Source organism: Nonomuraea sp. NPDC049158, assembly GCF_040648335.1.
Classification (GTDB): Bacteria; Actinomycetota; Actinomycetes; order Streptosporangiales; family Streptosporangiaceae; genus Nonomuraea.
Genome location: NZ_JBEZDM010000008.1, coordinates 1 through 57,671 on the forward strand (window position 1 = coordinate 1; position 57,671 = coordinate 57,671).

Annotated in this window: 41 protein-coding genes and 1 pseudogene (1 of these 42 running past the window's edge); 14 read left to right on the forward strand and 28 right to left on the reverse strand. The window is 71.2% G+C overall.

Going from position 1 to position 57,671, the window contains the following annotated elements:
* Positions 1–76: 76 nt before the first annotated feature.
* Complete coding sequence (locus tag AB0B61_RS18995) at positions 77–1,426, reverse strand: discoidin domain-containing protein (protein WP_358433098.1); 1,350 nt, start codon at positions 1,424–1,426, stop codon at positions 77–79.
* Between the two features lie 399 nt (positions 1,427–1,825).
* Here AB0B61_RS18995 and AB0B61_RS19000 point away from each other — a divergent pair, with 399 nt between their 5' ends.
* On the forward strand, positions 1,826–4,327 hold the full coding sequence (locus tag AB0B61_RS19000) for a glycoside hydrolase family 3 C-terminal domain-containing protein (protein WP_358433100.1): 2,502 nt from the start codon (positions 1,826–1,828) through the stop codon (positions 4,325–4,327).
* Between the two features lie 92 nt (positions 4,328–4,419).
* Here AB0B61_RS19000 and AB0B61_RS19005 read toward each other — a convergent pair whose 3' ends face one another.
* Complete coding sequence (locus AB0B61_RS19005) at positions 4,420–5,040, reverse strand: S26 family signal peptidase (RefSeq protein ID WP_358433102.1); 621 nt, start codon at positions 5,038–5,040, stop codon at positions 4,420–4,422.
* Here AB0B61_RS19005 and AB0B61_RS19010 point away from each other — a divergent pair.
* The 3 genes from AB0B61_RS19010 (at position 5,006) to menC (ending at position 7,676) form a co-directional block, all read left to right on the forward strand.
* A complete protein-coding gene (locus tag AB0B61_RS19010; protein WP_358433104.1) occupies positions 5,006–5,707 on the forward strand; it encodes a tetratricopeptide repeat protein in 702 nt (233 codons plus the stop codon). The two genes, AB0B61_RS19005 and AB0B61_RS19010, sit on opposite strands and share 35 nt — an antisense overlap.
* 107 nt (positions 5,708–5,814) lie before the next feature.
* Positions 5,815–6,579 carry a GNAT family N-acetyltransferase gene (locus AB0B61_RS19015; RefSeq protein ID WP_358433106.1) on the forward strand — a complete coding sequence of 255 codons (765 nt, stop codon included), beginning with the start codon at positions 5,815–5,817 and terminating at the stop codon, positions 6,577–6,579.
* Entirely contained in the window at positions 6,576–7,676 is a 1,101-nt protein-coding gene (gene menC, locus AB0B61_RS19020; protein WP_358433108.1) for an o-succinylbenzoate synthase, read from the forward strand. Before AB0B61_RS19015 ends, menC begins: the two co-directional genes overlap by 4 nt.
* A 28-nt stretch (positions 7,677–7,704) precedes the next feature.
* Here menC and AB0B61_RS19025 read toward each other — a convergent pair whose 3' ends face one another.
* From AB0B61_RS19025 to AB0B61_RS19070, 10 genes are all read right to left on the reverse strand, one after another.
* Positions 7,705–8,385 carry an ATP-binding cassette domain-containing protein gene (locus AB0B61_RS19025; protein WP_358433110.1) on the reverse strand — a complete coding sequence of 227 codons (681 nt, stop codon included), beginning with the start codon at positions 8,383–8,385 and terminating at the stop codon, positions 7,705–7,707.
* Entirely contained in the window at positions 8,382–10,193 is a 1,812-nt protein-coding gene (locus tag AB0B61_RS19030) for a dipeptide/oligopeptide/nickel ABC transporter permease/ATP-binding protein (protein ID WP_358433112.1), read from the reverse strand. Before AB0B61_RS19030 ends, AB0B61_RS19025 begins: the two co-directional genes overlap by 4 nt.
* On the reverse strand, positions 10,194–11,186 hold the full coding sequence (locus tag AB0B61_RS19035) for an ABC transporter permease (protein WP_358433114.1): 993 nt from the start codon (positions 11,184–11,186) through the stop codon (positions 10,194–10,196). It lies immediately after the preceding gene.
* Entirely contained in the window at positions 11,187–12,776 is a 1,590-nt protein-coding gene (locus tag AB0B61_RS19040; RefSeq protein ID WP_358433116.1) for an ABC transporter substrate-binding protein, read from the reverse strand.
* Between the two features lie 99 nt (positions 12,777–12,875).
* Positions 12,876–14,576: a helix-turn-helix domain-containing protein gene (locus AB0B61_RS19045; RefSeq protein ID WP_358433119.1), complete on the reverse strand. Its 1,701-nt coding sequence runs from the start codon at positions 14,574–14,576 to the stop codon at positions 12,876–12,878.
* A gap of 2 nt (positions 14,577–14,578) precedes the next feature.
* Entirely contained in the window at positions 14,579–15,889 is a 1,311-nt protein-coding gene (locus AB0B61_RS19050; RefSeq protein ID WP_358433121.1) for a serine hydrolase domain-containing protein, read from the reverse strand.
* A complete protein-coding gene (locus AB0B61_RS19055) occupies positions 15,853–17,847 on the reverse strand; it encodes a S9 family peptidase (protein WP_358433123.1) in 1,995 nt (664 codons plus the stop codon). Before AB0B61_RS19055 ends, AB0B61_RS19050 begins: the two co-directional genes overlap by 37 nt.
* A gap of 121 nt (positions 17,848–17,968) precedes the next feature.
* A complete protein-coding gene (locus AB0B61_RS19060) occupies positions 17,969–19,471 on the reverse strand; it encodes a protein kinase (protein WP_358433125.1) in 1,503 nt (500 codons plus the stop codon).
* Positions 19,471–21,009 carry a protein kinase gene (locus AB0B61_RS19065; protein WP_358433129.1) on the reverse strand — a complete coding sequence of 513 codons (1,539 nt, stop codon included), beginning with the start codon at positions 21,007–21,009 and terminating at the stop codon, positions 19,471–19,473. Before AB0B61_RS19065 ends, AB0B61_RS19060 begins: the two co-directional genes overlap by 1 nt.
* Positions 21,010–21,182: 173 nt before the next feature.
* Positions 21,183–22,466, reverse strand: a complete 1,284-nt coding sequence (locus AB0B61_RS19070; protein ID WP_358433132.1) for a SpoIIE family protein phosphatase — start codon at positions 22,464–22,466, stop codon at positions 21,183–21,185.
* A 294-nt stretch (positions 22,467–22,760) separates the two neighbouring features.
* Between AB0B61_RS19070 and tuf the strand changes: the two genes are divergently transcribed.
* Positions 22,761–23,948: an elongation factor Tu gene (gene tuf, locus AB0B61_RS19075; protein ID WP_358433134.1), complete on the forward strand. Its 1,188-nt coding sequence runs from the start codon at positions 22,761–22,763 to the stop codon at positions 23,946–23,948.
* Between the two features lie 77 nt (positions 23,949–24,025).
* Here tuf and AB0B61_RS19080 read toward each other — a convergent pair whose 3' ends face one another.
* Positions 24,026–24,547 carry an ATP-binding protein gene (locus AB0B61_RS19080; protein WP_358433137.1) on the reverse strand — a complete coding sequence of 174 codons (522 nt, stop codon included), beginning with the start codon at positions 24,545–24,547 and terminating at the stop codon, positions 24,026–24,028.
* Between the two features lie 333 nt (positions 24,548–24,880).
* Here AB0B61_RS19080 and AB0B61_RS19085 point away from each other — a divergent pair, with 333 nt between their 5' ends.
* From AB0B61_RS19085 to AB0B61_RS19095, 3 genes are all read left to right on the forward strand, one after another.
* Positions 24,881–25,165: a hypothetical protein gene (locus AB0B61_RS19085; RefSeq protein WP_358433140.1), complete on the forward strand. Its 285-nt coding sequence runs from the start codon at positions 24,881–24,883 to the stop codon at positions 25,163–25,165.
* Positions 25,162–25,473: a hypothetical protein gene (locus tag AB0B61_RS19090; protein WP_358433143.1), complete on the forward strand. Its 312-nt coding sequence runs from the start codon at positions 25,162–25,164 to the stop codon at positions 25,471–25,473. Before AB0B61_RS19085 ends, AB0B61_RS19090 begins: the two co-directional genes overlap by 4 nt.
* A 95-nt stretch (positions 25,474–25,568) precedes the next feature.
* The gene (locus tag AB0B61_RS19095; protein WP_358433146.1) at positions 25,569–27,173 is read left to right on the forward strand and encodes a hypothetical protein; all 1,605 of its coding nucleotides are present in this window, start codon (positions 25,569–25,571) and stop codon (positions 27,171–27,173) included.
* Between the two features lie 80 nt (positions 27,174–27,253).
* On the opposite strand, the gene AB0B61_RS19100 is transcribed toward AB0B61_RS19095, so the two are convergent.
* From AB0B61_RS19100 to AB0B61_RS19125, 6 genes are all read right to left on the reverse strand, one after another.
* On the reverse strand, positions 27,254–28,099 hold the full coding sequence (locus AB0B61_RS19100; RefSeq protein WP_358433148.1) for an SMI1/KNR4 family protein: 846 nt from the start codon (positions 28,097–28,099) through the stop codon (positions 27,254–27,256).
* A gap of 104 nt (positions 28,100–28,203) precedes the next feature.
* A complete protein-coding gene (locus AB0B61_RS19105; protein ID WP_358433151.1) occupies positions 28,204–29,013 on the reverse strand; it encodes a methyltransferase domain-containing protein in 810 nt (269 codons plus the stop codon).
* 139 nt (positions 29,014–29,152) lie between these two features.
* Positions 29,153–31,948: a glycoside hydrolase family 2 TIM barrel-domain containing protein gene (locus AB0B61_RS19110; protein WP_358433153.1), complete on the reverse strand. Its 2,796-nt coding sequence runs from the start codon at positions 31,946–31,948 to the stop codon at positions 29,153–29,155.
* A 129-nt stretch (positions 31,949–32,077) separates the two neighbouring features.
* Positions 32,078–33,307: a M20 family metallopeptidase gene (locus AB0B61_RS19115; RefSeq protein ID WP_358433155.1), complete on the reverse strand. Its 1,230-nt coding sequence runs from the start codon at positions 33,305–33,307 to the stop codon at positions 32,078–32,080.
* 52 nt (positions 33,308–33,359) lie between these two features.
* A complete protein-coding gene (locus AB0B61_RS19120; RefSeq protein ID WP_358433158.1) occupies positions 33,360–34,481 on the reverse strand; it encodes an amidohydrolase family protein in 1,122 nt (373 codons plus the stop codon).
* A 71-nt stretch (positions 34,482–34,552) separates the two neighbouring features.
* Positions 34,553–37,939, reverse strand: a complete 3,387-nt coding sequence (locus AB0B61_RS19125) for a phosphodiester glycosidase family protein (protein WP_358433161.1) — start codon at positions 37,937–37,939, stop codon at positions 34,553–34,555.
* Positions 37,940–38,213: 274 nt separating this feature from the next.
* On the opposite strand from AB0B61_RS19125, the gene AB0B61_RS19130 reads away from it, so the two are divergent.
* On the forward strand, positions 38,214–38,891 hold the full coding sequence (locus tag AB0B61_RS19130) for a hypothetical protein (RefSeq protein WP_358433164.1): 678 nt from the start codon (positions 38,214–38,216) through the stop codon (positions 38,889–38,891).
* A 53-nt stretch (positions 38,892–38,944) separates the two neighbouring features.
* Here the strand turns inward: AB0B61_RS19130 and AB0B61_RS19135 are convergent, their stop codons facing one another.
* Positions 38,945–39,574 carry a Uma2 family endonuclease gene (locus AB0B61_RS19135; protein WP_358433166.1) on the reverse strand — a complete coding sequence of 210 codons (630 nt, stop codon included), beginning with the start codon at positions 39,572–39,574 and terminating at the stop codon, positions 38,945–38,947.
* A 278-nt stretch (positions 39,575–39,852) separates the two neighbouring features.
* Between AB0B61_RS19135 and AB0B61_RS19140 the strand changes: the two genes are divergently transcribed.
* Positions 39,853–40,575 (forward strand): VIT1/CCC1 transporter family protein, encoded by a 723-nt coding sequence (locus AB0B61_RS19140; protein ID WP_358433169.1) that lies wholly within the window; start codon positions 39,853–39,855, stop codon positions 40,573–40,575.
* 125 nt (positions 40,576–40,700) lie between these two features.
* On the opposite strand, the pseudogene AB0B61_RS19145 reads toward AB0B61_RS19140, so the two are convergent.
* From AB0B61_RS19145 to AB0B61_RS19175, 7 genes and pseudogenes are all read right to left on the reverse strand, one after another.
* Positions 40,701–40,988, reverse strand: a pseudogene (locus AB0B61_RS19145) (LysE family transporter); the annotation flags it as partial.
* A 128-nt stretch (positions 40,989–41,116) separates the two neighbouring features.
* Complete coding sequence (locus AB0B61_RS19150) at positions 41,117–41,470, reverse strand: spore germination protein GerW family protein (protein WP_225301190.1); 354 nt, start codon at positions 41,468–41,470, stop codon at positions 41,117–41,119.
* Positions 41,471–41,494: 24 nt separating this feature from the next.
* Positions 41,495–43,609, reverse strand: coding sequence for an alpha-galactosidase (locus tag AB0B61_RS19155; RefSeq protein ID WP_358433172.1), 2,115 nt, complete (start codon positions 43,607–43,609; stop codon positions 41,495–41,497).
* A 66-nt stretch (positions 43,610–43,675) separates the two neighbouring features.
* Positions 43,676–45,049 carry a glucose-6-phosphate dehydrogenase gene (gene zwf, locus AB0B61_RS19160; RefSeq protein WP_358433175.1) on the reverse strand — a complete coding sequence of 458 codons (1,374 nt, stop codon included), beginning with the start codon at positions 45,047–45,049 and terminating at the stop codon, positions 43,676–43,678.
* A gap of 1 nt (position 45,050) precedes the next feature.
* The gene (gene pgi, locus AB0B61_RS19165) at positions 45,051–46,682 is read right to left on the reverse strand and encodes a glucose-6-phosphate isomerase (protein WP_358433178.1); all 1,632 of its coding nucleotides are present in this window, start codon (positions 46,680–46,682) and stop codon (positions 45,051–45,053) included.
* Positions 46,683–46,785: 103 nt separating this feature from the next.
* On the reverse strand, positions 46,786–48,492 hold the full coding sequence (locus AB0B61_RS19170; RefSeq protein WP_358433180.1) for an IlvD/Edd family dehydratase: 1,707 nt from the start codon (positions 48,490–48,492) through the stop codon (positions 46,786–46,788).
* Between the two features lie 161 nt (positions 48,493–48,653).
* The gene (locus tag AB0B61_RS19175; protein ID WP_358433183.1) at positions 48,654–50,537 is read right to left on the reverse strand and encodes a hypothetical protein; all 1,884 of its coding nucleotides are present in this window, start codon (positions 50,535–50,537) and stop codon (positions 48,654–48,656) included.
* A 187-nt stretch (positions 50,538–50,724) separates the two neighbouring features.
* On the opposite strand from AB0B61_RS19175, the gene AB0B61_RS19180 reads away from it, so the two are divergent.
* The 4 genes from AB0B61_RS19180 to AB0B61_RS19195 all read left to right on the forward strand — a co-directional run bounded on the left by AB0B61_RS19180 (position 50,725) and on the right by AB0B61_RS19195 (position 56,534).
* On the forward strand, positions 50,725–53,028 hold the full coding sequence (locus tag AB0B61_RS19180) for a phosphoketolase family protein (protein WP_358433186.1): 2,304 nt from the start codon (positions 50,725–50,727) through the stop codon (positions 53,026–53,028).
* Positions 53,004–54,191 carry an acetate kinase gene (locus AB0B61_RS19185; RefSeq protein WP_358433189.1) on the forward strand — a complete coding sequence of 396 codons (1,188 nt, stop codon included), beginning with the start codon at positions 53,004–53,006 and terminating at the stop codon, positions 54,189–54,191. The genes AB0B61_RS19180 and AB0B61_RS19185 overlap by 25 nt, the downstream gene beginning before the upstream one ends.
* Before the next feature lie 349 nt (positions 54,192–54,540).
* Positions 54,541–55,485, forward strand: a complete 945-nt coding sequence (locus AB0B61_RS19190) for an acyl-CoA desaturase (protein WP_358433191.1) — start codon at positions 54,541–54,543, stop codon at positions 55,483–55,485.
* Between the two features lie 26 nt (positions 55,486–55,511).
* Positions 55,512–56,534: a hypothetical protein gene (locus tag AB0B61_RS19195; RefSeq protein WP_358433194.1), complete on the forward strand. Its 1,023-nt coding sequence runs from the start codon at positions 55,512–55,514 to the stop codon at positions 56,532–56,534.
* Positions 56,535–56,708: 174 nt separating this feature from the next.
* Here AB0B61_RS19195 and AB0B61_RS19200 read toward each other — a convergent pair whose 3' ends face one another.
* Positions 56,709–57,671 carry the 3' portion of an NAD(P)/FAD-dependent oxidoreductase gene (locus tag AB0B61_RS19200; RefSeq protein ID WP_358433197.1) on the reverse strand. Its footprint extends 462 nt past the window's final position, so 963 of the gene's 1,425 nt are visible here — the last part of the coding sequence; its start codon lies off the right edge, out of view; its stop codon occupies positions 56,709–56,711.

Consider the following 57,671-nt stretch of genomic DNA (forward strand, 5'->3'; position numbering starts at 1 on the left):
TCTGCCCATGAGCGGCGAGGGGGGCTGGTGGTCTTGGGGGTCGTTTTCGCCATGCCCGGCTGCCGATGCCAACTGGTCAGAAGGGGCAGGTGTCCATCCACTGGGTCACCAGTGAGGTGTTGGTGCGGTCGGCGTCACGCTGGGTGCCGCACAGGAACGGCGTGAAGCGGGTGTCGCTACGCAGCCAGCGGCTGAAGAACGACACGATCCACTTGCCCTGTTTGGCCTTGTTGCCGTTGCCGGTCATCGGGCAGAGGTGGTCGCCGGGAACCTCGATGTACAGCTTCTCGGCCCGGGTCATGCTGTTGTACCAGGGCTTGGCGTAGGTGTTGCCGGGCGCGGCGACGTCGCTCGCGCAGGTCAGGAAGAAGGTCGGCTTGTTGACGGCGGCGAAGTTGGGGCTCTGGTGGAAGGGGGCGAGGGGCACGCCAGCCGTGAACCGGATGTCGTCACGCAGCGCCACCATCGTGCCGCCTCCGCCCATGGAGTGGCCCGACACGCCGAGGGTGCCGTTCAGCTTGCCCGACAGGGGGTTGCCCGTGGCGTTGCCGAGGTTGAGCAGCTGGGTGCCGGCCGCCCTGATCTCCGTGCCACGCTGGTCGGGGCTGTCGCTCAGGGTGTTGGTGTCGACGTTGATGACCACGAAGCCCCAGGACGCCAGACGCGGGCCGAGCCAGCTCAGGTTCGCCTGGGTGCCCTGGTAGCCCGGCATCAGGACGATGCCCGGATACGAGCCGCTGGCCGTCGGGTAGGTGACGGTGCCGGCCTTGTAGCCGCTGGGGTTCGGCACCGTGTACGTCGCGGTGGCCAACGGTCCGTTGGTCGCCTCCAGTGACTGGATCGTGGGGTCGGGGATGGTGCCGCCCCCCGGCGGCGGAGTGGTGCCGCCCGACGTGCCGTAGACCTGGAACTCCCACAGGGAGTAGCCATAGGCGGTCCCCCGCGCCGTTCCGAGCAGCCGTACGTACCGGCCGCTTCCGGCCACGGTGAGAGACTGCACCCCGCCGGTGCCGCTGGTGGTCGTGTAGACGGTGGTCCAGGTTGAACCGTCGGCGGAGGTCTGGATCTGGAAGGCCCTGCCGTAGGCGGCCTCCCAGTTCAGCACGACCTGGGTAATGGTGGCGGTGGCGCCGAGGTCGACCCGCAGCCATTGGGGGTCGCTGAAGGCGCTGGCCCAGCGGGTGGCGGCGTTGCCGTCCACTGCCGCCGAAGCGGGCGTGGTGGCGTTCTCGGTGGATGACGCGGTCGCCGGCTTGCCCTGGGACAGCAGCTCGGCGGCGGCGACCTGGGCGGTGGCGGCGGCCCGGGCGGTGACGGCGCCACCGGCGAGCGCGGTCGCCAGGGCGACGATCACCGCGACGCACGCCGCCAACCAGGAGGCGCGGCCGGGCGGGCGCCCGCCGGCTGGATTGAGGGGGAATCTCATGGTCTTACCTCTCCGGTACGAAGGCGGCGGGCATGGCTCCGCCACCACAAGGACAGGACACGAGACAGGAAAGGAACGCGGCTCTGAGCGGAGCCGGGGGGTGGAGCTGCTCTTGGAGCACATCCATCGCGATCTGATGCGGCGCGTCTGGACCATATGCGGCGATCTACGGCCCGGGAAGCGCTCCAACCGCTGAACGGAAGATAAATGACTTTGTCTCCGCCTTGGCGGGAGACCTCAGCGAACGTCTTCCGGACGATGGAAGAGGTCCTTGTCGCGCATTCAGCCTGATCATATGTTGTCGGGCACAACATATATCGAAGATCGTCATCGACGCGTCCCAGCTCAGGTCACGGTCCGCAGGGGCCATGGCCATCCCCCTGAGAGAGGACCTGGCACATGCCCCGACGACTCCATAGAGCGACCGCCCTGGCGGCCGCCGCCCTCCTGACGCTGACGGGAGTCGCCCAGTCGCCACCGGCGGCCGGCGACAGCGCTCCCTCGCCCCTGAGCGCCTCGTACGGGCCCGAGCAGCGTGCCGAGCGGATGCTGGCCCGCATGACCCTCGACGAGAAGATCGCCATGCTGCACGGCGTCGGCTTCGAGTTCGGCAAGGGGTACGCCGGGCGGATCCCGGGCAACACCCGGCTGGGCATCCCCACGATCTACCTGGCCGACGGTCCCAACGGAGTCGCCAACGGCAGCACCGGCATCACCGCCTTCCCCGCCGCCATCAACGGCTCGGCCACCTGGGACACCGCGCTCATGCGGCGCTACGGCGAGGCGGTCGGCGCCGAGCAGGCCGGCAAGGGGCACAACGTCGCCCTGGCGCCGACGATCAACATCGTGCGCTCGCCGCGCTGGGGCCGTACCTTCGAGACCTTCAGCGAGGACCCCTACCTCACCGCCCGGATGGCCACCGAGCAGGTGAAAGGGGTACAGAGCCAGGGCGTCATAGCGATGCCCAAGCACTTCGCGGCCAACAACCAGGAGACCGACCGCGGCAAAGTCGACGTCCAGGTGTCCGAGCGGGCGCTCAACGAGATCTACTATCCGGGCTTCCGCGCGGCCGTACGTGACGGCGGGGCCAGGTCCGTCATGTGCGCGTACCCCAAGGTCAACGGCACCTACGCCTGCGAGAACGGCGACCTGCTGCGCGGCGCGCTCAAGGACGCGATGGCGTTCACCGGGTTCGTGGTGTCCGACTGGGGCGCCACCCACAGCACGGCCGCCTCGGCCGGCGCCGGGCTGGACGTGGAGATGCCGGGATCGACGTACTTCGGCGACGCGCTGAAGCAGGCGGTGGCGGCCGGGCAGGTCACGGTCGCGGCCATCGACGACAAGGTCCGCCGCATTCTCACGGCGATGTACCGGACGGGCCTGTTCGACCGTGACTACACGCCGCGCGAGGAGGTGTCCACGCCCGCGCATCGGGAACTGGCGCGGGGCCTGGCCGAGCAGGGCATGGTGCTGCTCAAGGACGAGCGCGGCGTCCTGCCGCTGAACAAGGCGAGGTCGCTGGCGGTGATCGGCGACGCGGCCGGCGACCACGCCACCTTCTACGGCGGCGGTTCGGCCGCGCTGCAGCCGTCCACCACCGTGACCCCGCTGGCCGGTCTGACCGCGCGGGCCGGCGGCGCGCTCACCCTGAACCAGGCCCGCGGCACGCTCGGCACCGGCGCGCTGCCCGTGCTCTCCGGCGACCTGCTGCGGCCCGCGTCGGGCGACGGCCCCGGACTGACCGCCACCTACTACCCCACTCCCGACTTCACCGGCGACCCCGTGCTCACCCGGGTCGAGCCCTCGGTGAGCTTCTCCGCGGCGCCCAGTGGCGTCACCGGCACTTGGTCTGCTCGGTGGACCGGCACCCTGACCCCGCCCAAGACGGGCGGCTACCGCTTCTCCCTCAACGGCTCGGGCCAGGCCAGGCTCTACCTCGACGGCAAGCTCGTCGCCGCGAACCACACCGAGTTCGGCGGTATCGCCCACGGGATGGCCGACCTGACAGCCGGACGCACCGTCTCGATCAAGCTCGAGTACTCCACCGCGGGCTCCCTCTTCGGCGCCGCCCTGCAGCTCGGCTGGGCCGCGCCCGACCCCGCGCTGCTGGCCGAGGCCGTCGCCGCCGCCCGGCGCTCCGACGTCGCGCTCATCTTCGTCAACGACTCCATCAGCGAGGGCGCCGACCGCGACTCCCTCGCCCTGCCCGGCGACCAGGATCAGCTCATCGAGGCCGTCGCCGCGGCCAACCCACGCACCGTGGTCGTGCTCAACACCGGCGCGCCGTCGCTGATGCCGTGGCTGAACCGGGTGGCCGGGGTGCTCCAGGCGTGGTACCCGGGTCAGGAGTACGGCAACGCGGTCGCGGCCGTGCTGTTCGGCGACGTCAACCCGTCGGGAAAGCTGCCGGTGACCTTCCCCGCCGACGACCGGCAGGGCCCGGACGTCGCGTACGGCTTCCCCGGCGACGGCACCACGGTCCGCTACGACGAGGGCCTGAACGTGGGCTACCGCTGGTACGACGCCCGGCACCAGCGCCCGCTGTTCCCCTTCGGCCACGGCCTGTCCTACACCAGCTTCGCGTACGACGGTCTGCGGGCCGACAGCCACGCCGTACGCGTCCGGGTCACCAACACCGGAGCCCGCGCCGGAGCCGAGACCGCCCAGCTCTACCTCGGCTTCCCGAGCGCGGCGGGCGAGCCTCCCCAGCAGCTCAAGGGTTTCCAGAAGGTGTGGTTGCGGCCGGGGCGGAGCACCGTGGTCACCTTCCCGCTCGACAGCGCCGCGCTGTCCACCTGGAGCCCGGCCGCGAAACGCTGGGTCGCCTCGCACGGCGTCTTCACCGTCGCGGTGGGCGCGTCGTCCCGCGATCCGCGCGTGACCGGTCGATTCCAGGGCTGACGCGGCGTGACCGATCGGTCGCGCGGCTGACGCGGCGTGACCGATCGGTTCCGCGGCCGCCCTCCCCCCTCGTCGCACCAACTGGAGCGCTGTCACCGCAGACTCAGGCGCCGTACCACCACACCGACCAGACGATCCGCCGCCACATACCCGAAATGCCGGGAATCCAGGGACTGATCGGGGTTGTCGCCTATCAACACCAGCCGCCCCACCGGCACGGTGTCTCCCTCCACCTCTCGCAGCGCGGGGACCCGGTCCCTGGGCACCGGGTCGCCGGGGATCGCCACCGCCCGCTTCAGCAGCCACGCCCCGCCGCCGGAGGCTCCGGTGACCACCACGACCTGCCCCCGCCGGACTCCGCCCGCGCTCGGCTCGTCCAGAATCATCAGATCCCGGTCCGCACGCAGGAACGCCCTGGCCAGTGCGAGGCGCTGCCACTGCCCGCCCGACAGCGTCACCCCGCCACCCGGATCGTCGGGGTCCTGGTGGAACATCCGCGTCAGCAGCGTGTCGTAGCCATGAGGCAGCGCCTCGACCATCTCGTGCACCCCGGCATGCCCGGCCGCCGTCTCGATCCGCCCCTGATCGCCCACTGCCGCCAGGTCACCCACGGCGATGTTGTCGGCCGCGCTGAAGTCGTAGGCCGACCCGCCCGTCCTGGCCGGGCCCGCCGACGCGATGGCGTGGCTGGACGACCAGCGCGCCAACCTCATCGCGGCCATCGCGCTGTCGGCCGAGCACCGATGGGATGCCCATACCTGGCAGCTGCCCCATGTCCTGTGGCGGTTCTTCTTCGTCCGCGGCCATGTCCGCGACTGGATCGACACGCATCTCCTGGCTCTCGACGCCGCGAGGAGCGCCGGCGATCCTGGCGCGCCGGCCGAGACGATGAAGAATCTCGGCTTCGCCTACTGGCGAGCCGGGCACCTCTCCGAAGCGCTCAAGCACCACAGCCGGGCGCTCGTCCTGGACCAGGAGAGCGGCGATCGCTGGGGCGAGGCCAAGACGCACAACCATCTGGGCTTCATCTATGACCGCTCGGGCCGGTTCGCCGAGGCGCTCGACCAGCAGCACCGGTCGCTCGCCCTCTATGAGGAGGTGGATGACCGGTGTGGCCAAGGCCGCGCGCTCATCGGCATCGGCAACGCCTACCGCCAGATCGATCAGCACGCCGCGAGTGTGGTCCCGCTGAAAAGGGCGCTCGCCATCACCCGCGACATCGACAGCATGGCCGACGACGGCCTGATCGAAGACGCCTGCCACGCTGGAACGCACCATGGCCGCGAAGCCGTCTTCTCCGCCCTGGGCCTGCACACCCGGCTTCAGCGGGCACTGGCTCGGGAAGGCGGCGTTCCCGAGCCGTCGCCCTGCTCCCCGTAGGGCTCGGCGACGAAGAACGCGCATCCTCTTGTGAACCGGCACGAATCCCGGCCCCTCACTGTGGCGTACGGTCGCGGGTGACATCGACTACTCGGAGGGCCGGCAGGTTGATCGCGGTCAGGGAACTACACGAGATCGCGGAGTTCGAGGAACTGTTCGCGCTGTTCGACGGCATCTGGCGGTTCGACCAGGGCGGGCAGCCGATCACGGTCGAGCTGATGCGGGCGCTGTCGCACGCGGGCGGCTACGTCGCGGGCGCCTTCGACGGCGACCGGATGGCCGGCGGGTCCGTCGGGTTCCTCGCGGCGGGCAACGCGCTGCACTCCCACATCACCGGCGCCGCCGCCGGACGCGGCATCGGGTTCGAGATCAAGCTGCACCAGCGCCGGTGGGCACTGGAGCGCGAGCTGGCCCGGGTCACCTGGACCTACGATCCGCTGGTGCGCCGCAACGCCCATTTCAACCTGGCCAAGCTGGGCGCCCGGCCGCGCGAATACCTGCCCGGCTTCTACGGCATCATGGACGACGAGATCAACCAGGGCGACGAGTCCGACCGGATGCTGGCCGTCTGGGAGCTGTCCGCGCCGCATGTCGAGGCTCTGACCAGACGGGAGCCGTGGCCGGTCCACGTGCCGGGCGACGCGGTGGTCGGCCTGGCCGACGACGGGGGCCGGCCGGTGCCGGGCCCTACGGACGCCGCGGTGGTGCTGGTGGCCGCGCCTCCGGACATCGAGGGGTTGCGCCGGGCCGACCCGGGAACGGCCAAGGCATGGCGTCATGCCATGCGGGACGTCCTGGGCGGCCTGATCGCCGAAGGCCGCGTCGTCACCGGGTTCCATCAGAAGTCCTTTTACGTAGTGGAGAAAGCGTGAAGATCACCGGAGTTGAGCTGCGGCGGATCGCGATGCCGCTGGTGGCGCCGTTCCGCACCTCGTTCGGCACCGAGACGGCCCGCGACGTGCTGCTGGTGCGGGTCGTGACGCCCGACGCCGAGGGCTGGGGCGAGTGCGTGGCCATGTCGGAGCCGCTCTACTCCCCCGAGTACGTCGACGGCGCGGCCGAGGTGATCCGGCGCTTCCTGCTGCCCGCCCTGCCCCGCACCCTCGACGCGAACGCCGTCGGCCGGGCCCTGGAGCCGATCAAGGGGCACCGGATGGCCAAGGCCGCCCTGGAGACGGCCGTGCTGGACGCCCAGCTCAGGGCATCGAGCGAGTCGTTCGGCCGCTTCCTCGGCGCGGCTCGCGACCGGGTGCCGTGCGGGGTCTCCGTCGGCATCATGGACTCGATCCCGCAACTGCTCGACGCCGTCGAGGGCTACCTCGACGAGGGGTATGTGCGGATCAAGCTGAAGATCGAGCCCGGCTGGGACGTGGAGCCGGTCAGGGCGGTGCGCGAGCGGTTCGGCGACGACGTCCTCCTCCAGGTCGACGCGAACGCCGCCTACACGCTCGTGGACGCCCGCCAGCTGGCCAAGCTGGACGACTTCGGCCTGCTGCTCATCGAGCAGCCCCTGGCCAACGACGACTTCGTCCAGCACGCCAAGCTGGCCAAGCAGCTGCGGACGCCGATCTGCCTGGATGAGTCGATCGAGTCGGTCGAGCACGCCGCCGCCGCGATCGCACTGGGCTCGTGCTCGATCGTCAACGTCAAGCCCGGCCGGATCGGCGGCTACCTGGAGGCCCGCCGCATCCACGACCTGTGCCGGGCGAACGGGATCGCGGTGTGGTGCGGCGGCATGCTGGAGACCGGGCTCGGCCGGGCCGCGAACGTGGCGCTGGCCGCGCTGCCCGGGTTCACGCTGCCGGGCGACACCTCGGCCTCGCGCCGCTACTTCGCCACCGACATCACCGAGCCGTTCGAGCTGAGCGACGGCCACCTGGCGGTGCCGACCGGGCCGGGGCTGGGCGTCGCGCCCATCCCGGCCGTGCTCGACGAGGTCACCACCGCCACCGAGTGGATCACCCTCTGAGCCCTCCGGTCAGCCTTCAGGCGAGCCCTCAGGTGAGTCGGGGCACCGCCTCCAACAGGGCGCGCGTGTAGTCGTGGGCGGGCTCGCCGACCACCCGCTCCGTGGGCCCTGACTCGACGACGCGGCCCTGGTGCATGACCGCGACGACGTCCGAGACGTACCGGACGACTGCCAGGTTGTGCGAGATGAACAGCATCGACAGGCCCAGCTCGTCGCGGAGCGAGCGCACCAGGTTGAGCACCGCGCCCTGGACGGACACGTCCAGCGCGCTGGTGATCTCGTCGGCGACCAGCAGATCGGGCGCGGCACCCAGCGCCCTGGCGATGGCCACCCGCTGCCGCTGACCGCCGGACAGCTCGCGCGGGTAGCGCCCGGCCAGGTCCGCGGGGAGCGAGACCAGCCCCAGCAGCCGCTCCACCTCGGCCCGCCGCCCCGCCCGGTCACGCCTTGCCCCCTCCCCCACCGACTCGCCGACCGTCATGCGCGGGTCCAGGGAGGCGTACGGGTCCTGGAAGACCATCTGGACGTTGCGCGCCCCGTCGATATGGCCCGTGTACGGCACCAGGCCGCTCACCGCCTTGGCCAGCGACGACTTGCCCGACCCCGACTCGCCGACGAGCCCGACGATCCGGCCAGGGGGGATCTCCAGCGTGACCCGGTCGACCGCGGTGAACGCGCCGAAGCGCACGGTCAGGTCTTCGATGATCATTTGACCTCCCAGCAGGCCACGCGGCCCGCCTCGCCGTACGGGATGAGCGGGGGACGTTCGGCGGAGCAGCGGTCGGTCGCCAGGGCGCACCGGTCCGCGAAGGCGCAGCCGGGGCCCACCTCCGAGGGGGCGGGCTGGCGGCCGGGGATGCTCGCGAGGGGTTTGTCCCGGTCGGTGGCCATGTCGGGCAGGGAGGCGATGAGCGCCCGCGTGTACGGGTGCGCGGCCTCGGCGGCCAGCCGGCGGACGGGCAGTTCCTCCACGACCCGGCCCGCGTACATGACCATGACCCGGTCGCACAGCTCGCCCACCACGGCGATGTCGTGCGTGATGAACAGCGCCGCCGCGCCGCTCTCCTCGGTGACCTCGCGCAGCAGCCGCAGGATCTGCCGTTGCACGGTCACATCGAGCGCCGTGGTCGGCTCGTCGGCGATGATCAGCCGCGGCGTGGCCATGAGGCCCATCGCGATCACCGCGCGCTGCCGCATGCCGCCGGACAGCTCGTGCGGGTGCTGCCGGGCGCGCGCGGCCGGGTCGGGCAGGTGGACGTGCCCGAGCCGGTCCACGGCCCGCCGGTTCGCCTCGGCCCGCCCGGCGCCCTGGTGCACTATCGCCACCTCGGCGAGCTGCCCGCCCACCCGCAGCGCCGGGTTGAGCGAGGCCATGGGGTCCTGGAACACCATGGCCAGCGCCGTGCCCAGCTCCTTGCCCGACAGCGAGGCGACGTCCCGGCCGCCGAGCAGCAGCCGCCCGTAGGCGACCGTGCCCGGATACGGGACGAGCCCGCCGATCGCGGCGGCGGTCAGGCTCTTGCCGCTGCCCGACTCCCCCACCAGGCCGACGATCTCGCCGGGGGCGATGGTCAGCGAGAGCCCGCGTACGGGGGTCACGCCGCCGGGGAACGCGACGGTCAGGTCCCTGACCTCCAGCACCGCGCCGGGGTCCGGCTCGCCGGGATCGGGCGGTACCGCCGCATCCGACGCCTTCCCGGCAGCGGCGGTACGGGCGGCGGCCTTGGCCATGGCGTCGCCCAGCAGGTTGAACCCGATGCCGGCCAGCGCGATGGCCGCCGCCGGTCCGAGCGCGACCTCGGGCGTCACGTAGATGCGGGCGAACCCGTCGAACAGCAGCCGCCCCCAGTCGAACGACGGCGGCTGCACGCCCAGGCCGAGGAACGACATCCCGGCCAGGCCGAGCAGGGCGCCGCCGAGCGCCTGGGTGAGCTGCAGGATGAGCGGCTCGGCGATGTTGGGCAGCACGTGCCCGGTCAGGATCCGGCGGCGGGACACGCCGAGCATGCGGGCGGCCGACACGTAGTCGGATCCGGCGACGGTCGCGGCCAGCGTCTGGGTGAGCCGGGCGAATCCGGGCGCGATGGCGACCCCGATGCCCAGGACAGCGCCGCGGGCGCCCAGCCCGGAGACGACCGCCGTGAACATGGCCAGCAGCAACCCGGGGAAGGCGACCAGGGCGTTGACCGCTCCGGTGATCAGCCGACCAGGCCGGCCCGGCAGCACGGACGGGAGGGCGCCGAGCACGATCCCGGCCAGACCGCCGATGAGCGTGGCGGCCAGCGCCAGCGCCAGGGAGAAGCGGCCGGCCACGAGCACTCTGGCGAGCAGGTCGCGGCCCAGGCTGTCGGTGCCGAGCGGATGGGCGGCGGAGGCGCCCTGGAGGATGGCCGCCGCGTCGATGCGCTCGGCGTCGGCGCCCCAGATGGGCGGCCCGACGACGGCCAGCACGACCATGGCCGCGACGAGCACGGCGCCGGCGACCGCCGCCGGAGTGCGCGGCAGGCGGGGCTTCACTCATGCCTCCCTGATCTTGGAGGTGGGGTCGAGCGCGGCCAGGGCCAGGTCGACGGCGAGGTTCACGACGAGCACGATCGCGCCGTAGACGAGGATGACGCCCTGGGCGACCGGATAGTCCTTCTGCGTGATCGACTCGACGATCTTCAGGCCGAGCCCCGGCCAGGCGAAGACGTACTCGACCAGCACGCTGCCCGCGATCAGCGCCGAGAGCAGCAGGCCGCCCAGGGTGAGGGTGGCGGTGAGCGTGTTGGGCAGCACGTGCCTGAGGTGGAGGCGGGCGGCGGGCAGGCGTTTGGCGCGCGCCAGCCGTACGTAGTCGGTGCCCAGCTCGCGCAGCGTCTCCGCGCGGGAGATGCGGGCGATCATCGCGATCGGGCCGATCGCCAGCGCGAGGACGGGCAGCACGTACGAGGCGGCGCCCGCCTTGCCCGCGGGCGGGAACGCGCCGAGACCGATGGCGAAGACGGTCACCAGCGCGATCGAGTACAGGAACTCGGGCACGGCGACGGCGGTGCCCGTCACGGTGGTGAAGGCGTACTCGGTGCCGCGGTTGCGGCCGTTCTCGGTGCGGACGGCCGCCCACATGCCGAGCGGCACCGCCACCAGCAGCGCCACCACGGTCGCCAGCAGGGCCAGGGCCAGCGTGTTGGGGAGCCGGGCGGCGACGATCTCGACGACCGGCTCGCCCGACAGGAACGAGGTCCCGAAATTTCCGGTCAGCACGTGGCCGGTGTAGGTGAGGAACTGCTCGGGGATCGACCGGTCGAGCCCCAGCGCCGCCGTACGCGCCTGGACGAGCTCGATCGGCGCGGCCGGCCCGAGCGACGCCCGTACCGGGTCACCCGGGATGAGGTGGATCATCGCGAAGGACGCGACGAGCAGCGCGGCGAGCGAGACGGCGAACCGTACGACCTGCCGCACCACCCACCGCGACCCGCGCGACCGCACCCGGCGCGGCGAGCCGGGTCCGGTCTCGTGGAGCTCGCGCACTCAGCCTCCTTGCGTGAGGCGGATCGAGGTCGGCACGACGCCCCCGGCCAGGATGCGGAACGTGCCGCCCTTGCCGGCGGCCAGGACGGTGTTCTCCACGACCGGCACCAGATCACTGTTCTCGAACAGCGCCGACTCGGCCTCCAGCCACAGCTTGCAGCCTTCGGCCGCCGGCATTCCCGAGGCTTTCGTGATGAGCGAGGTGTAGCGGGAGTTGGTCAGGTGGGCGAAGTTGGCGCCCTTGGGCGCGGCCGGCCCCGACAGGAAGCCGACGAGCTGGCTCGGCAGGGTGACGGCGATCGGCAGCCAGATGGCGTCCCAGTCCTGGGTGACGTTGAGCGACTCCGCCAGCTTGGCGTCGATGATGCCGTTCAGCTTCACTTCGACACCGGCCTTCTTCCAGGCGGCGCCCAAGTACTCGGCCGCCGCCTGCACCCCGGATCCCCTGGTGGTGGGATAGACGAAGCGCAGCGTCAGCCGCTTGCCGTCCTTGACCCTGACGCCGTCGGCACCCGCTTTCCATCCCGCCGCGTCCAGGGCCGCGGCGGCCGCGGCCGGGTCGTTGGCGGGCACGTGCCCGGTGACCGTGTCGCCCTGGCAGGGCCGCGGGTCGAGGACGAGCCCGGTGGCGGGCCGGCCGGTGCCGCTGGCGGCGATCCCGGACAGCTCCTTGAGGTTGACGGCCTGGGTGAGCGCCTTGCGTACGGCCGGGTCGTGGGCGGGCCGGTCGTCGCCCTGGTGGTAGAAGAACTGGCCGTTCCCGTAGGGCAGTTCGCTCTTGACGACTCCCGGGGTGGCCGCCACGCGGGCGCGGTCGGGGCCGTAGAAGGTGGCGCCGTTGAGCGTGCCGGCGACGAGCAGGTTGGCGGCGGTCTGCTCGTTGGGCACGACCTTCAGCGTGACCGTCTCGGGCAGGTCCTTGGCCGTGGCCCCGCCGGGGCCCCAGACGTACTCCCTGCGGACCTTGAAGGTGTAGTGGTCGCCCGAGACCGACTCGGTGAGCTGGTAGGGGCCGGAGCCGGAGGTGGCGTGGGCGAGCGCCGAGCGGTCCTTGACGCCCTTGCCGCACACGATGTACATCTGCTCGGTGCTCTCCAGGATGAAGCTGAAGGGCTCGGGCGTGGACAGGGTCACGGTGCCCGCCGCGTCGTCCGCCTTCGCCTTCATTCCGGTGGGCACGAGAACGCCGTAGATGGGCGACTTGGTGGCGGGGTCGGCGATGTGGTTGACGTTCTCGGCCACGTCGGAGGGGGTGAGCTTGGCGCCGTCGGAACAGGTGGCGTCCTTGCGCAGGGTGAAGGTCACCGAGTCGGGCTTGACCTGCCACTTCTCGGCGAGTCCCGGGACGATCCGGCCGTCGGTGCCGACGCCGACGAGGGTGTCGTACGCGAACGCGAGCACCTGGTTGGTGACCGACAGCACGCCCATGGCGGGGTCGAGCACGCCGGGGTCGGCGCTGATGGCGAAGGAGAACGTGCCGCCGGTGACCGGCGCGCCCGTCCCCGAGCCGGTGCCTGTTTCTGTGCCCGCAGTGCCGCCGCAGGCCGCGGCGAGCAGGGCCAGCGCGACGAGCGCGGCTGGTTTTCTCATGTGGGGCGCTCCTGGGGAGTGGGATCTGAGGCACCACCCTGGTCGCTGACCGTAGATCGTTCTTCGTGCGCTGTGACGAAAAGCGCGGCGGGCGTGGTGCTATCGCCCGAAGATGCGCATCTGGAGCATGACGGTGAGCCGCGCGTCGGCGTCGGACAGGTCCAGCCCACTGATCTCGGTGAGCCGCTTGAGCCGGTACCGGAAGGTGTTGGCGTGTACGTGGACCCTGGCCGAGGCGGCGTTGACGTCGCCGAACGCGTCGAGGTAGGCCCGCAGCGTGGCGACCAGGTCGCTGCCGTGCTCGGCGTCGTGGTCGAGCAGCCGCTGGTAGGGGCCGGTCGGCGCCTGGTCCTCCGCCGCCGCCACGTCGGCGACCTGGAGCAGCAGCGACTCGAAGTGCACGGCGGTGTAGCCGGCGACCTGGCCCGTCGCGCCGCGGGCGAGCAGCACGCGCAGCGCCCGGTCGGCGTCCGCGCGGGACCTGGCGACGTGGGCGAGGCTGGCGGCCAGGCGGCCGACGCCGATGCTGGCCGAGTGCCGCGGCCCGACTCTGGCCAGGAAGCTCTCCGCCACGCGTACGGCCCGCGCCTCCTCCTCCCCGCCCGCCTGCAGTGGCAGCACCGCGTAGGCCACCGAGCCGACGAGCGCGGCGGCCGCCTTGGGGTGGATGGCGCCGACGTGCAGCGCGAGCGCGTCGGCGAAGCGCTGCCGGTCGCTCTCGGCGCGCGCCGGGTCGTCGTCGGCGGGGTGCGCGAGATGGGCGGCGAGCACGCACAGCCGGGCGGTGGCGATGCCGAGCCGCGCGGCGGCCTCGGGCGCGTCGGCGCCGCCCGCGAGCACGGTGGACAGCAGGTCGCTGCGGAGCCGCCGCTGGGTGTCGGCTCCGGCCCGCTCGCGCAGCAGCTGCAGGGCGACGATCTTGGCCGCGTCGGCGAGCGCGCGCTGCCGCTGGGGTGTGAGCGGTTCGCGGACGGCGGCCCAGATGGAGCCGAGGATCTCGTCACCCGTCCGCACGGCGACGGCCGCCCGGTTGATGCTGTCGCCGTCGAGTTCGAGGTAGACGGGCTCGTGGCTCTGGTAGAGCAGCTTGAAGAAGCCGTTCTCGTCGAGCATCCGCTGGTAGCGCTCGGGCACTTGACGGCCGAGCACGGTGTCGATCCGGCCCTGGTCGGCCTCGTCCTGCCGTTCGGAGTAGGCCAGCACCCGCGCGGACCTGTCCTCGATCGTGACGGGCGCGTCGAGCAGCGCGCAGACCGCGTTGGCCAGCGAGAACAGGTCGCCCTGCGGCCCCTCCCCCGGCCCGCCCAGGTCGCCCTCCGCCAGCAGGGAGCGCAGCAGGGCGGCGACCTGGGCCCAGGAGGCGGCCCTGGTGAGGCCGAGCACGGCCACACCGGTCTCCAGCACGGTCGCGCGCACCTGCTCGTCGGCGTCCACGGGCAGCTTGACCACCACGCCGGCCGCGGCCGGGGCCCGCGTGAGCAGCGAGCAGATCTCCGCCGTGCCCTGCACTCCGACCGCCAGCAGGATGCCGCCCGGCGGGACGATCAGCTCGTCGAGCGGATCGAAGATGTGCACCCCGGTCACCCCGGCGTCGAGGTCGCCCGGCGAGGCGGCCACGTCGATCACGGTGCTGCCGAGGTCGTGCAGGATCCGTCCTAGGCTGGCGCGCGGGCGGTCGTTCATCCACTCACCGTAGTCCGGTCCGAGGTCGGCACGCGGGCGGCCGTGCGTCCACCCGACGTACTTCGGTCCGGAATGGGCGAGCGGGCGGCCGTTCGCCCGCTCACCGTGGTCCGGCATGCTCAGCTGATCTTCGGAGTGGCGCGCGCTCCCAGGTGGATGTACGGCGAGCCGTCCTCGAGCCGGTAGAACACGGCGGACATCCAGTCCGGGTCCTCCTCCCGGCGGCAGACGAAGGTGACCTCGTCCACGGGGACGAGCTTCATCTCCATCGGCGGCTGGAGCGCGGCCAGAGCGCCGGTGGCCTCGCCGAGGATCCACAGCTCGCCGTCGCGGACGGTCAGCGTGGCGCGGAACCCGGCCCGCTCGTAAACACCCACATAGCCGTCGACCTCGACCTCGACGGGCGTCTCGGGCGGCCCGAGCCGGCGCGGCACGCTCAGGCCGTCCAGCTCGGCGAACAGCTCGGTGGCCACGGCGTGCGTGAACGCGCCGCTGTGCCCGCCGTTGGCGGTGACGCACACGATCGTGCCGGTGTCCGGTACGGCCCAGAGCATGGCGTGCTGGCCGATGGTGTTGCCACCGTGGGAGATGACCTGGTGACCGTCCCACTCGTCGAGGATCCAGCCGATGCCCCACTGCCTGCCCAGCGCGTACGGGTTGGGGATGTCGACCTGCGGCTCCCACATGGCGCGCGGGTCGTCCAGGAGGCCGCCTTCGAGGTGGGCGCGGGCGAACGCGACCACGTCGGCGGGCCGGGCGCAGATGAGCCCGGCGGGCCCGGCCGAGCGCATGAGGCCCCAGACGGGGGCGGTCCCGCCGTCGACGTGGCCCATGGCGGCGCGGAAGCGCAGCACGTCCTCCGGCAGGGTCCAGGTGTGGGTGAGGCCGAGCGGTTCGACGATCTGCTCGCGCACCACGTCGTCCCAGCGCTTGCCCTCGAGCTTCTCCAGGATCCGGCCGGCGACGGTGAAGCCGGAGTTGCAGTAGGACTGGGTGGCGCCGAGCGGATGGTTCTGGGCCAGGTCGGCGCAGGCCGCGACGTACTTCTCCACGCAGTCGTCGCCGCGCCCGGTGTCGAGGAAGAGGTCGCCGTCGATGCCGCTGGTGTGGGAGAGCAGGTGCCTGACCGTGACGGTCTTGGAGACCTCCGGGTCGGCCACCCTGAACTCGGGCAGCACCTCGGCCACCGGCGTGTCGAGCGTCAGCCGGCCGCGCTCGATCTGCCGCATGAGCAGGGTCGCGGTCCACACCTTGGTCACGGAGCCGATCTGGAACAGCGAGTCGGGGGTCGCCTCGACGCCGGTGTCCTTGTTGAGCGTCCCCGCCGCGAACTCGTGCACCTCGCCCTGGTGCAGGTAGGCCAGCGCGGCCCCCGGAACCTCGTGCTCGGCGATCAGCTCGGCGAGCCGGTGACCCATTGCTCCAGCCACGTGATGATCCTTTCGTTGAAGTCGTACCGGTGTGAGGGGCGCCCGTTGAGAATGAACAGGTGCGAGGCGTCCGGATAGCGGACCAGCCGGACCGGCACCCCCTGCTCGCGCAGCGCGGCGAACCACTGCTCGGCCTGGCCGACCGGACAGCGGTCGTCGCTGTCGCCGTGCAGGAGCAGGGTGGGGGTGGTGACGCGGGCCACCTGGGCGATCGGTGACTGGGCCTGGAGGTCGCCCCGGCATTCGTAGGCCTTGATGAGGGAGCCGAGGTCGGACGTGCCCGCCATGCTGGCGAGGTCGCTGACGCAGCCGCCGGGGATGGCCGCCTTGAACCTGTCCGTCCTGGTCGACAGCCAGCACGCCATGTAGCCACCGTAGCTGTAACCGGCGACGGCCAGCCGATCAGGGTCGGCGACCCCCTCCGCCACCAGGTCGTCCACGGCCGCGAGGAAGTCCTGCTCGTCGGCCAGCCCCCAGGCGCCGACGGTGGCGGTGAAGAAGTCCTCGCCGTACCCGTCGCTGGCCCGCGGGTTGACCAGCAGGACGGTCCAGCCGTCGACGGCGAGCCGCTGGTGGTAGAGGTGGGCGCCGTCGAAGGCGGGCGACCACGCGTTGTGCGGGCCGCCGTGCACGTCGAGCAGCAGCGGGCCGGGGGTGGTACGCGTCTCGTCGCGCAGCACGAAGCCCTCGATGGTGGTGCCGTCGGGGGCGGTGAAGGTACGGGGGCGCGGGGTGAACAGGTCGACGTCCGGGAGGGCGTGGTGAGTGAGGGGCTCGCCGTCGAGGTAGACGTCACCGGCGCTGAGCGGGGAGGAGGCGACCCAGGCGACCCGGCCGGCGGCCACGGACACGCCGGACACCGTGAAGTCGTTGCCGACGATCTTCTGAGCCTTCCCGGCCTCCCCTGTCTCCTCTGCCTTTCCGGCTTCCCCAGCCTGCCCTACCGTCCCGGCTTCCCCGGCCAGCGGCTCGCCTGGCAGGCGGTACAGGTGCGTGCGGCCTTGGTCGCGGGCGCAGAACAGCAGGTCGTCGCCCAGCAGCGCGGGGACGGCGCCGGGGTAACCGGGGGCGCCGGTCATGACGTTGCGGTCGAGCCCGGTCTCCACCTCGTCGAGGGTGTCAGGGCCGAGTGTGTACAGGCGGGTGTGGCCGATGGCCTCACGCAACCCAGCCACCACCAGCCGGGCGCCCTGGCTCTGGCCGTCACGGTCGGGGGCGCCCTCACGGGCGGGGGCGTCGCCACGGGCGCCGTCGGGGGCGGCGAGCCACCAGGCGCCGGTGCAGATGATGTCCGGCCCGGTGAGCCGCTCGGGCTTGCCCGGTGCCGGGCCGGTGGCGTCCACCGCGTACACCGCGCTCTCCACCACCAGGTCACGGTCGGGCGCCATGCCCGCCGCGAACGCCAGCCGCAGCCCGTCCGGCGACCACGACGGCTCCCCGACATGGAACCCGCCCTCGGTCACCTGAACGGTGTCGCCCGTCGCCACGTCCACCACGAACAGGTGCGTGGTCAGGCCGCGCAGCAGCCCGGCCCCGTCGGCCTTGTACTCCAGGGTGTCGGCCACGACCGGCGCGTGGGGGTCGAGATCTCCGTACGGTCCGCTGTAGGCGATCCGGCTGCCGTCCGGCGACCACACGGGCGCACCGGCACCGAGCGGCGCCGAGGTGAGCCGGCGCGGCTCGCCGCCCTCCATCGGCAGCAGGTGGATCTGCGCCCGCCCATCGACAGGACGAAGGAAGGCGAGCGACCGGCCGTCGGGCGACCAGCGCGCCGTCCTCCCGGAGGCGAGCCGGCGCGGCGCGGATCCGGGAACGGCGAGCCAGATCTCGGCCTGGTTCTGGTCGGAGTCGCGGTCGGCGGTGGTGAGCGTATAGGCGACGGCGCCGCCATCGGGGCGCAGCCTCGGGTCCGATGGGGCCGCGATGCGGTAGAGGTCGTCGAGGACGAGGCGTGGCATGACCGTACGGTAGGCCCGGCCGGGTCACGGCATCTTCGGCACATCCGACGAAGGCCACCGCTCCCGTTGTGCGAAACACCAACGACCGCGTAACGCGAACCACTGGCCCAGGGACCCTTGCCTAGGACAACCGCTCGCACACCGTGAACGACACGCTCCTGGTGGCCTTCGAGGGTGTCAGCAAGTGGAAGACGATCGTGTGCCGGCCCGGGTCGAAGGCGCCGAAGGGGTTGCGCCGGTTCTTGGTCGTACCGGTCACCCAGTCCGTCTTCCATCCCTCGTCCTGGCCGTCCACGACCCAGCGGTAGCCGTACTCGATCTGCTTGCCCGACGGGCCCGTGAGCAAGGCGACGGGGAAGAGGCTGGGCGAGTAGCAGTTCGGTCCGGTCTGCTGCCCGTCCAGGGTCAGCGACGCCAGGCGTACGGTCCCCGCGGCCGCGGTCTTGGTCGGAGTCGTGGTTCTCCGCGGGGAGGTCGTGGGTTTGGGCGTGGGCTGCCTCGAGACGGAGCTGGTGGGGTTCGAGTCGCCGGTCCGGGTGGGGCGCGGCTTCTTGGTCGGTGTGCTGGGCGTCTTGTCGGTGCCCTGTTTCTTGGCCGGCGGGCTGGATGTCGTGGTGGCCTGCTGTTCCGTGGCCGACGGGAGGGGCGCGGCCGTCGGCGTCGTCGTGTCGGGCAGCAACATGATCGCCCCGGCCACCAGGGAACCGGACACCGCCAGTGCCCCGGCGCCCGCCAGCAGCGCCTTCCAGCGCGGACTGCTCACGGAAGGACCCGCCGTACCGCCTCGACGGCCCGTCAGGTCGCCCGCCATACCGGCTCGACGGCCCGTCAGGTCGCCCGCCGTACCGGTGGGCGGGGCGCCGATGAGCCGGAGCAGGACGTCCTGCATGGCGGGCCGGGCGGCGGGGTCCTTGGCCAGGCAGGACAGCACGATCGGGCGCAGCGGACCCGGCAGGTCTCCCAGATACGGCTCGTCGTGGAGGATGCGGCGGAACACCGCGGGCAGCGAGTCGTTGCCGAACGGCGGGCTTCCTGTCGCGGCGAACACGATCACCGACGCCCACGCGAAGACGTCCACCGCGGGACCGAGCGGGGCGCCCGCGAGCTGCTCGGGCGCCATGTAGGCAGGCGTGCCGACGATGCTGCTCGTCACCGTCAGCGAATGACCGGCCGCGCGGGCGATGCCGAAGTCGATCACCCGCGGCCCGTCCCTGCCGAGCAGCACGTTGGCGGGCTTGAAATCGCGATGCACCACCCCGGCCCGGTGGATCGCCGCCAGCGCGGTCGCGGTCGCCACCGCGAGCCGTTGCAGGTCGGCGCCGACGTGGCGGCCCGCCTCGTGGAGCGTGGGCCCCTCGACGTACTCGGTCACGATGTACGGCCGGCCGCCCAGCGAGGCGTCGAGCACCTGGGCGACGCAGAACGGCTCCACCCGGCGCGCCGCGTCGATCTCCTTGGCGAAGCGGTGATCACCGGCCAGGCCGTCCGCCAGCAGCTTGACCGCGACCGGCCGCCCGTCAGGAGCCTGGCCGAGGTAGACCACCCCCTGACCGCCCGCGCCCAGCCGCCCGGACAGCCGGTAGGGCCCCACGGCCTGGGGATCTTCTGGCAGGAGCGGGGTCATCAATCGTCGCTCGGGCAGATGGTGAAGGAGAAGGCCTTCGACACCGCTTGGGGGGAGGTGAGGCGGAGGGTGACCCGGTGCGTGCCTTCCGTCTGCACGAGCGGGCCGGTGACCTGCTGAGTGTGGGATTCGGCGATGACGCTCGCAGAGCGCGACGCCACCCGCCCGTCCAGGACCCATTCGTAGCGGAAGTCGGTGGCCAGCTTGGTCCCCTCGACCAGGCCGGAGATGTTGCCATGGTTGAACACGCAGTTCGGGGAGTCGGCATGCCTGGGACCGATGACTCGCACCCACACGATCCGGAAGGAACCGCTGCCCGATGACGATTTCGACGACGAGGTCGTGGGTTTGGGGGCGGTCTTTGTTGGTTTCACGGTCTGTGTCGGTTTCACGGTCTGTGTCGGTTTCACGGTCCGTGTTGGCTTCGGGGTCTGTTTCACGGTCGGCTTCGTCGTGGTCGTCGGGCTCTTGGTCTTCGGGTGCTGGCGCGTTTTCGTCTTCGTCGGGCTGGGCGTCGCGGTAGCGGTGAACGCCAGTGACTGCGTACTCGGCCGCGATTCCCGGAGATCCCAGACGCTCGTGGCGCCCCAGGCGACGGCGCCCGCGACTGCCAGCGCCCCCACGCCCGAGACGCCCGCGACGAGCACCGTCCTGGTCCCGTGCCGCCGCCCGGGCACCGTGGCCGGACCGCGGCCGTCGGCACCGCCCGGATGCCCGAGGGCATGCCCGCGGCCGTCGGCCACGTCCGGACGTGCCGGGGCCTGCCCGCCCAGGAGCTGCAGCAACACGTCACGCATCGCCGGCCGACGCGCCGGATCCTTGGCCAGGCACCCCAGCACGATCGCGCGCAACGGTTGCGGAAGCTCGCCGAGTTGCGGCTCGTTGTGCAGGATCCGATTGATCACCGCGGGCAGTGAATCCTCACCGAACGGAGGCACCCCGGTGGCGGCGAACACGATCACCGACGCCCACGCGAACACGTCGACGGCAGGCCCGATCCCCTCGCCGGCCAGCTGCTCGGGCGCCATGTACGCGGGCGTCCCCACGATGCTGCTGGTAGCCGTCAGCCCCGATTCGACGGACCGGGCGATCCCGAAGTCGATCACCCGGGGGCCGCCCTGTCCGAGCAGCACGTTGGCGGGCTTGAAGTCGCGATGAACGATGCCCGCCTGATGAATGGCCGCCAGCGCGGTCGCGGTCGCCACCGCGAGCCGCTGCAGGTCGGCGCCGACGTGGCGGCCCGCCTGCTGGAGCGAAGGCCCCTCGACGTACTCGGTCACGATGTACGGCCGGGCGCCCAGCGAGGCGTCGAGCACCTGGGCGATGCAGAACGGCTCCACCCGGCGCGCCGCGTCGATCTCCTTGGCGAAGCGCTCATTGGCGAGTCCCTCGCGCAGCACCTTGACCGCGACCGGCCTGCCGTCGGGGCCCTGGCCCAGGTAGACCACCCCTTGGCCGCCCGCGCCCAGCCGCCCGAACAGCCGATAGGGACCCATGGCGGTGGGATCGCCCTCCCGGAGGGGTTCGACGTGCGCCATGGGGCTCCTGTGACAAGGGTAGGGGATCTTCGGCACCATAGCGGGAAATGTCAGATCTAGTGAGCCAGTCGGGTAAACCAGACCCGCTGGGATGGCGGCGCGCGCTTCCCCACGCGCGACAAGCCGGGCCCGCCGCCGATCTGGGGCATCCCCCATTTACCTGCGGACGGCCTTCACAGGCGGACGACGAGCAGGGCGATGTCGTCGCGGGCGCCGCTGCTGACGTCCATGCCGGCCAGGAGGGCGTCGGCGAGGCGTCCGGGGTCCAGCCGGCCGGATCGGGCGAGTACGTCGGCCAGCAGGGCCAGGCCGACGTCGATGTCCCGGTCGCGGCGTTCGATGAGACCGTCGGTGTACAGAACGAGAGTGTCGCCGGGTTCGTAGGCGAGCTCGGCCTGGGGGCGGGCGACATGTTCGGGGCGAGCGCCCAGCGGAGGGTCGGTGGCCTGGTCCAGCAGCGTGCAGGCGTTGCCCAGGTGGAGCAGGACGGGTGGCGGATGGCCGGCGCTGCTGTAGGTGATGCGGCGCCTCCTGGTGTCGATCACGGCCTTGACCGCCGTGGTGGCCAGCGCCCCTTCGAGCGAACGGGCGTACAGGCCGAGCACTTCCAGTGCCGGGGCCGGCTCCTTCAGGGCGCGGATCGCTGCGCTCAGCGCGCTGCGCAGCATCCCCATGGACGTGGCGGCCTCCAGGCCGTGCCCCACGACGTCACCGACCGCGACGGCGAAGCAGCCGTCCGACAGGTCGACGACGTCGTACCAGTCGCCGCAGACGTTCAGCGTCTCCACCGCGGGCAGGTAGCGCACCTCGATGTCGGGGTGCAGGTCCAGGTCGGGGCAGCGCAGCATGGCCTCCTGCAAGGCGAGCGCGACCTGGTGTTCGCGGGTGTGGGCCAGGCGGAGTTCCTCGTTCAGCCGCTGCAGTTCCTGTGCCCGGCCGTAGAGTTCGGCCTCCATCTCCGCACGCCCCGGTGAGCGGCGGGTGGTGGCCCGCCGCGGGCCGAAGGAGCGGACGAACTCCGTCACGTCCTCTACCCGGTGGATGATCCACGCCAGCGTCCCGTCCGGTGCCAGGACGGGGGTGTTGATCGGGGACCACCAGCGCTCCTCGAACGCTCCAGGACAACCGGCGAGCGGGATGTCGTACTTCTGCAGCGCCATCGTGTCCGGTACTCGATAGGCCAGCACCCGGTGCAGCGAGGCGCTCAGGTTCTTCACACCGCTGGCGTGGGGATCATCGGGGTTGTCGGGGAAAGCGGCGAAGATGTGCTGCCCGATCAGGTCCTCGGCAGTGCGCCCGGTCGCGCGCAGATAGGCCCCGTTCACGTCGACGATCACCAGATCGGGGTCCAGCACCAGGCAGGGGGACGGCGTCACGGCGAACAGCGCCGCATAGTCGACCATCGGTGTGGTCGGCCTTCGCGTGCCCGGCGGGCGAGACCTGGTGAGCCTGCTCACGCCCCCCACTCTATGAGGTGTTTTGCCTGGTCACCATAGGTGAGGCCGCCTTACGGCATACCGCCCTGCCGCCTCCCGGGAATATTGCGTTGCGTGGCGGTGCTGAGCGCCTCACTATGGTCCTCATGTTCAGGCACGATCACCTCGCGACGCCCGCCAACGCGGGCGCGTTCGAGCGTGCCTGCGACGGCCTGGAGCGCTGACCTCTTCCCGTAAGTCCACTGTGACCCGGCGGGGGGAGGTAGTCGGCCCCGTGCGGGTCACAGCACATCCAGGACTCACAAGGAAGAGATCATGGCCAAGCAGGCCTATATCCGTAACAAGCCGCATCTCAACATCGGCACCATGGGCCACGTCGACCACGGCAAGACCACGCTGACCGCCGCGATCACCAAGGTGCTCGCCCAGCGAGGCCAGGCGACGTACACGCCGTTCGAGCGGATCGACCGCACGCCCGAGGAGGCCGTGCGCGGCATCACGATCAACATCTCGCACGTCGAGTACGAGACCGACACCAGGCACTACGCCCACGTGGACATGCCGGGCCACGCCGACTACGTGAAGAACATGATCACGGGGGCGGCGCAGCTCGACGGCGCCATCCTCGTCGTGTCCGCGCAGGACGGCATCATGCCGCAGACCAGGGAGCACGTGCTGCTCGCCCGGCGGGTCGGCGTCGAGCACCTGGTCGTCGCGGTCAACAAGGCCGACGGCGCCGACCCGGAGCTGACCGACCTGGTCGAACTCGAGCTGCACGACCTGCTCGCCGAGCACGGCTACCAGGACGTCCCGATGGTCCGGGTGTCCGGGCTACGGGCGCTGGAAGGCGACCCCGAGTGGACGGCGTCCATCGACGCGCTGCTCCAGGCGGTCGACGACCACATCCCGGTGCCGATCCGGTACGTGGACGCGCCGTTCCTGATGCCGGTGGAGAACGTGCTCACGGTCACCGGCCGGGGCACGGTCGTCACGGGCGCCATCGAGCGTGGCGCGGTCCGCGTGGGCGACTCGGTGGGCGTCGTCGGGTTCGAGTCCGGTTCCGACACCGGCTTCACCGCCGTGGTGACCGGGGTGGAGACGTTCGGGAAGACGATGGAGCGGGGTGAGGCGGGTGACAACGCCGCCGTGCTGCTGCGCGGTGTCCGCCGCGACCAGGTACGGCGGGGCATGGTGCTGGCCGCGCCTGGCAGCCAACGCGCCCGGCGCTCGTTCACCGCCCGGATCTACCTCCTCACGCCGGAGGAGGGCGGGCGGCGCCGGCCGATCGCGCCCGGCTACCGGCCGCAGTTCTACCTGCGCACCACCGACGTGCCCGGCGAGCTGCTCCTGGACGACCCCGCCCAGCCGGGCGACACGGTCGAGGTGCGGGTCGAGCTGGGCAAGGCGGTCGCTCTGGAGCCGGGCCTCGGCTTCGCGATCCGCGAGGGCGGCCTGACGGTCGGCGCGGGCACGGTGCTGGAGGTGCTGGACGCGCCTGCTTGACGTCCGGCACGAGCACGGTCCAAGCAGCCGGGGCGGGCACGGTCGACGTGCCCGCCCCGGCATGTCGCTTTCTGTCACTAGACCTTTTGACGGCTGACCTTTGGGCTGGCGTGCGTGTGGATCTTCGCCCATACCTTGTGGCCTACCTCGTCGTTGCCTTCGTAGCCGACTTGGTCGGCGATCGTGGAAACAAGGGCCAGCCCCCGGCCACACTCCGCGTTGACCCGGCAGTGTGCGCCGAACCGGGGGACGCCACCCCAACCGCAGTCGTAAACCGCGATGGTGATCGTGGTGGTCGTGCGAGCGATCTCGACGATGAAGGTTCCGTGGAGATGGCCGCTGCCGGTGTGCTGGATGGCGTTCGCGGCGAGCTCGGCGACGATCTGTTCCGCGTCATCCCGGCAGGCAGAGTCGGCCAGGAGGTAGCTCGTGAAGTTGCGTACGTGAGGGACCTGGTCCAAGGTTCCGGGAAAGGTGCGCCGCCACGTCAGACCACCGGGGTGCAGGTCGACCATCGCGTCAATGAGTTCAGCTTGTACGGTTCCCAATTCGCGTTGCTTGGGGACGAACACGATGGCGGGCACGGTGATCTCGGGCATCGGGATTTCTCCAAGGACACGTCAGGGGCTCGGTTCACTGCCACAACGTTGCCTCATCGGCCGCGCCACGTGGACCCCCATCGCCTCCCCATAGATCGCCCGTGCCGCATCCACTCTGACCTGCGCGAATCTCCCGGTTTCCGTGATCGTCGTCCCGATGCGGATTTGATCGATCCCGCATTCGCCCGCACAAGGGATGTCCACATCTTGACGACCGGCAACGCTCACAGAGTGAAGGAGGTGTGGATGTCCAGCAAAGGACATACAGTCGGCAATCGAGCGACTACGCTACGCAGCATGGCCCCCGCATATGCCCTGACCTACACTCAAGACATGAGTGACAGCGCCTTCGAGGTCCCACTGAACGAAGCCGACGGCCACCTGCCCGAGGTCATCAGTGCCGCCTCCGAGCGTGGCGCGATCGCTTACCTGACCGATCATGGCCGCCGAGTGGCCGCCATTGTTCCCGCTGACGATGCCTGGTACTGGGTGCCCGGTTGGCAGGCGGCCGAAGTCGAGGCCGACGCGGACTTTCGAGATGGCCGCAGCCGACGCTTCGACAGTATGGATGAGCTCTTCTCCGAGAGCGATGCGATTCGCGGCGAGACGTCCCCTTGAAGTACGAGCGGTCCGACTCGTTTCTACGGGATCTCTCGCGGCTACCCTCAGAGCATTACACGCTGTTCAAAGAAGCGGTCTGCAAGCACTTTCTGCCCGCGCTGGGCCAGGGCGCCCACACCGGCCACGTGCCCTGGCCTGTACGACTGCGCATCCACAAACTCACCGGCACCGACGTCTACTCCTTGACGTGGAACTTCACCTCCCCGGACGGACGCGCCACCTTCCGCTTCGCCACGGAGAGCGACGGCGAGACGATCCTGCAATGGCGGCGCATCGGCGACCACTCCATCTACGACCGCCCCTAAGAGCAGCCACGCCGGCTTAGCAATCTTCTTCTTTCTTGTGCGGAATGTGACCATATAATTACTATTGGTGATCAGTTCCAACGGGAAGGGGCCCGATGTCCGGCGAGGGCTACCGGGTGCTGCTCCAGGCTCGCACTTGGAGTAAGCGTCTCCGAGAGAAGGGCTTCACATGGGGCCAGATCGTCGACGTCCTCGCGCTCACCCACCAGGTGAGCCCGTTGCGGCTGTATCGACTGGCGCACGGCCGCACCGCAGCCGAGGTTGTGGCCATGGTCAACGACGCCGATCCAGCTGGGACCGCAGCACTGCGCGAGTCGCGGCTGTACGAATTCGAGTGCTGGCCGGAGGCAGGGCGTCGGCCGCCCGCACGTCTGCTCCCCGTGCTGGCCAAGATCTACGAGACCGCCGCGCAGAACCTGCTCTGTACGGGGGTTGTCACCTCGTACAGCACCGCTGATCGTGACCTGATCTGCGGCGCGGACTTCCGCGACATGGACGCCAACCGGCCACCGTCCCCGGACCGGGGAAGCCATGTCACGATGGAGCCGAGCGCAGCCGCCTCGCCCGCCGACAAGTCGCTTGTGGACGCCCCAGCGTGCGTGCGGTTGCTGCGTGCCATCGGCGTCGAGGAGACCGACGTGAAGCGACGGGAACTGCTCTTCGAACTCGCCTTGGTGCTGGGCGGAAGCAAGGCACTGGACCTGCTGCGTGTGCTCACCCCGGAGGAGGAAGAACGCCTGGCCGGGGTGCTGCGCAGCACTTGGAGGGTGGACGAGGCGACGGTTAGCACCTTCGAGAAACTCTCGATGCAGGCGCATCAAGCCGATGACCGATCCGGGCCGGCCACGCTGCTGCCTGTCGTCAATAAGCAGCGGGAGGCGGTCGGACGGCTCCTCGTCCGCGAGCCGATGCTGCCGAACCTGCGAGACCGGCTCCTCGGTACATACGCGCAGATGTCGCAGCTGGCGGGCTTCCTCGCCTATGACCTGCGCGAATACGCGGTGGCTGAGCAGCCGCTGAGTGACGCGCTGCGCGCGGCACTCGACCTCGGAGACCCGACATTGGTCAGCTACGCGCACTACTGGCTTGGTCGGGTGGCCGCTGACCAGAGCCGGACAGCTGCGGTTTTGGACCACGCCTTCGCTGTTCAGAGCTGGGCTTCTCGGTCTTCGAGCAAGCTGTTGCCACCACTGCACGAATCATTGTTTTCGGTTGCCTTCGCTGCGGAAGGCGATGCTACAGCGAGTGCTCGCGCGCATGACCGCGCGCTCGCATCGGCAGGAGCGCCAAAGGACAACGAGCCGGTGTACCTGCACTGGATTTCGCCGTCGGCATTGGAACTTGGGAGATGCGCATTGCTCGTCCGGCTGAAGCAACCCGGGCCTGCCGTGGGACCTGTAGTGGTGGCAGCCGAACGATTTCTGACCGGGCTTGATCCGAAGTACAAGAGGCGACATGGGCTGGTACTTGCGCGGTACGCCAGCGCCTTGACGATGGCCAAGGAGATCCCAGAAGCGGCGGCCAAGCTCACGGATGCCGCCGAGGTCACCAGGCAGCACAGCTCGGCTCGCCTGACCGATGAGATCGGCCAGGCACGAGCCCGGCTGGAACCCTGGGCGGATACCACTTACGTTCGCCGACTGGACGAGACCCTACGATCCTGCGGCCTCACTTGGGCCTGTCCAGCCGGAAGGGTCTGAGCTGACAGAAGAATCTTCAGCGAAAGCGGCGCCATTCGCAGGGAGATGGTCCGCTTAATGCGCGAGCGGTCCGTCACCACTCAAAAGTTCCAGGCCGGCATTCCGTCGATTCGCGTTGCGTCTATCACCGGACACCTCATCAATTCCGCGGCCCGCAAGATCGCGGTGCGGGCACGGTCGTCATCCTCAGGCGGGAAGGCCACCCGGATCTGGTGGCCGTATGCGGTCTCGTAGGTGATCTGCCACTGTGCCTCGGTGGCGACGAACATGTCCTGCCGTGCACCGTCGTTCATTTCGACGCTCCTGCGATCTAAGGTAGGTGCGAGCGCGTCGCGCAGGATGCGTAGCCGTTGTGGGTAAGCGAGCTCTCCCTCGGCCAGGCGAATGTAGACGTGGCTGAGGTCACGTGGCGGGTCGAACCACTGTGCGGCCTCGGTGAAGGCGGCAGGAAAAGGCCGGCGGGCGAGCCGACCGCTGAGCCATCCCTCGATGAAGGCCACGGCGCCCATCCGGTACAGCTCGTAGTTGTCCCCGTCCCTCGGTTGCCAGACTACGACCGGCCAGTCGCCGGGCGCGCCCTCGGTCAACCAGCACAAGTGGTGACCGTTGCTGGTACCGCCCCAGATAAGCAGCCCGCCCGGCTCCGGGTACAGCGGATACGGATAGTCCTCTGGAAACTCGTCCCGGACAGTACGTTCGCCATCCAGCAGCCGGACCGCGTAGTCGATCAGCATGCACTGCCCGAACGGCGGATAAGTGAAGAGGAGATCGCAGAACTCGCCTCGGCCGTACCGCCGCACCAGCGCCTTGAAGTCGTCTGGCAGGCCCAATCCCAGTGCCGTCTCCGCGACTCGCCAATCCCCGTGCCCGTCCACCGGTACCGCAGGTGGCGGCACTCGCCGCACAAGATCATCCAGCGCCGTCATAGAGGCCAAGGTACTGCAGCTCAGCACTCCTCGGTTGCGTTGCAGAACGGCCTGTTCGACTGACCACGTGGCTCCGGCGATCCGTCCGGGGCCGTCGTGTCCTGTCAGACGCGGGTCCCGGTGGCGAATCGCACCGTGCGGGGTAGCACGAACGTCTCGTATGCCAGGGCGTCCTCCAGGGCTGCCCTGGCCTCCGGGTGGCGGGCCTCGGGGATGGTCTCCAGGGAGGCGCGGCGGGCGGCCGACCACAGCCAGTCCCATACCTGTCCGGCCGCGACGGTCACCTCGAACACGACGTCCTCGCAGCGGACCCCGTCCAGGCCACCCTCCTTGAGAAGTTCGGTCAGTTCCTCGGCCGTGCTGAGGGTGCGGTGGAAGGGGGCGGTGCCAGCGGCCGTGGTGTACGGGGCCAGGGCCCGTGCCACCAGGCCGAGCAGCTCGATCTCGGCCGGGCTCGCCTGAGCCAGCAGGCTGGCGGCCAGCCGCCCGCCGGGCCGGAGCAGGCCGGTCATGGAACGTACGGCCGCCAGCGGGTCGGGTAGGAAGTACAGCATCATCCCGGCCAGCACGACGTCGAACCGCTCCCCGGGCAGGAGCTCCTCGGCCCGTTCCGCGTCACCCTGGAGGACGGTGGCGTGCGTCAGGCCGTGCCGGTCGATCTCGGCCGCGGTGGCGGCGACCATCCCCGGCGCGAGGTCCAGCCCGACCACCCGGCCCGTCGGCCCGACCGCCCCGGCCGCCGGAACGAGTGAGGCGCCGGTGCCGCATCCGGCGTCCAGCACCCGGTCACCCGGCTCCGGGGCGGCCTGCCGTACCAGCTCGGCGGCCACCGGGCCGAAGAAGGGCACGCCGACCTGTTCGTAGGTGCCGGACGCGCGGTCGAACACACCGGCCATGTACTGCTTGGCATCCATGACGACTCCTTAGCGACAGAGGGGGGAGGAGAGGGTGGTTCAACCTCAGGCCTTCAGGCCCGAGGACCTCAGATCTGACCGTCAAACCCGGCCGTCAGGCCCGAGGCCGTAAGGCCCCGGGCCGTCAAACCCCAGACCGTCAGGCGCCGAGGGCTCCCGTCGGGGTGAAGCGGAGACGGAAGGTGGCAGGCCGGGCGTGGAGTTCGTACTGCGGCAGCGCGGCCGGACCGCACGCTGCGGTGCCGACGCCGTGCTGAGCGAAGTCCAGGTTGACGTGCACCCGGTCACCCGGCTTCAGGTCCGGCCGGTGGCGGGCCGCCTCCAGCTCAGCGGTGGTCCAGCGGCGGGCCGTGAGGCCGAAGGCCGGATCGCCCGTCACCCGGAGGCCGCCGGACGGGCCGGCCAGCTCGGCCCAGCGGACATCGGCCCGGTGCCCGTTCTCCTGCGGGTAGACGTACGGCGTCTGCAGGTCCTCGACGGTGGCGGACCATCGGCCGACCCTGGCGGCCATGCCGGTGTCGGGGTACGCCTCGCCGGGGCCCCGGCCGAACCAGGTGACGTCGCCGAACGCCGCGGGCAGCGCCATGACGACGCCGAGCCTCGGCAGGGGCAAGGTCCACTCCCCGTCCGGCTCGACGTCCACGGTCAGCTCCAGCCCGCCATCCGTGGCGGTCCACCGGTAGACCACGTGCAGGCCCAGGTCGGTGGCCGCCGGTGCGACCCTGGCGCGTACGGTCAGCCCGTCGCCGGTCTCCACGGCGTCCACTCGGTGAGTGAGCCGGTGCAGGCCGAGCTGCCGCCAGCGATCCACCAGCCCGCCGTAGGTGTCGTTGTCGATCGGCGCCCGCCAGAGCTCCAGTCGGGGCCCCTCGACCTCGATCCCGAACAGGCGGGTCAGCCGCCCGGTACCGGGGTCGAACTCCAGGTCCGCCCCAGAACCAACGCCCCGGCCACCGGACGCCCCGCGAGCCTCGCCCTGGGCGCCGGATGACAGGCGGGTCTGGCCCCATGCCACCTCGTGACCGGCGGCGGCCCACGGCTGGTCGGCGGCCAGCACCGCCCGTACCGTCAGCCAGCGCTCCCCCTCCCCACCGGGCAGGTCGGGCAGCTTGACCTCGCCACCCGTCGCAGGTACGTCGAGCGGGAACTCGGCGACCGGCACCCCCTCCTCCTCGACCACCGCGACGAACCCCAGGTGCGACAGGTCGCGGTAGCCGTGGTGGTTGGCCACCCGCACGACCTGGGCCTGGTCGTCGAAGGCGAACCGGACCGGCTCGAACACCTTCTTCAGGTCCAGCAGCCCCGGCGAGGGCGTCCGGTCGGGGAAGACCAGCCCGTCGATCACGAAGTTCCCGTCGTGCACCGGCTCGCCGTAGTCACCGCCGTAGGCGTACTCGAACTCCGGGTGTGCCAGCCCGTGATCGATCCACTCCCAGATGAACCCGCCGGCCAGCCGTGGATAGCGCTCGAACAGCTCCTGGTAGTCGGCCAGGCCGCCGGGCCCGTTGCCCATGGCGTGGGCGTACTCGCACTGCACGAACGGCATCGCCCGCCGCCGCGCGTCGAGCTCGGGGTCGGCCAGCGGGTCCTCCACCCCCTGCCCGATGGCCTCCACCTCGGCGTGCGAGGCGTACATCCGCGAGTACACGTCGGTGTCGGCGCACGAGCGGTCGCCCTCGTAGTGGATCGGCCGCGACGGGTCTCGCCGCCGGGTCCAGTCGGCCATGAGGCTCAGGTTCTGGCCGACTCCGGCCTCGTTGCCGAGGGACCACATGATCACGCTCGGGTGGTTCTTGTCCCGTTCGACCGTGCGGCGCATCCGGTCCACGCACGCCTCGGCCCAGCGCGGGTCGTCCGTGGGATTGCCGCGCCAGCCGACGTGGCCGAAGCCGTGCGTCTCCAGGTCGCACTCGTCGATCACCCAGAGGCCCAGCTCGTCGCAGAGGTCGAGGAAGTCGGGGTGCGGCGGGTAGTGGCTGGTCCTGACGGCGTTGACGTTGTGGCGCTTCATCAGCAGCACGTCGGCGCGCATGGTCTCGTACGGTACGGCGCGACCGTGCTCGGGGTGGAACTCGTGCCGGTTCACGCCCTTGAGCAGCAGCGGACGACCGTTGGCCAGGAGCACCCCGTCTTCGATGGAGATCGTACGGAACCCGACACGCACCCGTACGGTCTCCTCGGGCAGCGTGACCACGGCCTCGTACAGGCGGGGCGTCTCGGCGGTCCACGGCTCGGCGTCTACGGTGATCTCCGTGCCGGGCGCCAGGTCGGCGACGCCGAGCTCGGCGATGGCCAGCCGTCCGGGGCCGTCGAAGCTCAGCGTGCCGCGACCGTCGGCATAGGCGGCGTGGACGAAGACGTCGGCGGCCGAGCGGGTCAGTGACACGTCCCGGAAGATGCCGGGCAGCCACCACATGTCCTGGTCTTCGAGGTAGCTGGCGGCCGACCACTGGTGGACGCGGACGGCGAGCACGTTGCGGCCCGGCACCAGCCACGGTCCCGCGTCGAACTCGACGGGCAGGCGGCTGCCGGTCGAGTAGCCCAGCTCGTGGCCGTTCAGCCAGACCCGGGCGAAGGACTCGACGCCCTCGAACCGCAGCCGCCCGCCGGTCCAGCCCTCGGGCAGGTCGAACACGCGGCGGTGGTCGCCGGTCGGGTTCTCGTTCGGCACGTGCGGCGGGTCGACGGGGAAGGGGTAGAGGTCGTTGGTGTACGCGGGCGAGCCGTGCCCGTGCAACTGCCAGTGCGACGGCACCGGCAGGGAGTCCCAGGCGGAGTCGTCGTAGCCGGGATCGGCGAAGTCGTCCGGCTGGACAGCGGACGGAGAGAGGCGGAAGCGCCAGTCGCCGTTCAGGTCGAGGGAAGGGGCGTCAGAACGTAGTGCGGCCCTGGGTTCGAGGCGGCCCGAACCGGGTGCGAAGTTTTCGAGATCCATCGCCGCCGAGCCTAAACGTTCTGGGCGGTTTCGTCATTGGTGAGTATTGGTGAGTATTGGTGAGTTTCTTGTCCGTCCCGGTGCAATCGGCCGGCGTCTTGTCCGTCCCGGTGCAATCGGCCGGCGGCGTCATCTCGCGCGCGCCGGACGGCCCCCCGCCGTGAGATATCCGGCCAGCAGCGCCTCCGCCGTGGCCGCCACCCCGTCGTCTCCCGGCAGGAACTCCGGGCTGTGCAGCCCGGCGGCCGTGTCGACGCCGACGAACATCATCAGCGACGGCATCACCGACGCGTAGGCCGCGAAGTCGTCCGCGCCGCACGAGCGCAGCTCCTCGGTGACCGTCCATCCCTGGTGCCGCAGCAGTTCCCCGGTCTGTACGGCCAGCGCCGGGTCGTTGGCCAGCACCGGCTCACCCGGCAGGACCCGCACCTCGCCATGGCAGCCGTGCGCCCGGGCCACGTCCTCGACCAGCTGCGTGAACCGGTCGTGCAGGCCGCGGCGCCACGACTCGGACATGGTCCGCAGCGTCCCCCTGGCCACGGCCTCGCCGGGGATGGCGTTCGGCGCCGTGCCCGCGTTGACCATGCCGAACGTGACCACCGTGGGCACCATGGGGTCGGCGGCGCGGCTGACCATCTGCTGGGCGGCCACGATGATCTGCGACATGGCCACGACGGGGTCGCGGGCCAGGTGCGGGTAGGCGGCGTGGCCCTCGGCGCCCCTGACGGTCAGCTCGAACTCGTCGGCCGAGGCGTTGACCGCCCCCGGCGTGCAGGACACCACCCCGGCGGCGAGCACGGGCTGGACGTGCGCGCCGATCATGGCGCGTACCTGGTGCCGGTCGAGCACGCCGGACTCGACCACGTCGAAGGCGCCGGAGGGGTAGGTCTCCTCGCGCGGCTGCAGCACCACGACCAGCGGCGCGATCTCGTCCCAGCTCCAGGCGGACAGCCCCGTCGAGCCCGGATCCCCGGCCTCCTCCACTCCGGCGTCCACGACGGCGCGGACCTTCGCCACCGCGCGGGCCAGGGCGACGACGGCGGCCAGGTGCACGTCGTGACCGCAGGCGTGCATGGCGCCGCTGGTGGCGGCCCACGGGACGCGGGTGCGCTCGGCGATCGGCAACGCGTCGAGCTCGCCGCGCACGCCGACCGCGGGGCCGGGAGAGCCGATCCTGATCACGGCGCCGGTGCCCGCCACGTACTCCACGAGGCCGCCCGACAGCGCGTCGAGCACGCGCTTGAGCGTCGGCCCCTCCTCCCCGGACACGCACGGCTGCGCGTGCAGCTCCCGCCTGAGCTTCACGGCGGCGGGCAGTTCGTCCAGTAGCGCCTCGCGCAGCAGTTCCCCCGGGCTCACTCAGATGCTCCTTTCGTCACTCCTTCCCCCGGTGCCCATTTCGCCGCCGTCCTCACCCGTCCGGGCCCAGGTCGTACACGCGGCGGGCGTTCTCGGCCCCCACCATGGTCGCCACGCGCACCGCCTGGGCGGCCGACCACTCGCCGTCGGCCACGAGGCCGCCGAGCACCCGCGCCATCGCCCGCCGCCACAGCTCGGCCCCGAGATGGTGCAGCTCAGCGGGCCCCCAGGCGTCCGACGAGAAGAGGATCTTGGCGAACGGCGCCAGCTCCAGGCTCTCCGCGACCACCTCGGCGCCGCGCGCGCCCGTGTAGGTGACGCCCAGGCCCACGTCGAAGTAGACGTTCGGATAGGCCTGGGCGAGGAATCCGGCATGGCGCTGGTACGGATAGCAGTGCAGCAACAGCAGTGGCACCCCCGTCGGCTCGGCCAGCTCGATCAGCCCGCGCAGCAGCAGCGGATCGGATCGGCGCAGGTCGAGGTCGGGATCGCCGAACCCGGTGTGGAACTGCAGGGGCAGCCCGCGCTCGATACCGGCCCAGATGACGTGGCGCAGCAGCACCGGGTCACGGAGCCGCCCGCCCTCCTCCTGCCACCGGCCCGCCGCCTCGGCGACCTCGGCCGGGCCGGGCCGGGCGGGGTCGAAGTCGAGGCCGTGGCGGTAGGCGGCGATGGTCTTCAGGCCGCGCGCCGTACGGGTGCGCTCGTGGAGGGTCGCGCCGAACCGGTCGGCGAACCCGGCCGCGTCACCCTCGGCGACCTGCTCGGCCACCGACTCCAGGCGGACGATCTCGTCGGCGGGCCGGCCGCTGACCTCGGCCATGCCCGCCGGGCTGAGGATCTCCTCGCCCCGATAGCCGGTCTCGACGAGGAAGTGCGCCACCCCCGAGGCCGCCAGCAGCCGCGTGTTGACCTCGGCCGCGCCCAGCCTGGCCCGCCTGGCCAGGTATTCCTCGGGCGTGGTGTGCGGGTCGAGACCGAGCACGGGCGCGCAGTGGCGCAGGATCGCGTGGCCGACCTGGGAGTCGAACTGGGTCATCCAGTGCGGCACCGGCCGGTCCGACTCGGTGATCAGCTCCTCGAACGCGGTGCGCGTCAGGTCGTGCGCGGTGGCTCCGTGGACGTGGTGGTCGACCAGCTCGAGCCGTTCGATGGTCTCGACGAGGTCCGTCATGACCTCCATTGTGTCCGGCGGCGGGGGCCGGGTGTGGTGACCCCCGCCGCCGCGTGTCAGGCGGCCGTGTGTCAGGCGGCCGCGTTGGCCGTCAGGGCGATCGTCGCCTGGCGGGTGACGCCGCTGACCGTCAGCGCGACGGTCACCTGGCCCTTCCGCAGCGCCGTGAGCGTCCCCGTCGCGGGGTCGAGCACGGCGACGTCCCAGGGCTTGGCGCTCTGCCGCGACCCGATGTGCAGGTTCGGCGAGCCGGACCACGCCACGGACACCGGGTAGGCGGCCGGCACCACCCGGGTGCCCTGCTTGACCGTCGCCGTCACAGCCGCCGCCTTGCCGACCTGCACGGCCGCGGGGGCCGCGAGCGCGAGATCGTCCACGTGCGGCCGTACCTGGGCGCCGAGCCAGCTGGGCGCGTCGGCGAACCAGTTGCGCTTGACGTGCTCAGCCTCCTGCGCGGTGACCGGATCCACGCCCCACAGCGACCAGCCGGTGAAGCCGCCGTCGTCGGCCGCGGTGGCCGGGTTCTTGCCGGAGTTGCCGTTGATGAAGTACGGCACCGCGTCGACGTGCGAGGCGTTGAACGTCCCGACGTGGGCCCCGATGTAGGCGGCGCCCTTGCCGGTGGTCCGCTGGAAGTCCGCCAGCCAGCCCTCGACCAGCGCGGCCTCCTTGCGGTCGCCGAGCTGGCTGCCCTTGCCGGGCGTGGGGTCGCGCGGCGGCACGTGGAACAGCACCGCCACCGAGCCGACGGACGCGTCCCGAGCCGCCGCGTCGAGCTTGGCCCGGAGCAGGGCGACCTGGTCGAAGCCGCCGCCGCGCAGGTTCAGCCGCGAGGTGTCCAGCGTGACGAAGCGCGTGCCCTTGTGGTCGAAGCTCTGGTACGTGTCGCCGAAGACGGCCTTGAAGTTGTCGATCTTGCCGCCCATCACCTCGTGGTTGCCCGGGATGTAGTGGTACGGCAGCGTCCCGCCCAGCTCCTCGTCGAGGATCTTCTTGGCCAGCGCGAAGTCCTCGGGCGACGCCTCGTCCACCAGGTCGCCGTTGATCAGCAGGAAGTCGGGCTTGGCGGCCTTGATCTCCTGGAGCGTACGGCGGGCGTTCTTGACGATGTCGCTGTCCGGGTCGCGGGCCACGAACTGGGCGTCCGACATGACGGCGAACCGCCACGGCATCTTGGCCACCTCGGGCTTGACGACCGGGTCGGCGACCTTCTGGGCGGGCGGCGCCGTCACCGACGGCGGCACCTTGGCCACCAGGCCGTCGATGAGGATGTCGTTGGTGTACTTCGCGTCGGTCTTGGTCTCGGCCACGTAGAAGCGCCGCAGTTTGAGCGGGTAGCTGACGCCGGGCGGCACGGCGAACTCGACGTACTTCCAGCCGGTCCAGGTCATGTACGGGCCACGCAGGATCTGCGACTGCCCCTGGCCGTCGTAGAACTCCAGGCTGGGCCACTCGCCCTTGCCGGTGGAGTTGATCCACAGGCCGAACGCCTGCGGCTGCCCCGCCACCTCGATCTGCTGCGGCGGGCTGGCGTAGGCGGCGCGGGTCGCGGTGGACTGGGTGAAGTCGTACGACAGCTTGAGCCCGCCCCCGCTCTGGCCGGGCGCGGCCGACAGCGAGCCGGTGGCCCGGGCGGCGGCGAAGCTCCACTGGGCCGCGTTCTCGAAGTCGGCGACCGGCTTGTCCTCGAAGCCCACGGTGACGGGCACGGCCGTGCTGATCTTGCCCACCTTGGCGGTGATCAGGCCGGACGTGGTCGCCTTCTTGGACTTGACGGTGAAGTAGCCCTGGTCGGCCGGGGTCACCTCGAAGGCGTCGTGGTCGTAGTCGAGCGTGAGGTCGGCCGGTTCGATGGGCGCGGTGTTGCCGTTGTGGTCGTAGCCGACGACGCCGAACGTGGCCGTGGCGTCCGCGCCGGCCAGGCCGACCCGGTCCACGGTGGCGCCGAGCCGCTGCAGCGGCTGGAGCACGGTGAGCCGCAGCGTGCCCTTGGCGCCGCCGCGCGAGGCGGTGACCGTCGTCTGGCCGGGGACCAGGGCGTGGAACTTGCCGTCGCGGACGACGCCGTGCACCACCGGTTCGGCGCGCCAGGACGGGGTGCCGGCCGCCGGGCCGTACGTCTCGTCGTATCCGGCGGCGGTCAGCCGCCGCGTGAGGCCGGGGAAGACCCGGTCGGGGCGGCCGCCGGCGACGGGAGAGGCGCCGGGCGCCTTGTCGGGGTCGCCGGCCGTCTCCAGCCAGAAGCCCTTGAGCTTGCCGCTGCCCTCGGGGGCGAACAGGGCCAGGCCGTTCGGCACGTGGCGCTCGCCACCGTCGGACGGGCTGTTCTCGACCTGGACGTCGGCGGAGCCCGGCTCGCGGGCGAGCATCGTGGAGGAGCCGCCGCCGTCGAGGTTGAGCGCGTTCGCGGCGCCGAGGTCGACCATCATGGCGGCCAGCTCGTTGAGCGTGACGCCACGGCTGTCGGCCTGGCGGCCGTCGACGGTCAGCAGGTACATCTTCCTGCCGTCGGCGGAGAAGCCGACCGCGGTACGCGGGTGCGCGGCCGGGTCGGTGGAGCTCTGCACGGCGCCGTCCTTGACCAGGACGTAGTTGCCGCCGACCGCCGCCTTGACGGCGTTGCCGTCCGACGACTTCGGCTGGTACTTCACGTCGATCTTGTCGCCCTGCTTGAGCCCGGCCAGCGTGGCCGCCGCCGCGTCGCGGCCGAGCAGGATCGTGGTGCCGGCGGGGATCGGGCCGGTGCCCGGCGCCTGGCGTACCGCCGAGACCACGCCGTCGACCAGCTCGACCTCGGTCACGGCGGTGGCGCCCTCGACCGCGCGGGCCCGGTTGTAGGAGCCCCACAGCGGCGTGAACAGGCCGACCCCGCCCGCCTGGATGATCTGGTTGAACTGGGTCAGGGTGATGGGCGCGCCACCCGCCGGGGTGGCGGTGCCCTCGAAGTACATCCTCAGCACCCGCCCGAGGCCGTCGCCGGTGATCGCGACGGCCTTGTCGTGGCCGGAGGCGGGCGACTGGATGAGCGAGCCGTTCTGGACGCCGATGCCCAGGGCGGCGCCCGAGCTGTTGATGTCGAAGAAGTCGCCGTTGACGGCCGCGACGGCGTGGGCGCGCTTGGCGGGCCCGGACAGCGGCTCGGTCTTGGACACCTCGCCGGAGTAGACGTAGTCGGCCTTCGCGGCGCCCAGGTCGGCGGTGACGGCGTCGGCCCGCAGCCAGCCGAGCTCGTCGTAGCGGTCGAACGAGGTCAGCGAGATGCCGGGGGCCACCGGCCGGGTCTTCTTGGCCGTCTCCAGCTGCTTGCCGGTGACGGCCTGGGTCAGCAGCGTGGAGGGCGGCGGATAGGACGACGCCTTCAGCGCGTCTTCGGCGGGGGGTTGGGGATCGGCCTGCGCGGGGGCGGCGATTCCTAAGACGAGCGCGGCCGCGACGGCCGCGTAGCGGAGGGTCTGCACGACCGAACTCAATCGTTCGCGGTTATAACTTTCAAGACTTGACGATGAACTAAAGAATAATTTCAGCGGCTTCCGGTGGTCGAACTGATCCACGAAGGTGGCATCCGTCTTACCCCAGGTGTGCGTCCGCGCCCACCGGGCAGTCTGCAGGGGAGGCAAAATCCCCCATCACTGGCGTTGTTGCTGTTATCAGCGCAGACTGGAAAGACGGCGATCCCGTAGAGCAGCATCCCGTGGAGCAGTGGAGCACCCCGTGGACAATCAGCTTGATCACATGCCGGTTCTGTCACGCGGCAGGCATCGCAACCCTAAGCGCGGCGCCTGTTTCATGGAGCTGGCGTCCTACCTAGCCGGAGAGCGGTGGAGCGACCACCCGGCCTGTACGCACCCGCTGCTGGCCGCGCTCGCCCGCTTGGTCAACGACAACACCAGCGACGCGAACCGGGCCCGCCTCGTGGGCCTCGTTCCCTCGATCATCGACCTGAACGCCGACGACCTCCGGGTGGACGCCCGGATCGCGCTGCGGTGCGCGACGACCGCGCTGCCGGTCTCGGCGGCAGAGCGTCAACTGGCGCTCGCGGTGTCGGTACTGGCGGCCGAGGAGATGCTGGCCAGGCTCGACGGCGTCCCGTCCGGCCAGCCGGCCTCGAGCCGGTTCGCCTCGGTCCCGCTGAGCGAGGAGAGCCAGCTGGCGATGGCGCTGGTCCCGCACGCGGCGGAGCAGGCCAGGCGCTTCAGCCGCGCGGCCCGGATCACGGAGAAGGGCTTCCGCCGGTACGCGGCGCCGAACGCGGTGCAGCTCTCGGTGGTGGGCATCGTCCAGGCCTGCATCCCGGACCCGGACACCCTGCTGCGCGACCTGCTGACGGGCGCCATAGCGGACTGCGAGGCCCTGATCCGCGGCACCGACACCCAGACCGTCTCGGAGCCGGTCATCCCTGCCCGCATCTGACCTCTGTCCGACCCGACCCCTGGGGATGCGCCACGCTTCCCCAGCGGATCGGATCAGGCGTCGAGCAGGTGCGCCGGGTCGAAGGAGGCGGCGAACGGCTCGGAGATCGCCACCTTCTCCCCCGCCCCAGCCCGAGCCGTCACCTCGTAGCCGCCCGCTCCCAGCTCCAGCACCTCGACCCACGGGCTGCCCGCCCCTTCGAGCTCGACCCGCAGGAAGACCGGGATGCCCGCCTCCGCGTACTTGACCGGCTTGATCTCGTAGTCGCGCCGGCGATTGCCCGGCCCGGGACTCACGATCTCGGCCACGGCGGCGACCTCCGAGGCGGGAAAGATCACCATCCGGGACATGACCAGGTCTCGAGGCAGCACCACGATGTCGGGAATCAGGCCGTCTTCCCCGACGGCCACGTTGACCGCCTCGACCACCACGAGATCGGCCCCGGCCGCCTTCGCCGCCGACGCCAGGACGGTCCGCAGACCACCCGCGCACAATGCGTGCAGGCCCATGGCCGCAGGGCTCACGACGAAGCTCCCGTCGATCAACTCGATGCGCTCCCCGGAGTCGGGCAGCTTGAGCCAGTCATCGACGGTGTAACCGGCGGCATGGGCCAGCGGGAAGAGTCTCGTACGCCTGGGCGGGCGATGCGCGGCCAGCCAGCCTTCGTCGGGCAGAGCGCTCATGTCATCGCCGCCTTCCATACGACCGAGTCTCGCACGCCAACCCGGCCTCAGCCATACGCAGTCGCACGATCACACCGAGTGACGGAATGTCACTACCTTCCCCTGCCTTTCCGCAACAGGCGTTCGAGAGATTCACCGCCGCTTCCCTGCTGAGACCCGCACGCATGTTCGTAGTCCGCTGCTTCGTCGCAGGTCAGGGAAGCCTCCCCTTCGTTGCGGATCATCGTGACATCTGCCTAAATTTCGTATTAAGGCGAAATTGAAGCGGAGGATGTTCCATGACCATCGAGCTCGAGCGGCCGTACTCTCCCGAGAGGCACCACAGCCACCGCGACGTGACCGGTGGCTGGCTGCGGCCGGCGGTGTTCGGGGCGATGGATGGACTGGTGTCCAATTTCGCATTGATCGCCGGAGTCGTCGGGGCGGCGGGTGCGGGCCGTGGGGCGGTGCTCGCCGGGTGCGCGGGGTTGATCGCGGGCGCGTGCTCGATGGCGGCGGGCGAGTACACGTCCGTGAAGTCGCAGACGGAGCTGATGCGAGCCGAGATCGCCGTGGAGCGCAGGGAGCTGGCCCGCGACCCCGAAGGGGAACTGGCCGAGCTGACCGCGATCTACCGTGCCCGCGGCCTGGACGCCGACCTGGCGGCGCGGGTGGCGGCCGGGCTGTCGGCGGATCCCGAGCAGGCGTTGCGCGTGCATGTGCGGGAGGAGCTGGGCGTCGATCCCGACGATCTGCCGTCGCCGTACGTCGCGGCCGGGTCGTCGTTCTGCGCGTTCGCGGCCGGGGCGCTGGTGCCGCTGGTGCCGTTCCTGTTCGGGGCGTCGGGGCTGGCGGTGGCGCTGGTGCTGAGCCTGGTGGCGCTGTTCGTGTTCGGTGCGGCGGTGGCGCGGATGACGGCCCGCCCGTGGTGGCTGGGCGGCCTGCGCCAGCTCGCGCTGGGCGCCGGGGCCGCCGCCGTGACCTTCGGCCTGGGCCACCTGCTGGGCGTCACCGTCTCATAGACCAGCCCTCCCATAGAGGCGGTCACCGTCTCATAGAACGGCCGCCCCATAGACCAGCCGTCGCCCAGGGACGCACCCTCGCTGACGAACTGCGGCACGAGCGCCACGAAGAAGAGCGCCGCCTTGGGGTTGAGCGCGTTCGTCAGCAGTCCCTCGACGAAGGCCGCCCACGCGCTGCGCTTCCCCGGGTCCAGCGACTCCAGCTCCAGCCCGCCGCCCTTGCGCAGGGCGGCGCGCCACGCTTTGACGCCGAGGAACAGCAGGTAGGCGGCCCCGACGACCTTGACCACGGTGAACGCCATCGCCGAGGCCGCCAGCAGCGCGGCGACGCCGGTCGCCGCGGCCACCACCCAGGCGAACACGCCGATCGAGATGCCCAGGGCCGCCGCCATGCCGTACAGGCGGCCGGAGATCGCCGAGCGCCGCACCACGACGGCGAAGTCAGGCCCTGGGGACATCGCCCCGAGCATCACCACGCCGCCGAAGGCCACCACGTGCGTCACAGAGATCATGCCGCTCACGCTACTAAAGCAGGCGAAAATCAGCGCTTGCGGCTCTTCTTGAGGATCGACCGGATGGTCAGCAGCAGCACGACGGCCACGATCTGGCCGCCGATGACGATGCGGTTGACGTCGACCGCCGGCTGCCAGCGGACATCGCCGTCCTTCACCACGAACACCCCGGCGGGAGTGGCGCTGAGGCCGAATCCGCCGCCGCTGCCTTCGCCGCCGGGCGCGGCGTCCGGATCCACGGAGACTTCCTGCCTGCCCATGCCCCCGCCGCCGCCCTGAACGACCCGGGCGACGGGGATGACCGTGACGCCGTCCTGCTGAATCGGGTCGCCGAAGACCCGCTTGACCGTCGCGGAGTCCTTGGCGCGTTCGACTAATTCCATGATGTCCATCCCCACATGCTGGCCCTAGACCCGGCGCAGCACCACCATCTCGCTGCGGTAGTCGGCGCCGGAGTGGAACCACGTGGGCAGGGTGAGGCCGTGCCGCATCAGCGTGGCCCCGTACCAGGAGCCGCCGGGCCCCTCGTAGACGGCTGACGGGTCGAGCCCGGCCAGCCGGAGCCGCCGGGGCGGCTGCTTGTCCAGCGCGAACGGGTTGTAGGCGAGGACGACCACCTGGTCGCCCAGCGTGTACTGGACGGCGGAGGCACTCTCGCCGGGCCGGCCGGCCAGCCGGTGCAGCGCGCCGTGCTGGATCACCGGGCGGACGGCCTTGTAGTCGGCGATCAGCTGCCTGGCCTCGTCGAGCTCCGCGGCGCTCCAGCTGGTGAGGTCGCCGCCGACGCCGAGCGTGCCCGCCATGGCCACGTGGAAGCGGTAGCGCAGCGGCACCTCCCGGTGGGTGATCGGGTTGGGGCTGTCGGTCACCCAGCACGACATGGCGCCGGCCGGGTAGAGGTAGGAGAAGCCCCGCTGGATCACCTGCCGGTCGCGGGCGTCGGTGTTGTCGGAGGTCCACACCTGGTCGGTACGGCGCAGCATGCCGAAGTCGGCCCGGCCGCCACCGCCCGAGCACGACTCGATGCGCAGCCCCGGATGGCGCCCGCGCAGCTCGTCCATGATCGCGTAGACGCCCCTGGTGTGCTCGATCCAGAGCAGGTCGCCGCCCTCGGCCCAGCCTGCCTGGCTGAAGCTGCGGTTCATGTCCCATTTGAGGTAGTCCAGGCCGTACTCGCGGACGAGCTGGTCGAGCCAGCCGAGCGCCCACTCGCGCACGTCGTCTCGGGCGTAGTTGAGCACGAGCTGGTTGCGCATGGTGTCGCGGCGGCGTTCCGGGTAGTGCAGCACCCAGTCGGGGTTCTTGCGGTACAGGTCGCTGTCGGGGTTGACCATCTCGGGCTCGACCCAGAGCCCGGCGAGCAGGCCGAGGTCGCGTACGCCCTGGAAGAGGGGGCGCAGGCCGTACGGAAAGCGCTCGGGGTTGGGCCACCAGTCGCCGAGCCCGCGCGTGTCGTCGGTGCGGGCGCCGAACCAGCCGTCGTCCACCACGAACAGCTCCACCCCGAGGTCGGCGGCCCGGCGGGCCAGGTCCAGCTGGCCGGCCTCGGTGACGTCGAACCCGGTGGCCTCCCACGAGTTGTACAGGACGGGCCGTTCCTCGCCGGGCCTGGGCAGGACGTGCTTGCGGGCGTAGTCGTGCCAGGCCCGGCTGGCCGCGCCGTAGCCGCCGGAGGTGCGCAGGCCGAGCGCGGAGGGGGTGCTCAGCGACGCGCCGGGGCCGAGTGGCCAGGTCAGGCCCTCGTGGCCGAATCCGGCGCTGACCGCGACGTCGCCCTCGGGGCGGCGCTGCGTGGTGAGCCGCCACGAGCCGCTCCAGGCGAGCGCGACGGTCCAGACGTCGCCGGCGTCCTCGGTGGCGTCGCCGAGCATGATCCACGGGTTGGCCTTGTGCGAGGTGGTGCCGGTCCTGCTGCCGAACGTGGTCTCCCCCGCCGGCAGCTCGCCGCTCTGGAGCCGCGTCTCGCGGCCCCAGCCTCCGGCGGCGCCGGTGTAGCGGAAGCCCGCCTGTTCGGGGATCACCCAGCTGCCGGAGTCGAGCCGCCGCAGCCGCAGGGGCACGGCCGACTCGTTGGTGACGCTCACCCAGCGCTCGATGACGTCGCAGTCGTCGAAGACCCGTACGTGCAGGCCCACCCGGAGGCCGTAGGCGTGGTCGCGCAGGACCACCTCCACCTCGTTCTCGCCGAGGACGGCGTCGTCGAAGCCGAGCTCGACGGAGCGGACCTCACCCTCGTAGACGGCCTGGAGCGAGGGCACGCCCCAGCGGCGGCCGCCGTCGACGGGCAGCATTTCCGTCGCGTCGTCGGGGTCGAGGAAGCCGGTGACGATCCAGCCGGGGGCGTGCTCGACGACCTGGCCGAGGGCCCCGGTGGGTAACCGGGGTCCCCAGTACCACTGCACGATCCGAGTGTCTTCGCCGGATTCGGCGCCGATGACCGTTTCGACGCCGAAGACATAGGAGGTATCGCGGGTGAGTGCCGCCCATGTGTGCGCGTGGGCGGGAACAGGGATGAGGGGCATGCCTGCGATCGTCGGACCTATCGGCCCCGCCGTCAATGCCGCTTCCCCATGCCCGCCCGCGCGGGATCAGTCGAAGGTGGTCGAGATCTCGTGCCACCCGCCGGGTGCGATCTTCTCGGCCTCCTTGGGCCCCCAGGTGCCCTTCGCGTACGGCAGCGGCGAGTCCGGCAGGTCGAGGATGGGCTGGACGATCCGCCACGACTCGTCCACCAGGTCGAACCTGGCGAACCGCAGGGGATCGCCGCTCACCGCGTCGGCCAGGATCCGCTGGTAGGCGGCCTCCATCGGGCCGAGCACCTTGGTGAAGTCGACGCTCACCGGCACCTGCCGGGTGCGTTGCTTGCCGGGTTCCTTGGCCAGCACGTCGAACGTCACCCCGGCGTCGGGCTGCAGCCGGAACCTGATCAGGTTGGGGTTCAGGTCCGGGTCGTGCGGGAACAGCGAGATCGGCGGCTTGCGCAGCTCGGCGACGATCTCCAGGTCGGTCACCGGCAGCGCCTTGCCGGCACGGATGCAGAACGGCACCCCGGCCCATCGCCAGTTCTCGATGTAGGCCCGCAGCGCGACGAACGTCTCGGTGGTCGAGCCCTTCTTGACGCCCTCGGTGTCGAGGTAGCCCTCGTACTGGCCGCGGACCACGTCGACGGGCTTGATGGCCTCGACGGCGCGCAGCACCCGCCACTTCTCGTCCAGCTGGGCGCGGGCGTCCTTGGACGGCGGCGGGTCCATGGCCAGGATGGCGAGGAGTTGCATCAGGTGGTTCTGGACGACGTCGCGGATGGCGCCGTTGGCGTCGTAGAAGGCGCCCCGGTCGGCCACGTCGAAGTCCTCGGCCATGGTGATCTGCACGCTGCGGACGTAGTTGCGGTTCCAGAGGGGCTCGACCAGCATGTTGGCGAACCGGAACACCAGGAGGTCCTCGACCGGCTCCTTGCCCAGGAAGTGGTCGACCCGGCGCAGGTGGTCCTCGTCGAAATACTTCAGCAGCTCGGCGTTGAGCGCCCGGGCCGAGTCCAGGTCGTTGCCGAACGGCTTCTCCACGACGAGCCTGGCGTCCCGGTTGAGGCCCTCCGCGGCCAGCCCCTCGGCCACGACCGAGAACAGCGCGGGCGGTACGGCCAGATAGTGGACCAGGAACCCCTTGCCCTCCAGCTCCTCGCGGAGCCGGGTGTAGGTGGTGGGGTCGCGGTAGTCACCCGACACCAGCCGCAGGTTGCCCGCCAGCTTCTCGAACGCCGCGTCGCGCACCCCGCCGCAGGCCGCGCGGGCGTGCTCGCGCAGCCCGTCGAGGTCCAGATCGGTCTTGGCCACGCCGATGATCGGCAGATCGAGCTCGCCCTTGGCGGTGAGCTGGTAGAGGGCGGGCAGGACCATCTTGCGCGCGAGGTCACCGGTGATGCCGAACAGGACGAGCGCGCCCGCGGGCTTGGTCGCCCCCACGTCAGACCCGCCTTCCGCGCAGCTCGCGGTAGCGCTGGACGAGCCCTTCGGTGGAGGCGTCCGGGAAGTCCGTCGGCGGCTCCTCCGAGGTGAGCGCGGGCGCCAGGTCGAGCGCCATCTTCTTGCCCAGCTCGACTCCCCACTGGTCGAAGGAGTCGATGCCCCAGATGGTGCCCTCGACGAACGTCGCGTGCTCGTACAGGGCCACGAGCTGGCCGAGCGTGGACGGGGTGAGCTTGGTGGCCAGGATCGTGGAGGTGGGCCGGTTGCCGGGCATCACCTTGTGCGGCACGATCTCGGGCGGCGTGCCCTCGCCGGCGATCTCCTCGGCCGTCTTGCCGAAGGCCAGCGCGGAGGTCTGCGCGAACAGGTTCGCGTTGAGCAGGTCGTGCATGCCCTCGCGGTCCTCGAACGGCTCGGCGAACCCGATGAAGTCGGCGGGCACCAGCCGGGTGCCCTGGTGCAGCAGCTGGTAGAAGGCATGCTGGCCGTTGGTGCCCGGCTCGCCCCAGAAGATCTCGCCCGTCTCGGTCGTGACGGGCGTGCCGTCGGCGCGTACGGACTTGCCGTTGGACTCCATGGTGAGCTGCTGCAGGTAGGCGGGGAAGCGGTGCAGCCGCTGGCTGTAGGGCAGAACGGCCCGGGTCTGGGCGCCGAAGAAGTCGTTGTACCAGACGCCGAGCAGGCCGAGCAGCACCGGCATGTTGGCCTTGAACGGCGCGGTGCGGAAGTGCTGGTCCATGGCGCGGAACCCGGCCAGCATCTCGCGGAACCGCTCCGGCCCGATCGCGATCATCAGGGACAGGCCGATGGCGCCGTCATAGGAGTAGCGGCCGCCGACCCAGTCCCAGAAGCCGAACATGTTGGCGGTGTCGATGCCGAACTCGGCGACCTTCTCGGCGTTGGTCGAGACGGCCACGAAGTGCTGGGACACGGCGTCCTCGCCGAGCGCGTCGACCAGCCATTGACGGGCCACCTTGGCGTTGGTCAGCGTCTCCATCGTGGTGAACGTCTTGGAGCTGACCACGACCAGCGTGCTCGCCGGGTCCAGGCCGGCCAGGTTGCCGGTGATGTCGGCCGGGTCGATGTTGGAGACGAACCTGGCCGCGATGCCGGCGTCGGCGTAGTCGCGCAGCGCCTCGTAGGCCATGGCCGGGCCGAGGTCGGAGCCGCCGATGCCGATGTTGACCACGGTGGTGATCGGCTGTCCGGTGGCGCCCGTCCAGTCCCGCGAGCGGACCCGGTCGGCGAAGGCGCTCATCTTGTCGAGCACGGCGTGCACGTCGGCGATGACGTCCTGGCCGTCGACCTCCAGCTTGGCCTCCCGGCTCATGCGCAGCGCGACGTGCAGCACGGCCCGGTCCTCGCTGACGTTGATGTGCTCGCCCCGGAACATCGCGGCGATCCGGTCGCGCAGCCCGGCTCGCTCGGCCAGCTCGACGAGCAGATCGATCGTCTCGTCCGTGGCGCGGTGCTTGGCGTAGTCGAGGTAGAGGTCACCGGCGGTCAGCGTCATCCGCTCGGCGCGGCCGGGATCCTCCGCGAACAGCTCGCGCAGCTGCTTGCCCGCCAGCTCCCCGTGGTGCTTGTCCAGTGCCGCCCACTCCTGGCTCTGGGTGATGTCGCCGCCCACTCGTCCTCCTTGTGCCGTCAAACCTTGTGCCGTCAAACCTTGTGCCGTCAAAACGGGGTCACACTAGTCCCGTACCGGGCAAGATATCGCGCGGGACTCCAGGTCAGTGGGATTCCCTGCCCACGGCATCGCCGCTCGAACCTGTGAGGAAGTCCAGGTCCGCCCCCTTGTCGGCCTGCATGACGTGGTCGACGTACAGGCGCTCCCAGCCGCGGGGCGGGGCGGCGTGCCCGTTGACGACCGGCTCCCTGGCGGCCAGCTCGGCGTCGGGGATGTCGACGTAGAGCCGCCTGGCCGCGACGTCCAGCACGATGGGGTCGCCGGTCCGCACCCGCGCGAGCGGCCCGCCGGCCGCCGCCTCGGGCGCGGTGTGCAGCACGACGGTGCCGTACGCGGTGCCGCTCATCCGGGCGTCGCTGATGCGGACCATGTCGCGTACGCCCTTGGCCAGCAGTTTCGCGGGCAGCGGCAGGTTGCCCAGCTCGGGCATGCCGGGGTAGCCCTTGGGCCCGCAGCCGCGCAGCACCAGGACCGAGGTCTCGTCGACGTCCAGGTCCGGCGAGTCGAGCCGGGCGTTGAGATCCTCGACGCTGTCGAACACGACGGCCCGGCCTCGGTGGTTCAGCAGCTCGGGTGAGGCGGCGGCGGGCTTGATCACCGCGCCGTCCGGCGCGAGGTTGCCGCGCAGCACCGCGATCCCGGCCTCGGGCAGCAGCGGGTCGGCGCGCCGGCGGATGACGCCCTCGTCCCAGATCTCCGCGTCGGCGAGGTGGTCCACGAGCGGCCGGCCGCTGACGGTCAGCGTCTCCGGGTCCAGCAGGTCCGCCACCTCCTTCAGCACGGCCGCCAGGCCGCCCGCCCGGAACAGGTCGTCCATCAGGTGCCGGCCCGCCGGCTGGAGGTCGACCAGCAGCGGCACTCCCCTGCCGGTCCGGTCGAAGTCGTCCAGCTCCAGCTCGACCCCGAGGCGCCCGGCGATGGCCAGCAGGTGGACGACGGCGTTGGTGGAGCCGCCGATCGCGGCCAGCGTCACGATCGCGTTGAGGAAGGATCCCCTGGTCATCACCTGGCTCGGCCGCAGGTCCCGCCGCACCAGCTCGACGGCGAGCCGGCCGCTCTCGTGGGAGCGTTCGAGCAGCCTGCTGTCGGGCGCGGGGGTGCCCGCCGTGCCGGGCAGGGTCATGCCGAGGGCCTCGGCCATGCAGGCCATGGTCGAGGCGGTGCCCATCGTGTTGCAGTGGCCGCGGCTGCGGATCATGGACGATTCGGAGCGGAGGAACGCCTCGCGGGAGAGCGTCCCCGCGCGTACCTCCTCGCTCAGCCGCCACACGTCGGTGCCGCAGCCGAGCGGGCCGCCGCGGAAGTGGCCGGTCAGCATCGGACCGCCGGGCACCACCAGGGCGGGCAGGTCCACCGAGGCGGCGGCCATCAGCAGCGACGGGATGGTCTTGTCGCAGCCGCCGAGCAGCACCACACCGTCGATCGGGTTGGCGCGCAGCATCTCCTCGGTGGCCATGGCGGCGAGGTTGCGCCAGAGCATCGCGGTGGGCCGGACGTTCGTCTCGCCGAGGGAGACGACGGGCAGGTTGAGCGGTACGCCGCCGGCCGCCCACACGCCCTGCTTGACGCTGTCGGCCACCTCGTCGAGGTGGGAGTTGCACGGGGTGAGGTCGGAGGCGGTGTTGGCGATCGCGATGTGCGGCCGGTCCCCGTCGAAGGCGGCCTCCGGCAGGCCGCGGCGCATCCAGGCGCGGTGGATGTAGGAGTTCCGGTCTTGACCTGAGTACCAGCGGGAGCTGCGGAGCGGCATGCCCTCATCCTGACATCCCGATATTTGGGCATGAAACCGGCGGCCCGTGCAGGGGCACGGGCCGCCGGGGGGCGTGATCTCACCGGCCGCCGAAGCGTGAGATCACGGTCCAGGGTGGATACACCCTTTAGGCGTTCCATCCAGTTCCACGCCGTTCCACCTCACACCGGGTGATAGCTGCATCGCACCCCCATCTGTATGGCGGACCGCAGCCGCTCCGCGATGACCGGGTCCGCCTCGCCGATGCGCACCAGGGCCCGCCTGATGGCCTTGCCCACGGCGATCCTGGCCCGTTCCTCGCTGCCGGCGAACTGGCGCGCCCGCCCGGCCAGCCCGGTGGCGGCGGCCAGCTCGTCGATCAGCCAGTCGCGCTCAGCCCGCAGCGTGGCGGCCCGCTGCAGGTCGTGCATCGCCTCCAGCTCGTCGATCTCGGCCTGCAGCCCGGACAGCCGCCGCTTGTAGGTGTGCCTGGCCTGCTCGTCCAGCACCGGCTGGGCGGACTCGGCGGCCTCGCCGGCCACCGCCCCCGCGGCCAGGTCCACGGCCGGGATCTCGCGGCCGGGGTTGGCCAGCAGGGTCGCCAGGTGGGCCATGCCCACGATGTGGTCGACGAGCACGGTCCGGCCGGCCAGCTCGATCCGCCACTTGCGGCCCTGGCGCGCGCAGACCACCTGCGCCGGGGCCGCCGGATCGTCGTCGGGCAGCGCCATGCCCAGCGACGCGGCCTCCTGCCTGGCCAGCGCCAGGACCCTGCGCGATTCCTCGGTCCCGCGCAGGGCCTGGCCGAGCCGCAAGCGGGAGAGCGCGACGGCGGGCCAGTGCCCCAGGGCGAGGTTGTCGTGCACCGCGGCCCGCAAGTAGGCGATCGCCTTGTCCGTCTGGCCGCAGGTCAGCATGGCCACACCCAGAGAGTGGCGGACCGAGCCGAGGCAGGTGACGCCCAGGCTGACGACGACGGGCAGCCGCTCGAACGGGGAGAGCACGGCATGGATCTCGGCCGCCGTGTCGGCGTCGCCGAGCAGGTACGCCGCCTCGGCCGCGCCGTACATCGAGATGAGCCAGGTGCTGGAGCGGGGCAGCGCCGCCAGGTCACGCACGCGCAGCCGGGCCAGCGCCCCCTCCGCCAGCCGCCGGTCCCCCGCGGTGGCCGCCGACACCGCGAGCACCGCCCAGAGCGAGCTGTCCACCGCGCTGAGGTCCGGCGAGTTGACCAGGTCCGCCAGCATGGGGACGAGCTCGGCGGCGCGTCCCTGGTACCAGCGGATGGTCGCGAGCTGGCCGGCGTACCAGCCCGCGCTGTCGATGTCACCGGCCGCCGCTCCCCGGTCGGCGCAGGCACCGGCCCTCGCCTCGGCCTCCGCCAGCCGGCCGCCCCTGATGCCGAGCATGACCTCCATCGCGTCCACGACGAACCCGACCGCCAGGTGATCCTCCTTGGACAGCAGGCCGCGCAGCTCCACCAGCGCCCGCTCGGCGTGCGGGTCGGCGTCCAGCACCAGGTCGACGGTCCGCCAGAGCAGCCCCATCAGCAGGTCGCCGCGGCGCCCGGTCCGCGGCGCCTGCTCGATCAGCTCCTCGGCCAGGGCCAGGCGCAGGGCGCCGTGCTCGGGTCCCAGTACGCAGTGGTGGGCCAGGCTCAGCGCCTCGGCCAGCGCGACGGGGTCACCGGCCCGCCTGGTCTCTTCGACCATGGCCAGGATCGCCTCGTACCCGCCACCGCGGTAGTCGTCCTCGCCGGCCAGGCGTACCCGCAGCCGTAACCCCAGCGAGGAGCGCGGTTCGACCAGCGCCAGAGCCTGGCGCTGGCGCGCGCGCACCGCGGCCGCCTCGGCGGCCGTGCGGTGCTCGTGCACCCACAACCCACCCAGCCCGAGCGCCGCCCGCGCCATCCCGTCGGCGTCGCCGTGCCGTTCGGCCTCCCGGTGGGCGGTCTCGAACCAGCGCCGCGCCGCCCGCAGGCTGCCTTCCCCATACAGTGCGTGCTCTCCGGACAGCAACGACATCTCTATGTCGTCGTGTACGGCCAATCCCCGCGATCCGCCCACCGGCGTCCTCCGCACCCCGTTATGGCAGCGCGCGTTTCGCGCGCACTTCCAGTGACTGCGGCCCCCCACCGATATGACGGATGTTAACCGAATGAGGTTCAGCTAGGTCGGATCAGAGTGCATCAAATTGGATCAGGATGACCACTGCCTACGGTTGAGCAGCGTTTCTGGAGGAATCAGCAGAGACATGGAGCGAATCGATGCGTACTGGCGCGCGGCGAACTACCTGTCGGTGGGCCAGATCTATCTACTGGACAATCCACTGCTTAAGACGCCATTGACCCCAGAGCACATCAAACCCCGCCTACTAGGCCATTGGGGCACCACACCGGGACTGAACTTCTGCTTCGCCCACCTCAACCGGGTGATCCGCGAACGCGACCAGGACATGATCTACATCGCCGGTCCCGGCCACGGCGGTCCCGCGACGGTAGCGCACGCCTGGCTGGAGGGCACCTACTCCGAGCGCTATCCGGACGTCTCGCAGGACGCGGCCGGGATGCAGCGGCTGTTCCGGCAGTTCTCCTTCCCCGGTGGCATCCCGAGCCATGCCGCGCCGGAGACGCCCGGCTCCATCCACGAGGGCGGCGAGCTCGGCTACTCCCTCGCGCACGCCTACGGCGCCGCCTTCGACAATCCCGAGCTGGTCGTGGCCTGCGTCATCGGCGACGGTGAGGCCGAGAGCGGGCCGCTGGCCGGGAGCTGGCATTCCAACAAGTTCCTCGACCCGGCCCATGACGGCGTGGTGCTGCCGATCCTCCACCTGAACGGCTACAAGATCGCCAACCCGACCGTGCTGGCCCGTATCCCCTCAGAGACGCTGGTCGCGCTCATGGAGGGCTACGGCTACCGGCCGCACATCGTCGGCCCCGACCACCAGGAGATGGCCGACACCCTCGACACCGTCTTCGACCAGATCGCCGAGTACAAACAGCGCCGATCCGACCGCCTCCCCATGATCATCCTGCGTACGCCGAAGGGCTGGACCGGGCCCCGCGTCGTGGACGGCCTGCCGGTGGAGGGCACCTGGCGCGCCCATCAGGTGCCGCTGGCCAAGGTACGGGAGAACCCCGAGCACCTGGCGATGCTGGAGGAGTGGATGCGCTCCTACCGGCCCGAGGAGCTGTTCGACGACGACGGCCGTCCGGTGGCCTCGATCCGGGAGACGGTGCCGCCGGGCGACCGCAGGATGAGCGCCAACCCGCACACCAACGGCGGCGAACTCCTCCAGCCGCTGCGGCTGCCCGACTTCCGCACCCACGCCGTCGAGGTCAAGACGCCCGCCACCCAGTCCAGCGAGCCGACCCGGGTGCTCGGCGCCCTGCTGCGCGACGTGATCGACGCCAACCCGCGTACCTTCCGGCTGATGGGCCCCGACGAGACCGACTCCAACCGGCTGTCGGCCGTGTTCGAGGTCACCGACCGGGCCTGGAACGCCCGCCTCGAACCGACCGACATGAACCTGGCGCCCGGCGGCCGGGTGATGGAGGTGCTCAGCGAGCACCTGTGCCAGGGCTGGCTGGAGGGCTACCTGCTGACCGGGCGGCACGGCCTGTTCAACTGCTACGAGGCGTTCATCCACATCATCGACGCCATGTTCAACCAGCACGCCAAGTGGCTGGAGTCCTCCCAGAAGATCTCCTGGCGGCGGCCCGTCGCCTCGCTCACCTACCTGCTGTCCTCGCACGTGTGGCGGCAGGACCACAACGGCTTCTCCCACCAAGATCCGGGCTTCCTGGACGTCGTGGTCAACAAGAAGGCCAGCGTCGTACGGGTCTACCTGCCACCCGACGCCAACACGCTGCTGTCGGTCGGCGACCACTGCCTGCGCTCGCGCGACTACGTCAACGTCATCGTGGCCGGCAAACAACCGATCCTCGACCTGTTCACCATGGACCAGGCCATCGCCCACTGCACCCGCGGCCTGGGCATCCTGCCGTGGGCCTCCACCGACGAGGGAAGCGACCCCGACGTCGTGCTGGCCTGCGCCGGCGACATCCCCACCCTGGAGACCCTGGCCGCCACCGCCCTGCTCCGCGAACACCTGCCTGAGCTGCGCGTACGCGTGATCAACGTGGTCGACCTGATGCGCCTGCAACCGCCGTCGGAGCACCCGCACGGCCTGCCGGACAACGAGTACGACGCCCTGTTCACCACCGACAAGCCGGTCATCTTCAACTTCCACGGCTATCCCTCACTCATCCACCGCCTCACCTACCGCCGCCACGGCCACGCCCACATGCACGTACGCGGCTACAAGGAGGAAGGCACCACCACCACGCCCTTCGATATGGTCATGCTCAACGACATCGACCGCTATCACCTGGTCACCGATGTCATCGACCGCTCCCCGGGGCTCGGTTCCTCCCAGGCCCACCTCCGTCAGCGGATGACCGACGCCCGACTGCGCGCCCGCGCCCACACCCGTGAGCACGGCGAGGACGCGCCCGAGATCCGGGAGTGGACATGGCCGGACAGATTCTCGTCCTGAACACCGGCTCCTCCTCCATCAAGTACGAGCTGGTGGACGTGGAGTCGCGCAAGCGGCCGGCCAGAGGGCTGGTGGAGCGGATCGGCGACAAGGAGGGCCGGTTGATCCACCACGCCGGGGACGACCCGCCGTACGAGCGGAAGGAGCGGTTCGGCGACCACGCGGCCGGGCTGGCCGCCATGCTGGCCGCCTTCGACGATGCGGGGACCGCGCTCGAACCGGTGGCGGTGGGGCATCGGGTGGTGCACGGCGGGACCCGCTTCCGGGAGGCAGTGCTGGTGGACGACGACGTGATCAGCGCCATCGGGGACCTCTCGGCGCTCGCGCCCCTGCACAACCCGGTGAACCTCACCGGCATCCGGGTGGCCCGCGAGGCCTTCCCCGGCGTGCCGCAGGTGGCCGTGTTCGACACCGCCTTCCACCGGACGCTGCCGCCCGAGGCGTACACCTACGCCGTGCCCCGCGACTGGCATGACCGGCTCGGCGTGCGGCGCTACGGCTTTCACGGCACGTCCTGCGCGTACGTGTCGGCGCGGGCGGCCGAGCTGCTGGATCGCGACCCGGCGCGGACGAACCTGATCGTGCTGCACCTCGGCAACGGCGCGAGCGCGACGGCGATCGAGGGCGGCCGCAGCGTCGACACCTCCATGGGGCTCACCCCGCTGGAGGGGCTGGTCATGGGCACCCGTTCCGGGGACGTGGACCCGGCGCTGACCGGCTACCTGGCCCGCGCGGGCGGCATGGACATCGTGCGGACGGAGAAGGAGCTGTCGTACCGCAGCGGCCTGCTCGCGCTCGCCGGCAGCGGCGACATGCGCGAGGTACGGCGACGGGCCCGCGAAGGCGACGAGCGGGCGCGGCTCGCGCTGGACATCTACGGCCGCCGGATCAGGAAGTACATCGGGGCCTACTACGCGCTGCTCGGCCGGGTGGACGCGATCGTCTTCACGGGCGGCGTCGGCGAGCACGACCCGGCCACCCGGGCCGCCGCGCTGACCGGGCTGGACCGCCTCGGCATCGCCTTCGACCCGACGCGCAACGAGGCCGACGAGACGGGCGAGCGCTGGGTGTCCACGCCGGAGTCGGAGGTGGCCGTGCTGGTGGTGCCCACCGACGAGGAGTGGGAGATCGCCCGGCAGACACTCGCGCTGATCCACGTGTGACCGGCGGCTCCGGGGCCGCCGGCCGGCCGCGATTCCCACCGGTGCGCCTCGACACGCTCGCCGAACTCCCGCAGAGCCGAACCTGTCATGGCCGCGGAGCGTATCCTCTGACCTCGACCGGTCCCATAGGTAGGGCCAGCCCTACCCCGAAGACGGGTGACAGCAGGACTTCGCGATCACTGTTATCCCGAAATGCTGATGGTGAACGATCGGGAATCGAGTCTGGAGCATCGGAGAATCTGTGACTGACGTGAGCACTACTCGCGCCGCCACGGCCTCGGCATCGGCATCGGAAGAGAGGGGGAGCGACTTCGCCCGCCTGTCACGCCGCGTGGCCCAGGCAGGCCTCATGGAACGGCGACCCGTCTACTACGCCACCCGGATCAGTGTGGTGACGGGCCTCTTCGCGGCGGGCTGGGTGGCGTTCGCCCTGGTCGGCGACTCGTGGTGGCAGATTCTGGTCGCGGTGTTCCAGGCGGCGACGTTCGGCCAGGTGGCCCTGCTCGCCCACGACCTGGCCCACGGGCAGGTGTTCCCGTCCCGGCGCAACAGCGCGATCGCGGGCCTGCTCGTCGGCAACCTCGGCATCGGGCTCAGCTACGGGTGGTGGCAGGACAAGCACACGCGCCACCACGCCAACCCCAACCACGAGGACCACGACCCCGACGTCGCGCCCGACGTCCTGCTCTGGTCGATCAAGCAGGCCGAGGCCAGCCGGGGACTGCCCAGGCTCATCGGCCGCTATCAGGCGTTCCTGTTCTTCCCGCTGCTGACGCTCGAGGGCCTCAACCTGCACATCTCCAGCGTCCGGGCGCTGCGCCGCGATTCCCTCAAGAACCGGATGGCCGAAGGACTGCTGCTGCTCGCGCACTTCGTCATCTACCTGGGTGGCGTGTTCGCGGTCCTGCCGGTGGGCAAGGCGGTGGTCTTCCTGCTGGTACACCAGGCGTGCTTCGGTGTCTACCTGGGGTGCACGTTCGCCCCCAACCACAAGGGCATGCCGGTCCTCACCGCCGAGGACGAGCTCGACTTCCTGCGCCGCCAGGTCCTCACCTCCCGGAACGTACGCGGCGGGCACGTGGTCAACACGGCGCTGGGCGGCCTCAACTACCAGATCGAGCACCACCTGTTCCCCGGCATGCCGACCCCCAACCTGCGCAAGGTGCAACCGCTGGTGCGGGAGCACTGTGAGTCGCTGGGGGTGGCGTACGTGGAGTGCGGGCTGCTGGCCTCCTGGGGCCAGGCGATGAAGCACCTGCACGAGGTGGGCGCGCCGCTGCGCGCTCGCGGGTAGGACCGCCGCCGGACGGTGTGGGTGACGTGGTGACGCGGGTCCGGGTGGCCAGGGAGATCGCGCGGCGGTGGGTGGCCGAGGTGGGCTCCGGGCTGCCCGGGTTCGGCGGGGCGTTCCTGACCGGCTCGGTGTTGTGGTCGCCGGCGGACGCGGTCCTGGCCACCAGCTCCGACGTGGACGTGATGGTGGTGCTGGACGTCCCGGAGCCACCGGTCAAGCCCGGCAAGCTACGGTACGACGGAGTTTTGCTGGAAATTTCGTATATGTCGGGCGAGCGGTTGGCGTCGGCGGAGGACGTCCTGGGCGACTACCACCTGGCGGGCAGCTTCCACCTGCCCGGGGTGCTGGCCGATCCGGGCGGCCGGCTGACCGCGCTGCACGAGGTGGTGGCCCGCGAGTTCGCCGACCGGCGGCGGGTGCTGCGGCGGTGCGGCGCGGCGATGGACGTGGTGCGCCGCGGGATCGCCGGTATGGACGAGGCGGCGCCGCCGGTCGACCAGGTGATGTCGTGGCTGTTCGGCACCGGGGTCACGACCCATGTGCCGCTGGTCGCCGGGCTGCGCAACCCCACCGTCCGCCGCCGCTACGAGGCCGTGCGGGAGCTGCTGGCCGTACACGGGATGCTGGATCGGCACGAGGCGCTGCTGGAGCTGCTCGGGTGCGCCGATCTGGGGGCGGCGCGCGTGGCGGGGCACCTGGATGTGCTGGAGCGGGTGTTCGACGCGGCCAAGGACGTCCAGGCCGCGTCGTACCCGTTCTCGTCGGACATCAGCGAGGCGGCCCGGCCGCTGTCGATCGACGGCAGCCGGGAGCTCATCGCGCGCGGCCTGCACAGGGAGGCGGTGTTCTGGCTGGTGGCGACGTACGCGCGCTGCCTGAAGAAGCTGTCGCTGGCGGGGGCGCCCACGGAGCCCTATGAGGAGGGGTTTCGCGCGTTGCTGGCCGACCTCGGCGCCGAGACGTCGGCGGACCGGCGGCGGCGCGGGCAGCGCGTACTGGACGCGCTACCCGACCTGTGGCACACCGCTGAAACCCTCGCCCCGGCCTGACACTTGTGTCCGGCCGAGCCGCGCCTGGGCCGCTCCGGCTCGCTCGCGTCCGGCCGACCTATCGCCTGACCCCACACCGTTCGCTCGTTCGCGTCCGGCCGAGCCGCGCCGGATTCCTCGCTCGCCGCTCGCCTGGGTCCGGCTGAGTTGCGCCTGATCGCCCGGCGACACGAGTCAGAGACCGTATCCCTCCTCCAAGAGGCGCAGCCAGATCTCGCTGACCGTGGGGAACGACGGGACGGCGTGCCAGAGCCGGTCGAGCGGCACCTCGGCGGTGACCGCGATGGTAGCCGCGTGCAGCAACTCGGCCGCCCCGGGACCGGCGAACGTGACACCCAGCAGCACCCGCCGCTCCTCGTCCACGACCGCCTTGGCCCAGCCGCGATAGCCGTCGCCGAGGAGGTAGGCCCCCGTGACATTGCCCAGGTCGTATTCGACCACCCGCACCGCGAATCCGGCCTTGCGGGCGGCCGCCTCGGTACGGCCCACCGCACAGATCTGCGGGTCGGTGAACACCACCTGCGGCGCCCCGTACCCGTCCGCGATGTCGCGCATCGCGGGGAGCGTCTCGTCACTGCCCTTGGCGCGCGCCGCGATGACGTCGCCGCAGACCCGCGCCTGGTACTTGCCCATGTGCGTGAGCAGGGCGCGGCCGTTGACGTCGCCGATCGCGTACAGCCAGCCGCCCTCGACGTCCGTCGCCCGCATGCTGTCGTCCACCTCGACCGAACGGCCACCTGCCAGGCCGACCGTCTCGAGCCCGAGACCGGCGGTGGCGGGCACCCGGCCGGTGGCCACCAGCAGCTCGTCGGCCTCCAGCGGCGGGCCGTCGGACAGGTGCACGGTCACCTTGCCACCGGGTTCCGGACGCTCGACGCGTATGACGTCCGTGTTGGTACGCACGTCGATCCCGGCTTCGGCGAACGACTCGGCCAGCAGCTCACCGGCGAACGGCTCCATCTTGGCCAGCAGCGACCCACCGCGTACGAGGACCGTGGTCTGCCGCGCGCCGAGCCCGTGCATGGCCTGCGCCATCTCACAGGCGACCACCCCGCCACCGATCACGGCCAGCCGCTCCGGCACCGCCTGGGCGGCCGTGACCTCATGACTCGTCCAGGGCTTCGCCTCGGCCAGCCC

Coding starts and splice junctions, on each gene's coding strand:
- AB0B61_RS18995 (WP_358433098.1), bottom strand. CDS start 1,426: ATGAGATTCCCCCTCAATCCAGCCGGCGGGCGCCCGCCCGGCCGCGCC.
- AB0B61_RS19000 (WP_358433100.1), top strand. CDS start 1,826: ATGCCCCGACGACTCCATAGAGCGACCGCCCTGGCGGCCGCCGCCCTC.
- AB0B61_RS19010 (WP_358433104.1), top strand. CDS start 5,006: ATGGCGTGGCTGGACGACCAGCGCGCCAACCTCATCGCGGCCATCGCG.
- AB0B61_RS19005 (WP_358433102.1), bottom strand. CDS start 5,040: ATGAGGTTGGCGCGCTGGTCGTCCAGCCACGCCATCGCGTCGGCGGGC.
- AB0B61_RS19025 (WP_358433110.1), bottom strand. CDS start 8,385: ATGATCATCGAAGACCTGACCGTGCGCTTCGGCGCGTTCACCGCGGTC.
- AB0B61_RS19040 (WP_358433116.1), bottom strand. CDS start 12,776: ATGAGAAAACCAGCCGCGCTCGTCGCGCTGGCCCTGCTCGCCGCGGCC.
- AB0B61_RS19045 (WP_358433119.1), bottom strand. CDS start 14,576: ATGCCGGACCACGGTGAGCGGGCGAACGGCCGCCCGCTCGCCCATTCC.
- AB0B61_RS19055 (WP_358433123.1), bottom strand. CDS start 17,847: ATGCCACGCCTCGTCCTCGACGACCTCTACCGCATCGCGGCCCCATCG.
- AB0B61_RS19060 (WP_358433125.1), bottom strand. CDS start 19,471: ATGACCCCGCTCCTGCCAGAAGATCCCCAGGCCGTGGGGCCCTACCGG.
- AB0B61_RS19065 (WP_358433129.1), bottom strand. CDS start 21,009: ATGGCGCACGTCGAACCCCTCCGGGAGGGCGATCCCACCGCCATGGGT.
- tuf (WP_358433134.1), top strand. CDS start 22,761: ATGGCCAAGCAGGCCTATATCCGTAACAAGCCGCATCTCAACATCGGC.
- AB0B61_RS19080 (WP_358433137.1), bottom strand. CDS start 24,547: ATGCCCGAGATCACCGTGCCCGCCATCGTGTTCGTCCCCAAGCAACGC.
- AB0B61_RS19085 (WP_358433140.1), top strand. CDS start 24,881: ATGAGTGACAGCGCCTTCGAGGTCCCACTGAACGAAGCCGACGGCCAC.
- AB0B61_RS19095 (WP_358433146.1), top strand. CDS start 25,569: ATGTCCGGCGAGGGCTACCGGGTGCTGCTCCAGGCTCGCACTTGGAGT.
- AB0B61_RS19100 (WP_358433148.1), bottom strand. CDS start 28,099: ATGACGGCGCTGGATGATCTTGTGCGGCGAGTGCCGCCACCTGCGGTA.
- AB0B61_RS19105 (WP_358433151.1), bottom strand. CDS start 29,013: ATGGATGCCAAGCAGTACATGGCCGGTGTGTTCGACCGCGCGTCCGGC.
- AB0B61_RS19110 (WP_358433153.1), bottom strand. CDS start 31,948: ATGGATCTCGAAAACTTCGCACCCGGTTCGGGCCGCCTCGAACCCAGG.
- AB0B61_RS19120 (WP_358433158.1), bottom strand. CDS start 34,481: ATGACGGACCTCGTCGAGACCATCGAACGGCTCGAGCTGGTCGACCAC.
- AB0B61_RS19130 (WP_358433164.1), top strand. CDS start 38,214: ATGCCGGTTCTGTCACGCGGCAGGCATCGCAACCCTAAGCGCGGCGCC.
- AB0B61_RS19135 (WP_358433166.1), bottom strand. CDS start 39,574: ATGAGCGCTCTGCCCGACGAAGGCTGGCTGGCCGCGCATCGCCCGCCC.
- AB0B61_RS19140 (WP_358433169.1), top strand. CDS start 39,853: ATGACCATCGAGCTCGAGCGGCCGTACTCTCCCGAGAGGCACCACAGC.
- AB0B61_RS19150 (WP_225301190.1), bottom strand. CDS start 41,470: ATGGAATTAGTCGAACGCGCCAAGGACTCCGCGACGGTCAAGCGGGTC.
- AB0B61_RS19155 (WP_358433172.1), bottom strand. CDS start 43,609: ATGCCCCTCATCCCTGTTCCCGCCCACGCGCACACATGGGCGGCACTC.
- AB0B61_RS19170 (WP_358433180.1), bottom strand. CDS start 48,492: ATGCCGCTCCGCAGCTCCCGCTGGTACTCAGGTCAAGACCGGAACTCC.
- AB0B61_RS19180 (WP_358433186.1), top strand. CDS start 50,725: ATGGAGCGAATCGATGCGTACTGGCGCGCGGCGAACTACCTGTCGGTG.
- AB0B61_RS19185 (WP_358433189.1), top strand. CDS start 53,004: ATGGCCGGACAGATTCTCGTCCTGAACACCGGCTCCTCCTCCATCAAG.
- AB0B61_RS19190 (WP_358433191.1), top strand. CDS start 54,541: ATGGAACGGCGACCCGTCTACTACGCCACCCGGATCAGTGTGGTGACG.